Source organism: Arenimonas oryziterrae DSM 21050 = YC6267, from assembly GCF_000420545.1.
GTDB classification, from domain to species: domain Bacteria; phylum Pseudomonadota; class Gammaproteobacteria; order Xanthomonadales; family Xanthomonadaceae; genus Arenimonas; species Arenimonas oryziterrae.
This window is the reverse complement of the sequence record NZ_ATVD01000007.1, coordinates 57,672-114,411: the sequence shown is the minus strand read 5'-3', so window position 1 is coordinate 114,411 and position 56,740 is coordinate 57,672. Positions and strand designations below refer to the sequence as shown.

Genomic DNA, 56,740 nt, shown 5'->3' with positions numbered 1-56,740 from the left:
GCGCGCATGCTGCGCAACCTCAAGGGCCTGTACCTGGAGCGCAACGACTGGGAACGCGTTGCCCGCACCGCCGACCGGCTGATCAAGATCGCTCCCGACGCGCCCGAATCCTGGCGCGACCGGGGGCTGGCCTATCGGGAACTGGGCTACGTCAAAGGCGCACGCGAAGACCTCGCGCACTACCTCCAGGCACTGCCGAACGCGGAAGATGAGGAAGCCATGCGTGCCGTCCTGATCGAAGTCAGCGGCACGCGCTCGCGGCTGAACTAGGCGAGCACCATCTCGAAATCGGACTTGGTCACGCCGCAATCGGGGCAGACCCAATCGTCGGGGATGTCTTCCCAGCGCGTACCCGGAGCGATGCCCTCTTCGGGCAAACCCAGCGCCTCGTCGTAAATGAAACCGCAAACCACGCACATCCAGCTGCGGTAGGCCGCTGACTCGTTCATCGCCATCTCAATCAATGCAGGACGCTATCATTGTCGCATTCCCAAACGCGCGATGACATGAACCAGCGCTCAGCCTGGCCAAGCCGCGGCCTCTATCTGCTTACCCCCGACGAGCCCGACACCGCCCGTCTGCTCGCGCGCGTGGCACCGGCGTTGGAGGCCGGCGTTGCCTGGCTGCAATACCGGAACAAGGCGGCCTCGACGATCCTGCGCCGGGAACAGGCCGCTGCGTTGCTGGCCCTGTGCCGTCCGCTCGATGTGCCCGTGATCATCAACGACGACTGGCGGCTCGCCGCCGACCTCGGTGCCGACGGCGCGCATCTGGGCGCGGAAGACGGCGAACTGCAACAAGCCCGCGCCGCCCTCGGCGAGTACGCTCTGCTGGGCGCGTCCTGCTACAACGATTTCGCCCGCGCCGAACGCGCCGCCGAGCAGGGCGCCGACTATCTGGCTTTCGGCGCTTTTTTTGCCTCCGGCACGAAACCGCTTGCACGCCGCGCGGACCTTTCGCTGCTGCCCCGGGCCCGCGCCCTGGGCCGGCCGGTGGTGGCGATCGGCGGCATTAGCCCGGACAATGCACCCTTGCTCGTCGCCGCCGGCGCCGATCTTCTCGCCGTCATCGGCGCTGTTTTCGATGCCGCCGATCCCGCCGCCGCCGTGCGCGCCCTCAACGACAGTTTCCGAACCTCCGCATGAATCACACTCTCAGCCACGACCTGTTCGTCCGCGCCCAGACGCTGCTGCCCGGCGGCGTCAACTCGCCGGTGCGCGCGTTCAAATCCGTGGGCGGCGAACCGTTTTTCGCCCAACGTGCAGAAGGCGCGTATCTCATCGATGTCGACGGCAACCGCTACGTCGACTACATCGGCAGCTGGGGCCCAATGATCGCCGGTCACGCGCATCCGCAAGTTCTCGATGCGGTCGCTCAGGTGATGCGCGACGGCTTGTCCTTCGGCGTCCCGAATGCGCTGGAAGTGACGATGGCGGAAACCCTGACCCGCCTGGTTCCCAGTTGCGAGATGGTGCGCATGGTCAACTCCGGCACCGAGGCGACGCTCTCCGCGATCCGTCTGGCGCGCGGCGCGACCGGCCGCAACAAGATCGTGAAATTCGAAGGCTGCTATCACGGCCACGGCGACTCGTTCCTGGTCAAGGCCGGATCGGGCATGTTGACCCTGGGCGTGCCCGACTCCCCCGGCGTGCCGAAAGCACTCGCCGACCTGACCCTGACCTTGCCCTACAACGATTTCGACGCCGCCACGCAATTGTTTGAGCTCGCGGGCGCCGACATCGCCGGCGTGATCGTCGAGCCGATCGTGGGCAACGCCAACTGCATTCTCCCGCGCGACGGCTACCTCCAGCATCTGCGCGACCTGTGCACGCGCTACGGCGCGCTGCTGATCTTCGACGAAGTGATGACCGGCTTCCGCGTCGCCCTGGGCGGCGCGCAACAGCGCTACGGCATCACGCCGGATCTGTCGACCTTCGGCAAGATCATCGGCGGCGGCATGCCGGTGGGCGCGTACGGCGGACGTCGCGACCTGATGCAGCAGATCGCGCCCAGCGGTCCGATCTATCAGGCCGGCACGCTCAGCGGCAATCCGGTCGCCATGGCCGCTGGTCTCGCCACGCTTGCGCTGATCCAAGCGCCGGGTTTCTACGAGAAGCTGGAGCGTCGCACGCATCAGCTGTGCGATGGACTGGAAGATGCCGCCCGCGAGGCCGGCGTCGCGATCACGACCAATCGCAGCTGCGCGATGTTCGGCCTGTTCTTCACCGATAGAAACGTCGAAACCTTCGCCGAGGCGACCGCCTGCGACGTGGGCGCATTCCGACGTTTCTTCCACGCAATGCTCCGTCGCGGCGTGTATCTGGCGCCCTCGGCCTACGAAGCGGGCTTCCTGTCGTCGATGCACGGCGACATCGAGATCTCGCATACGATCGAAGCCTCGCGCGAGGCTTTCCGCGAGGCGCGCGCCTGATGGCCGCACCGGCGCTCGTCCTGTTCGACCTGGACGACGTGCTGGTGCGATACGACCGTGCGGCGCGGGTGACGCATCTCGCAGCTGCCGCCGGTGTCGATCGGTCCGCCGTGACGGCAGCCTTGTTCGACTCCGGGCTGGAACAGGAGTCGGATCGTGGGCAGTGGTTGCCGCCCGACTACGCTGCCGAACTTTCCCGCCGACTCCGCGCACCGTTGTCGCTCGCCGATTGCATCGCCGCACGCGCCGCTGCGATGAGCGTCGACGCCGCGGTGCTGCAGTTGGCCGAACGTGCCGCCGAAAAATCCCGTATCGCCATCCTGACCAACAACGGATTCTTTCTGCGCGACCATCTCGCGCAGATGTGTCCGCCGCTGTTTCCGCTGTTCGCGGACCGTGTGTTCTGCTCGGCCCAGTTCGGTGCGCTCAAGCCGGAAGCAACGGTCTATCGCGGCTGCCTGGAGCGCCTGGAAACCCCCGCGACGCGCACCGTGTTCATCGACGACAATGTCGCCAACGTGCAGGGCGCCCGCGATCTGGGCATCGACGCCCTGCATTTCACCGATGCGACGACACTGGCGGGCGCCTTTGCCGATCGCGGACTCTCCGAGGAACGTCCCCATGCGCTTTGAAACCCTTGCCGTGCACGCCGGCGGCGAACCGGATCGCGAAACCGGAGCGGTGTCGCCGCCGATCCATCTGGCCACCACGTTCCAGCACGGGCCGGCCGGCGAACGCCGCGCCGGTTACGAATATCTGCGCGAAGGTAATCCCACCCAGGACCGGCTGGAGACGATGCTGGCTGCGCTCGAGTACGGTCAAGCCGCACTCGCGTTCGCCTCGGGAATGGCGGCGATGGCGGCGCCACTGGAAAGTTTGCCGCGCGGTGCGCACGTCCTGATCCCGGACGACTGCTACACCGGCCTGCGTGTGCTCTGCGCGGAATTTCTGCCGGAAAAGGGCGTCACCGCCACGTCGGTCGACATGACCGACCTGGCGGCCGTGCGCGCCGCGATCACGCCTGCGACGGCGATGATCTGGGCGGAGACGCCGTCCAATCCGCAACTGAAGATCGCCGATATCGCCGGCCTAGCCGATATCGCGCATGCCCACGGCGCCCTGCTCGCCTGCGACAACACCTTCGCCACGCCCGTACTGCAACAGCCGTTGCGGCTGGGCGCGGACATCGTGATGCATTCGACGACGAAGTACTTCGGCGGCCACAGTGACGTTCTCGGCGGCGCGCTGGCCTTCGCGCGGCGCGACGACTTCTTCGAACGCGTGGCGCATCGCCGCCACGTCACCGGCGCGATCATCTCGCCGTTCAATGCCTGGCTGATCTTGCGCGGCGCCCGATCGCTGCCTGCGCGCATGGCCTGGCATTGCCGCAGCGCGCGCGCACTCGCCGATTTTCTCGCCGTGCATCCAGCCGTCGAGGTCGTGCACTATCCGGGCCTGGCCTCGCATGCGGGTCACGCGATCGCCGCGCGTCAGATGTCGGATTTCGGCGGCATGCTCAGCTTCCGCGTGAGGGGCGGTCGCGAAGCCGCCTTGCGCGTCGCGGGGAAATTGCAGCTGATCCTCAACGCGACCTCGCTGGGCGGCTGCGAATCCCTGATCGAGCACCGCGCGTCGGTCGAAGGCAAGAATCCGGTCTCACCCGAAAATCTGCTGCGTTTTTCCGTCGGACTGGAAAACGTCGAGGACCTGATCGCGGATCTCGCGCAAGCGCTCGGCTAGAGCACGCACGGGTTCTTTTACCAGGCGCCGGTATTGGCCATCGATGCCCAGGGCTCCGCGGGCGCGAGCGCCGCGCCTTTCTGCAGCAGTTCGATCGAGATCGCGTCGGGCGAGCGCACGAAGGCCATGCGGCCGTCGCGCGGTGGTCGGTTGATGACGACGCCCAGCGCTTGCAGATGCTTGCAGGTCGCGTAGATGTCGTCGACCGCGAACGCGAGATGGCCGAAGTTTCGGGCGCTGCCATAGTCCTCGTCGTCGTAGTTGTAGGTCAGCTCGATCTCCGACTCCGGATTCTCCGGCGCCGCCAGATAGACAAGGGTGAAGCGGCCCTGCGGATAGTCGTTGCGACGGGTCTCGACCAGACCGAGGGCGTCGCGAAAGAAGCCCAGCGACGCATCGAGGTCGCGCACCCGCACCATCGCGTGCAGATATTTCATGGCAGGGCCTCGTCCAGGAACAGATCGGGCAGCAGCGGCTGGTCGGGATCCACCGCGTACTGGCTGAAATCGAGCGTGCCGCGCTCGCGCAGCAACGCCTCGTCGATGATGAATTGTCCGGTCAGCTGGCGCGAAGGCGTCGTCAGAATTGCATGCGCGGCATCGGCGAGGATTTCCGGATATCGGCAGTGGCTGATCTGCACACCGGGAATCATGTTGATCGCGTCGGTCGCGATCACCGTGCGTGGCCACAAGGCATTGACTGCGACGCCGCGGCTGCGGAATTCCTCGGCCAGACCCAGCGTCACGAAACTCATGCCCATCTTCGCCAGCGTATAGCCGGTGTGTGGCGCCCACCAGCGCGGATCGAGATTCGGCGGCGGCGCCAAGGTCAGGATGTGCGGGTTCTCGGCCTTGAGCAGATGCGGCAGACAGACCTGCGAACACAGGAAGGTGCCTCGCGCATTGACCTGGTTCATCAGGTCGTAGCGCTTCATCGGCGTGTCGAGCGTGCCGCGCAGCCAGATCGCGCTGGCATTGTTGACCAGGATGTCGATACCACCGAAGCGCTCCACCGCCAGCGCTACGGCCGCCTGCACCTGGTCCTCCTCGCGGATGTCGCACATCACGGCCAGCGCCTGTCCGCCTTCGGCCTCGATCGCCTCGGCTGCACTGTGGATCGTGCCTGGCAATTTCGGATTGGGAACATTGGATTTCGCGGCGACCACGACGTTGGCGCCGTCGCGGGCGGCGCGCAGCCCGATCGCCAGGCCGATACCGCGCGATGCGCCGGTGATGAACAGGGTTTTTCCGCGCAAGGTGCTCATGTCTGTCTCCGGGCTGGTGGCGACGGCTTGGGGGTCGGCGCGCATCGGCGCCACGATGTCGTCGAGCGGATTCATTCGGGCTGGAAATCCGGCAGGCGTTCGATGAGGTACTGCAGACGCGCCTGCGGGCTGTCGACCTGCAGCAGATGCTGACGCTCGGTCACCGCCAGCGGCAACCATTCGGCCAAGCGCCAGCCGATCCAGTCCGCATCGGCGAATCGCGATTTTTCGATCTTGTCGTGCGGACTGCCGGCGCGATCGAACAGCCGTTGCAGCAAGGTCGCCAGTAGTTCGTGCTCGGGGCCCAGACGCGTGGGCGGCGCCTCGTCCAGCCAGCGCACGTCGGCGACGATCAGGCCGTTGTCGCGCACCTTGGTGCGTTCGACATGGAAACGCCGTGCGCCTTCAACGGTGATGCCAAGCAGGCCGTCGCCAGTCGTGGAGAAATCAATGATGCGCGCTTCGCAGCCTAGCGCCGCGGGCACGGCGGGCTCGCCCACCTCGCGTCCTTCCAGGATCAGGCAGACGCCGAAGCCGCTGCCTTGGCGGCTGCAATCGCGGATCAGGTCGAGGTAACGCGGCTCGAAAATGCGCAAGGGCAGCACGCCGCCGGGAAAAAGTACGGTGCCCAGGGGGAACAGCGGCAGACAGTTCGGACTCACGCCGCGAGTGTAGCCGCGTGGCTGGCGTGGGGGCCAGCTTAGGGCAGCGGTATCTGCAACTCGGCCAGCATGCGGCGCGGCGCACCTTCGAAACCGCCGTTGGACATGAACACGAGGTGGTCGCCCGGCTGTGCGATCTCCCGCAGGCGCGCGATCAGCGCATCGACGCTGACGACGGCTTCGCCCTGTCCGCGCAAGGCCGACACGACCTTGCCTGCGTCCCAGGCCAGTTCGGGCCGATGCAGAAACACCACTGCATCGGCCTGGTCGAGCGAAGGCGCGATCTCGGCCGCATGCGCGCCCAGGCGCATGGAATTGCTGCGCGGCTCCATTGCCACCAGGATACGCGCAGCACCCACGCGGGCACGCAGACCTTCGAGCGTGGTGCGGATCGCGGTCGGATGGTGGGCGAAATCGTCGTACACGGTGACGCCGCGGGCCTGGCCGAGATTTTCCAGACGGCGCTTGACGCTGACGAAGTCGACCAGCCGCGCGAGCACCGTCGCGACGTCCACGCCGACTGCATTCGCGGCGGCGATCGCGGCCAGACCGTTGAGCACGTTGTGGCGGCCGACCATGCCCCAGCGCACCGTGCCGATGACCGCACCGCGGTGGCGAACGTGGAACGCGCTGCCATCGGCCTGCAGCAGGTCCGCGCTCCATTCAAAGCCGGCATCGAAGCCGAAACGCTCGACCGGCGTCCAGCAACCCATCGCCAGCACCTCGGCGAGCGCCGCGTCTTCGCCATTGACGATCAGGCGACCGCTGCCGGGCACGATGCGCACGAGATGATGGAACTGGCGCTGGATCGCTGCGAGGTCCGGAAAGATGTCGGCGTGGTCGTATTCGAGATTGTTGAGGATCGCGACCATCGGCCGGTAGTGCACGAATTTCGAGCGCTTGTCGAAGAATGCCGTGTCGTACTCATCCGCTTCCACCACGAACTCATGACCGCCGCCCAGACGCGCGGACACGCCGAAATTTTCCGGTACGCCGCCGACCAGGAAGCCCGGATCGCGCCCGGCCGCCTCCAGCAGGAAGGCCAGCATCGACGTGGTGGTCGTCTTGCCGTGCGTGCCGGCAACGGCCAGCGTGGTCCGGCCGGGCAGCACGTTCTCGCGCAGCCATTCCGCGCCCGAGGTGTAGGCGAGCTGGCGATCGAGCACGAATTCGACCGCGGCGTTGCCGCGCGAGAGCGCGTTGCCGACCAAGACCACATCGGTATCGGCGGCGATATGCGCCGGTTCGTAGCCCTGGTTCAGTCGGATGCCGAGCTGCTCGAGCTGCGTGGACATCGGCGGATAGACGTTCTGATCGGAGCCGTCGACGGCATGACCGAGCTCGCGTGCGAGCGCCGCGACGCCGCCCATGAAGGTGCCCGCAATCCCAAGAATATGCAGCTTCAAAGAAACCTCGAATTCAAAAGACCCGCAACCACTCCGAAGCCGACCCCGCATCCCACAATCTCCCCCTCTCCCGCCCACGGGAGAGGGCAAGGGGTGAGGGAGCTTTCAGCCCACATCCGCGTAGGGACTAATCGCCTCGATGATGCGAGTGAACACTTCGTCGAGCGAGCCCACACCGTCGAGATGCGCGAGCTTGCCCTGGTTGCGATAGAAGTCGACCACCGGCGCGGTCTGATCGTTGTAGATCTTCAGGCGATTGCGCACCGCCTCCGGGCTGTCGTCGGCGCGGCCTTCGGCGGCGGCGCGACCGGCGATGCGCTCGACCAGCAATTCGGTGCCGACGTCGAGCTGCACGGCGATGTCCATCGGCTGGCGGATGCGCGTGAGCAACGCATCGAGGGCATTGGCCTGGGCGAGATTGCGCGGATAACCATCGAGAATGAAACCGTTGCCGGCGTCGGCTTGCATGAAGCGGTCTTCGAGCATGCCCAGCACGATCTCGTCGGACACCAGATTGCCGGCGGCCATGACGACCTTGGCCTGCAAGCCCAGCGGCGTGCCGGCGGCCACGGCGGCGCGCAAGAGTTCACCGGTGGAAATGTGCGGCACCTGCAGGTGCTCGCGCAACTTTGCCGCTTGCGTGCCCTTGCCCGAACCGGGCGCGCCGAGAAGAACCAATCGCATGTCGTCACCAACCCCCGAACTGTGAGCTTCTTTCCCGCGGGAAAAAAAATCGCACGGACCGTCTTCACCCCGTTTGGCTATAGTGGGGCCGCCGACTGGCCGTGCGGACTGGGAAACGCTAACGGCCGGGGCCTGACAAGTCAAACGAAACCCGAAAAAACAGAGAAAAATCATGAGCAAAGGAACGCTCCTCTACGCCCAGTCCGGCGGCGTCACCGCCGTCATCAATGCCACGGCCAGCGCCGTGATCGAGACCGCGCGGGCCCGAAAAATCAAGGTGCTGGCGGCGAAAAACGGCATTCTCGGCGCCCTGCGCGAGGAGCTGATCGACACCTCCCGGCTCAGCCTGGCCCAGGTCCGGGCCCTGGCACATACCCCGGGCGGCGCCTTTGGCTCCTGCCGGGTCAAGCTCAAATCGCTGGAGGCCGACGGCGACAAGTACGCGCGCCTGCTCGCCGTGTTCCGGGCGCATGACGTGCGCTGGTTCCTCTACAACGGCGGCAACGATTCCGCCGATACCGCACTGAAGCTGTCGCAGCTCGCCGAAGCCAGCGGCTACCCGCTCACCTGCATCGGCGTGCCTAAAACGGTCGACAACGACCTGGTACTCACCGACTGCTGTCCGGGCTTCGGCTCGGCGGCGAAATACACCGCCGTGTCCGTCGCCGAGGCCGCGCTCGATGTCGCGGCGATGGCCGAAACCTCGACCAAGGTCTTCGTCTACGAAGTCATGGGCCGGCATGCCGGCTGGCTTGCGGCCGCCGCCGGCCTGGCCGGCAAGAACGCCGCGCAGGCGCCGCACGTGATCCTGTTTCCGGAAGTGGTCTACGACGAAGCGACGTTCCTCGCCAAGGTCAAGGCGACGGTGGCCTCGGTCGGCTACTGCGTGGTCGTCGTGTCGGAAGGCCTCAAGCACGCGAATGGCAAGTTCGTCGCCGAAAGCGAAGGCAGCGTCGATGCCTTCGGCCATTCCCAGCTCGGCGGCGTGGGCCCGCTGATCGCCGCGACCGTCAAGGACAAGCTCGGCTTGAAGGTGCACTGGACCGTGCCCGACTATCTGCAGCGTTCGGCGCGCCATCTCGCGTCGAAAACCGATCTTGCGCATGCGCTTGCCGTGGGAAAGGCCGGCGTCGAGTTCGCGCTCAAGGGCCTGAACGGCGTGATGCCGATCATCGTGCGCACGGCGGAAAAACCCTACCGCTGGAAGATCCGCGCCGAACCGCTGCGCAACATCGCCAATGCGGAAAAGAAGATGCCCGCCGGTTTCATCGGCAAGGACGGCTACAGCATCACTGCCGCCTGCCGTCGCTACCTCGAACCGCTGGTGCGCGGCGAAGCCGCGATGCCCTACGCTGCCGACGGCCTGCCTAAGCACGCGCTGCTCAAGCACACGATGATCGGCAAGCGTCTGCCGCCGTTCAAAGGCTGATGGGTTTCCGCCACTCCCTCGCTGTTCATCACTTCCAGAAGGACCTGCCATGCGCCGACTGTTGACCGCCCCTTACCGCACCGTATTCGCCTGCCTGCTGCTGGCTTCGGCCTCGGCTGCCGCCCAGGACACCGCAACGACACCCGCGAATACGGCGACACCGGCAACGCCCGCCACGGTGGCCGCGCCGGCCTCGACCACCGCAGCGCACGAACCCATCACGTGCGTGGAGGTCGAACGATTCCAGGTGTCGGACGACGAAAAAGTCGAAGGCCAGACCGAGCGCGCGGCGACGATTCCCGAACGCAACCTCGAGATCATCCAGGATCGCCTGGCCAAGCACTTGCCCACGGAGGCGCGTGGCATCGCCGCCCATGTCAGCGGAACGAGCAGCTGCCCCAACCCGGGCAGCGCCGCGGTGCTGTCGGGCGACATTCTCGACTTCCGCAAGGGCAACATGGCCTTGCGCTACCTCGTCGGTTTCGGCGCGGGCTCGCAGAAGGTACGCGTGCGCCTCACGCTCAAGCGCAAGGACGACGGCTCGACGCTGACCCAGACCGAGATCGCCGATACCAAATGGGGCGGCGCGTTCGGCGGCACCAATACCAAGGGTCTGGACGATTTCGCGGAAAAGGCGGCCGAGGCGGCGGCCAAGGCCTTGCGCGGGCACTGAAACCGCGCCGCGAAAGCCTCTGCAAAGCCCGGCCTGGCCGGGTTTTTGCATTATTGGGGCGCGGCTGGCGCACCCCGCCCCCCTTTGCCATACTCGGGCGCAGCGGCCTTTCGGCCGCCTTATTTTGTCTGAACTCTGGGGAGGGTCTGCATGTACGGTTTTTTTGAACAGCACGGTCTACAGCTGGCTTTGATTTGTGCGGCAATCGCCATCGTGTACGGCATCATCGCGGCGCGCTGGATCATCGCGCAGCCCGCAGGCAACGAACGCATGCAACAGATCGCCGCGGCGATCCAGGAAGGCGCCGGCGCCTACCTGCGCCGGCAGTACCGCACCATCGGCATCGTCGGCGTGATCCTGTTCCTGGTCATCGGCTTCGCGCTCGGAAGCTGGCAGACGGCGATCGGTTTTGCGATCGGCGCGATCCTCTCGGGCCTGGCCGGCTTCATCGGCATGTTCGTGTCGGTGCGCGCGAACGTGCGCACCGCGCAGGCGGCGACACAGGGCCTGAATGCCGCACTCAACGTGAGCTTCAAGGGCGGCGCGATCACCGGCATGCTCGTCGTCGGTCTGGGTCTGCTGGGTGTCGCCGGTTACTTCATGTACCTGCTCGGCAGCAGCGGCTCGAGCGTCGAATCGCTGAACGCCGCGCTTGGCCCGATGATCGGCCTGGCTTTTGGCAGCTCGCTGATTTCCATCTTCGCGCGTTTGGGCGGCGGCATCTTCACCAAGGGCGCCGACGTCGGCGCCGACTTGGTGGGCAAGGTCGAAGCCGGCATTCCCGAGGACGACCCGCGCAACCCGGCCGTGATCGCCGACAACGTCGGTGACAACGTCGGCGACTGCGCCGGCATGGCCGCCGACCTGTTCGAAACGTATGCGGTGACGGTGATCGCGTCGATGCTGATCGCCTCGATCGCCTATGGCACCTACGGCTGGGCTGGCGTGATCTATCCGATGGTGCTGGGCGCCGTTTCGATCATCGCGTCGATCGTCGGCACCTTCTTCGTGAAGGTGCGTGACGGCGGCAAGATCATGAATGCGCTGTATCGCGGCCTGATCGTCTCGGGCGTGCTCGCGGCGGCGGCCTTCTGGTTCGTCACCAACAACATGTTCCCGAAAGACCTCGGCATGCCGCTGTTCTGGTGCGCGATGGTCGGTCTGGCCCTCACGGCCGCGATGGTCGTGATCACCGAGTACTACACCGCGACCGAATACGGCCCGGTGCAGCAGGTCGCGAAAGCCTCGGAGACCGGTCACGGCACCAACGTCATCGCCGGCTTGGCCGTGTCGATGAAGTCGACGGCGGCGCCGGTGATCGCGGTCGCGATCGCGATCTACGCCTGCTACAACATCGCCGGCCTGTACGGCGTCGCCATCGCGGCGACCTCGATGCTGTCGATGGCCGGCGTGATCGTCGCGCTCGACGCTTACGGTCCGATCACCGACAACGCCGGCGGCATCGCTGAAATGAGCCACCTCGGCCCGGAGATCCGCAAGATCACCGACGCCCTGGACGCGGTCGGCAATACCACCAAGGCCGTCACCAAGGGTTACGCCATCGGTTCGGCCGGCCTCGCCGCGCTGGTGCTGTTCGCCGATTACTCGCACAAGCTGGTCGAGCATTTCGGTGCCGATCACCCGGTGAATTTCTCGCTCGACAACCCGAACGTGGTGATCGGCCTGCTGATCGGCGGCATGATTCCGTATCTGTTTGGCGCGTTCGCGATGCAGGCGGTCGGTCGTGCGGCCGGCGCGGTGGTCGAGGAAGTCCGCCGTCAGTTCCGCGAGATCCCCGGCATCATGGAAGGCACCGGCAAGCCGCAGTACGACAAGGCCGTCGACCTGCTGACCAAGTCGGCGATCCGCGAAATGATCGTGCCCTCGCTGCTGCCGCTGATCATCCCGGTCCTGGTCGGTAAGTTCCTCGGCGCGGCGGCACTCGGCGGCCTGCTGATGGGCACGATCGTCACCGGTCTGTTCGTCGCGATCTCCATGTGCACCGGCGGCGGCGCCTGGGACAACGCCAAGAAGTACATCGAAGAAGGCCACCACGGCGGCAAAGGCTCGGAAGCCCACAAGGCGGCGGTCACCGGCGACACCGTCGGCGATCCGTACAAGGACACGGCCGGCCCGGCGATCAATCCGCTCATCAAGATCATCAACATCGTCGCGCTGCTGCTGATTCCGATGCTGACCTTGACCTGAGTTTCAGCCACACCGGAAACGAAGAAGCCCCGCGAATACGGGGCTTCTTTTTTGCGCGGTGCCGGCAGCGCTGAAAATCAGATCTGTTTGACCTCGTTGAGCAGGGCCAGCAGCGCGTTGCGCAATTCCACGCGCAGCACGCCGATGCGTTCGCCCATCGGGGCCAGGCCGTAGTCGGCCAGATCGGCACGCTCGACGGCGAGGCTGGCTTCGGTCAACTGCGTCAGGCCCAGCGCCATCGCACCCGAGCGCAGGAAATGCGCAGCCTGTCCGACCTGCTCGACATCGCGCGCGGCATGACCGTCGTCGATGAGCTGCATCTGCTTGGGCGCGTCGGCCAGGAACAGGCGGACGAGTTCGCTGATCAGGCCGGGACGGTCGGATTCGAGCGAATTCAACAGATCCAGGGCCTTGGGATCGATCGGGGTACCAGAAGAAGTCATGGCGAAGGGTCCGGGGGCGACGGCGACAATGTACCCCGCTTCGGGCCCCGCGGCGATGCCGGCCGCCCTGTCGGCGCGGCTGCCGGCTTCCGAGTACCGGCTCGGACGGCTTGGGCTATCATTCGCGCCCCTGATTTACCCCCGGACGGACGCCCTCATGGCCCTCGAACTAGTTCCCACCGGCCGCGATGTGCCGAACGATTTCAACGTCATCATCGAAATCCCGATGAACTCGGAGCCGGTGAAATACGAGGTCGACAAGGCCTCCGGCGCGATCTTCGTCGATCGCGTGCTGACCACGCCGATGCGCTACCCGTGCAACTACGGCTACATCCCGCACACCTTGTCGGGCGACGGCGACCCGGCCGACGTGCTGGTGATCATGCCGATGCCGCTGATCCCCGGTTCGGTGATCCGCTGCCGCACCGTCGGCATGCTGAAGATGACCGACGAAGCGGGCGAAGACACCAAGATCATCGCCGTGCCGGTCAGCAAGGTGTTTCCGGCCTACGACAACGTCAAGCACATCGACGAGCTGCCGCACCTGACCAAGGAACGCATCTCGCACTTCTTCGAGCACTACAAGGATCTCGAGAAGGGCAAGTGGGTCAAGGTCGACGGCTGGGCGGGCGCGGACGAGGCCAAGCAGGAAATCCTGCTGTCGGTCGAGCGCTACAACGCCACGCCGGAGAAACCGAACTTCTGAGTTCGCGCATCGATCCGCAGATCAAGAAAGGCCGCCCTCACAGGCGGCCTTTTTCGCTCAAGGCGCCGCCGGGCGTCGCCCGGCGAATCCGGCCAGCCGCGAGATCACCAGGGCCACGTACAGCACGCCCAGGAACTGCTCCAGGATCACCGCGCCGCGTGCGCTGCTGGCGGCCGGCACGATGTCGCCGTAACCGGTGGTCGACAGCGTGGTCATGCTGAAATAGAACAGCTCCCACAGGCTGATCTGCCCGGCGACCGCCGGCAGATTCACCGCGAACGAGCCCGGGTGTAGGAACTCGATGCACCAGAACACGCCGGTCCAGGCCATCGCCAACAACAGAAACGCCGTCGCGGCGGCGAATAGTTCGTCGACCGTCGCACGCGCGTCGCGCAGCATGTAACTGCACATCTGCAGGGCCGCCGCCGTGTAGAACGCGGTCTGGGCCACGGCCGCGAGCAGATCGGTGCGCGAGGTGACATCGAAGGCATGCATCGCCGCCGTCACCACGGCGACCAGCGCGAGCACGATCGCTGCGCGCAGGGCATGTCGCGGCACATGCACGCGTTGCAGCGACAACACGATGCCGACGATGACCAGCACGTTCAGGCCCCAGCGACCGATGCTCGACGCTTCGATGACGGGATAAATCGCGACCGCCAATACCAGCAGCACCAGCAAGGGCACGTGCGGACGACGCAACCAGAACAGGGACATGGGCAGAAGCACTCCGTGAGGCCTGCCGCCACGATACAACGTCGGCGCAACCGGACGCAGCTCCGACCCGCGCCGACCTCAGGCCGACGCGATCGCCACGCGATTGCGTCCGGCATGTTTGGCCTGATACAGCGCGGCATCGGCCGGCGCGATCAGGGCATCGGCGGTCGCACCCGGCGCCGGCACGCATCCCGCGACGCCGACGCTGATCGTCACCCGGCCGGCGCCAACATGGCGATGCGCAATATCTCGGGCCTCCACGGCCAGGCGCAGACGTTCCGCCAGGCGCGCCGCTTCTTCGACGCCGGCACCGGCGAGGATCACCACGAATTCTTCGCCGCCATAGCGCGCGAGCAACGCATCACCATCTTCGAGCACGTACGCGAGCAGGCCGGCGACCTGTTGCAGGCAGGCATCGCCGGCCAGATGGCCATAGCCGTCGTTGAAGGCCTTGAAGTGGTCGATATCGATCAGCAGCAGCGCCAGCGAAGTATGCGTGACCGCCGCATCGTCGATCGCCTGCGCGATCCAGCCGTCGAAACTGCGGCGATTGCCCACGCCGGTCAGACTGTCGTTCTGCGACAGATCCTCCAGCACGGCATACGCCTCGCGCAGTTGCGCATTCGCGCGCTGCAGCTGTCCGAATAGATTGGCCGCGCGCAGGATGCCCGCGATCTGGTCGGCGACCGTTTCGAGCAAGGCGCGCTGGCCGCGAAAGGCGCCGATCCGACGGCTCTCGGCATTGAGCACGGCGAGCACTTCACCGTTGTGGACCACCGGCACACACAGCTCGGAACCCGTACCGTGCAGGGTGTCGATGACAGCGGGATGGTTGCGGGCATCGTCGATATCCATGGTGACGCCCGTCGAGGCGCATTGCCCGACCACGCCGGTGCCCAGGGCCCGTCGATACCCGACCTTGACCTCGCTCTCGAGTGCGCCGGCGACGGCTTCGCAAACGAACTCATCGCGCTCGCGGTCGATCGTCGCGCAGGCGACGAATTCCCAGCCGAACTCTTCCTTCAGGGCATCGACGATCCGCTGCAGCATCGGCTGCAAGGCCAGGTCCTGGACGGCGATCCGGGCGATGCGGTTGAGCGTCATCAACTGACGCAGTGCCGCCGCCTCGTCGATCCTCAGCTCCACCGCCATGGCCCACCCCCGGGTCTACTCGGGACGATACACCTGTGCACCGGCCGCGCGGAACTCCGCGGCTTTTTCTGCCATGCCCTGCTCCAGGGCCGCGGTTTCGGCGACCCCGTGGGTTTCGGCATATTCACGCACGTCCTGGGTGATCTTCATCGAGCAGAAGTGCGGGCCGCACATCGAGCAGAAATGCGCGGACTTGTGCGCTTCCTTGGGCATCGTCTCGTCGTGGTACTCCCGCGCGCGCTCGGGATCGAGACCGAGGTTGAACTGGTCTTCCCAGCGGAACTCGAAACGCGCCTTGCTCAGCGCGTTGTCGCGCGCCTGGGCGCCGGGATGCCCCTTCGCCAGGTCGGCCGCGTGCGCGGCGATCTTGTAGGCCATCAGACCTTCACGCACGTCGTGCTTGTTCGGCAGGCCGAGGTGTTCCTTGGGCGTGACATAGCAAAGCATCGCCGTGCCGAACCAGCCGATCATCGCCGCGCCGATCGCCGAGGTGATGTGGTCGTAACCGGGCGCGATGTCGGTGGTCAGTGGGCCGAGGGTATAGAACGGCGCTTCGCCGCAGACGGCGAGCTGCTTGTCCATGTTTTCCTTGATCAGGTGCATGGGCACGTGGCCGGGGCCTTCGATCATGGTCTGCACATCGTGTTTCCACGCGATCTTGGTCAGCTCGCCGAGCGTCTCGAGCTCGCCGAACTGCGCGGCATCGTTCGCGTCGGCGATCGAGCCCGGACGCAGGCCGTCGCCGAGCGAGAAGCTGACGTCGTAGGCCTTCATGATTTCGCAGATTTCCTCGAAATGCGTGTAGAGGAAATTCTCGCGATGATGTGCCAGGCACCATTTGGCCAGGATCGAACCGCCGCGCGAAACGATGCCGGTGACGCGCTTGGCGGTCAGCGGCACGTAGCGCAGCAGCACGCCGGCGTGGATGGTGAAGTAGTCGACGCCCTGCTCGGCCTGTTCGATCAAGGTGTCGCGGAAGATGTCCCAGGTCAGCTCTTCGGCGCGACCGTCGACCTTTTCCAGCGCCTGGTAGATCGGCACCGTGCCGATCGGCACCGGCGAATTGCGCAGGATCCACTCGCGCGTTTCATGGATGTTCTTGCCCGTCGACAGGTCCATGACGGTATCCGCGCCCCAGCGGATCGACCAGACCAGCTTCTCGACCTCCTCGGCGATGCCCGAGGACACCGCGCTGTTGCCGATGTTTGCGTTGACCTTGGTCAGGAAGTTGCGACCGATGATCATCGGCTCGATTTCCGGATGGTTGATGTTGGCCGGGATGATCGCGCGACCGCGCGCGACTTCCTCGCGCACGAATTCGGGCGTGATGATCTTCTGGATCGCCGCGCCGAAACTTTCGCCGGCGTGCTGGCGCAGCAGGTGCGCCTCGCGGATGCCCTCGATGCGCTGGTTCTCGCGGATCGCGATGTATTCCATTTCCGGGGTCACGATGCCGCGGCGCGCGTAGTGCATCTGCGACACGTTCATGCCCGCCTTCGCGCGCCGCGGCAGCGGCCGGTGGCCGAAGCGCACGGCGTCGAGCTTGGCATTGGTCTCGCGGCTGCGTCCGAATTCCGAACTCAAGCCAGTCAGTCGTTCGGTATCGCCGCGCTCGGCGATCCACGACGCACGCAGGGGCGCCAGGCCGGCCGCGAGGTCGATGTTCGCCGTCGGATCGGTGTACGGACCCGAGGTGTCGTAGACGAAGAACGGGGCGTTCGGTTCGGCGCTGCCGAACATCTTCGGGGTCTCGCTCAGCGCGATCTCGCGCATCGGCACGCGCAGGTCGGGCCGCGAGCCGTCGACGTAGGCTTTCTTCGAGCCGAGGATCGGCGTGGTGACGGAATCGGAGAGCTCCTGCGTCTGGCGGAGCAGTTCGGTCGGCTGGGCGTTCATGCGTGTCGTTCCTGGGGCGCTCGCGCGAGCGGGAAAGAAACGGCGGCGCCGGAGCAGGTCCGGCGAGCGGACCACGCTTCGAAGCTTCCCTACGCCGGGTTCAGCCGGATCAGGTTCGAAGGGTATTTCTCAGCCCGTGGGCACCCCCGCTTCAGGGCGCTATTTCAGCACGTCGGCCCGGGGCGGGCCAGTGAATCAGCGCCGGGGCTCTTCGGACAGGTGGGCGTTGGCTTCGATGTAGTGGACGGCCCGCGCCAGCGCCTGACGCATGTAGGCGAGAAAACTGCCGCGCACCAGGCGACGCAGGAGCATGCCCGTGAATCGCGACTTCGCCTGGAAGGTGTAGCGCCAGACGATCCGGGTGCCCTCGCCTTCGGCGCTGAGCAGCCACTCGCCCTCGATCTCGCGGGCGAGTAGACGCATGAAGCTGGTGAAGCCGGTGATCCGGTACAGCAGCCGGAACGGTTCACGCGCTTCGAGCACTTCCTCGAACGCGCTGTTGCCGTCGGCGAAATGCACCCTGCGGGTCGTACCGGCGGCATTCCACGGTCCGGTCTGCCGCGACACGTGCACGGCCGCCGGCAACCAGCCGTACCCGGTCAGGAACAAGGTCAGGTCCATCGCCACGATGACCTTGAAGGCCAGCGCGACGCGGGCGTTCGCGACCTGTTCGAGCTGGACCTGGATCGGAGTCATCGCAGCCATGGTAACGGGCGAAGAACGCGAACCGGGCCTCTGACGCAGCAAGGGGGAGGGAGCCTTGCCAGAAGCCCGGTCGCGAATTCAGGGATGATCGGGGACGGGGACGCGGAACCACGCCGCATACAGCGCCGGCAGGAACAGGACGGTCAGACCGGTCGCGACGATCAGGCCGCCCATGATCGACACCGCCATCGGCCCGAAGAACACACTGCGCGATAGCGGAATCATGGCCAGCACCGCCGCCAGCGCGGTCAGCACGATCGGACGGAAACGGCGCACCGTCGCGTCGATGATCGCCTGGTAAGGCGTATGACCGGCAGCGATGTCCTGATCGATCTGATCGACGAGGATGACCGAGTTGCGCATGATCATGCCCGACAGCGCAATCGTGCCGAGCATCGCGACGAAGCCGAACGGCACGCGGAAGATCAGCAGGAAGGCGGTCACGCCGATCAGGCCCAGCGGTGCGGTCATCAGCACCATGGCGGTGCGGCGGAAACTGCGCAGCTGGATCATCAACAAGGCCGTGACGGCGAACAGGAACAGCGGCACGCCGGCCGCCACCGACACCGAACCGCGCGCGGAATCTTCCACCGTGCCGCCGGTTTCGAGCAGATAGCCGGGCGGCAGCTTGCTGCGGATGCCTTCGAGCGTCGGCAGGATCTGCGAGGTCACCGTCGGCGGCGTGACGTCGCCGTAGATGTCGCCGCGCACGGTGATCGTCGGCAGACGATTGCGGTGCCAGAGAATACCGTCCTCAAATCCGTATTCGAGCGTGGCGATCTGCGCCAGCGGCACGCTGCGACCCTTGTCGGTCGGCACGGCGAGCGAACCGAGCAGGGACAGGCGCGCGCGCTCTTCCTCTGGGCCGCGCAGCAGGATCTCGATGAGTTCATTGCCTTCGCGGTACGTGCTGACCGTCGTGCCCGACAGCGAACCGCGCAGGAACAGCGCCAGCTGCGCCGACGTCACGCCGAGTGCGCGGGCACGCTCCTGGTCGATCTTCAGCCGAACGACCTTGCTCGGCTCGTCCCAGTCGAGATTGATGTTGTCGACATGGCCGTTCGCGCGCACCTTGTCGGCGACTTCGTAGGCGATGCGACGCACATCGTCGATGTGTTCGCCCGAGACGCGGAACTGGATCGGGAAACCGACTGGCGGGCCGTTTTCCAGACGCAGCACGCGGCCCTGCAGGTCGGGGAAGTCCTTGGCCAGGGTTTCGATCACCCAATGGCGGATGACCTCGCGCGTCTTCACGTCGGGCGTGAGCAGCACGAACTGCGCGAAATTGGCCTGCGGCAGTTTCTGGTCGAAGGGCAGATAGAAACGCGGCGAGCCGGTGCCGACGTAGGCGACGTAGTTCACCAGATCCTTGCGCTTGGCCAGCTCCGCCTCGAAACGCTTGGTCGCGGCTTCGGTCGCCACCAGGGACGAGCCTTCGGCGAGTTCGAGGTCGACGACCAGTTCCAGGCGCGTGGACGAGGGGAAGAACTGCTGCGGCACGAAGCGGAACAATCCGACCGCGAGGAAGAATGCGAGCGCCGTGACGACCATGACGCGCTTGCGATGCTGCACGCACCAGGCGATCCAGCCACGCAGGCGGCGATAGAAGCGGCTGTCGTAGTGCTCGCCGTGGCCACCGGCCGGTTCGGGCTCGGGCGTGATCAAGTCGCCGAGCCAGGTAGGCAGCAGCAGGGCCAGACGCTGGCGCAGCAAGGACGGCTTGCGGTCGCGGCGCGCGGCGGCGATCTGCTCGGCATCGGGCAGCAGGCGATCGCCCAGGTAAGGAATGAATACGACCGCCGCGATCCAGCTCAGCAGCAAGGCGATGGTCACTACCTGGAAGATCGAACGGGTGTATTCGCCGGTGCCCGACTGCGCGGTCGCGATCGGCAGGAAGCCCGCCGCCGTGATCAGCGTGCCGGTCAGCATCGGAAACGCGGTGCTGGTGTAGGCGAAACTCGCTGCGCTCAGGCGATCCAGTCCCTGCTCCATCTTCACGGCCATCATCTCCACCGCGATGATCGCGTCGTCGACGAGCAGGCCGAGCGCCAAGATCAGCGCGCCGAGCGAGATCTTGTGCAGGCCGATGTCGAAGTAGCGCATCGCGGCGAACGTCATCGCCAGCACGAGCGGAATCGACAGGGCGACGACCAGGCCCGGTCGCTTGCCCAGCGAGAAGAAGCTCACCAGCAGCACGATGACCACCGCTTCAGTGAGCGATTTGACGAACTCGGCGACCGAGTCGCGCACGGCCGTCGGCTGGTCGGAGACCTTGCGCAGGCTCATGCCCACCGGCAGCGATTTCTGCAGGCGCGCAAATTCGCTTTCCAGCGATTCGCCCAAGTGGATGATGTCGCCGCCGGGTTTCATCGACACCGCGATGCCGATGGCGTTTTCACCCATGAAGCGCATGCGCGGCTCGGCCGGGTCGGCAAAACCACGCTTGATCGTGGCGACGTCGCCCAGACGGAAGGTGCGATCGCCGGCGCGGATCGGGAAATTGCTGATCTCCTCGACCGTGCTGAAGCCGCCGGTCACACGCAGTTGCACGCGATCGGTACCGGTTTCGAAGAAGCTGGTCGGCACCACGGCGTTCTGCGCGTCGATGGCCTGTTGCACCGCCTGCAGCGGAATGCCCAGGGTCGCGAGCTTGGTGTTGGACAGCTCGATCCAGATTTTTTCTTCCTGCAGGCCGATGAGGTCGACCTTGGCGACATCGGGCACGCGATGCAGGGCCAATTCGGCGCGCTCGGCGTAGTCCTTCATCGTCGCGTAGTCGAAACCGTCGCCGGTCAGCGCATAGATGTTGCCGAAGGTGTCGCCGAATTCGTCGTTGAAGAACGGCCCGACCACGCCCGAGGGCAGACTGCCGCGGATGTCGCCGACCTTCTTGCGCACCTGGTACCACAGCGCTGGAATGTCGCGCGAATGCAGCGAATCCTTGGCGATGAACTGCACCAGCGATTCGCCCGGACGCGAATACGAGCGGATGAACTCGTACTCGCCGGTCTCCATGAGCTTCTTTTCGATGCGGTCGCTGACTTGATGACCGACTTCTTCGGCAGTCGCGCCCGGCCAGAACGTGCGCACGACCATGATCTTGAAGGTGAACGGCGGGTCTTCGGACTGACCCAGACGCTGGTAGCTGAAGAAGCCGACCAGAGCGAGCACGATCATCGCGAACTGCACGAGGGTGCGGTTCTTCAGTGACCAGGCCGAGAGATTGAAATTGCTCATGGTCGTCGGCTCAGCGGGCGGCGGTGACGGAGGCGGCGCGACCCGCGCCCGGATTCAGCGATACCGGCCGATTGTCGCGATCGATCGGCGCGACCTGCTCGCCTTCGCGCAGCAGATGCGTACCGGCGGCGATGACCCAATCGGTCGCCTTGAGACCCGACAGCACCGGCACGCCGGTTTCGCCGTAAGGGCCGACGGCGATGACGGTCAGATGGACTTTCCTCGTCGCCGGATCGACCACCCACACCGCCGGCTTGCCCTGGCTTTCGGTCAGCGCCGACAGCGGCAGCGACAGCGGTGCGCTGCCATCGGCCTGCGCGTAGACGCGCGCGCTCTGGCCCAGATCGACATCGTCGGCATGGAAACTCACGCGCGCCGCATAGGTACGCGTCAAGGCATCGGCCGCCGGCGCGATCTCGCGCAGGGTCGCCTGATAGCGTTTGCCCGGCGTGGCCCACAGCTCGACCACGAGTTCGCGGCCGACCTTGAACTGGCCGACGCTCTGCTCGGGCACGCTGATCGCGACTTCGCGCTCGCCGTCCACGGCCAGCACGAACACCGTCTGGCCCGCCGCGACGACTTGGCCGGCTTCGGCCAAACGCTGCGCGATGATGCCGGCATGCGGCGCACGCAATACCGCGTAACCGGCCTGGTTGCCGTACACCGAGGCCTGCGCGCGTGCCTGCTGCACCCGCGCGGCCGCGGCGTCGAAGCTTGCCTTCTTGCTTTCGTACAGCGAGCGGCTGACCAACTGCTGGTCAAAGAGATTCTTGTAGCGATCGAGTTCGGCTTTGGCCAGGGCGAATTCGGACTGCGCCGACTTCAAGGCCGCACCATAAGCCTGCGACTGCAGCTGCAGATCGGAGGCATCGAGCTCGGCGAGCGGCTGGCCGGTCTGCACATGCGCGCCAGCGTCGACCAGACGACGGGCGATCTTGCCGGCGACGCGGAAGGCCAGCTCCGGTTCCTGACGGGCATGCACTTCGCCCGCGAAGGCTTCCACGCCGAGGCCGGAGTTTGCCGGCTGCACGACCAGGGCAGGGCGCACGACGACGGCGGGTTCGTCCTTGCCGCAGGCGGCCAGCAAGAGCAGGGCAAGGATCGGAACGAGCCGGAAACCAGGGCGGACGGCGAACATGAGCAGGGCCTAAATAATGAACTGGCGGGTATACTATCTTTATCGAACCGTTTAGTTCAATAATTCCGACATGAATTTTTTGCCCCACCGTCCCGCGGCCCCCGGCCGCCCCAAGGACCCGGAAAAGCGTGCCGCCATCCTGGAGGCCGCCATGCGCCTGTTCCCCGAGCGGGGCTATGACGGGGTCAGCATGGACGTCATCGCCCAGGCCGCCGGGGTGTCCAAACTGACCGTCTACAGCCATTTCGAGGACAAGGAGTCGCTGTTCGCGGCCGCCGTGACCACTTGCTGCGAGGATTTGCTGCCGCATGGCGTGTTCGAGCCGGTGACCGGGCAGGCCGTCCGCGAGGCCCTGACCACGATCGGCCGCAGCTTCACCGACCTGATCATGGACGAGCGCGCGATCAAGCTGCATCAGATCATGGTCGCCCAGGCCGGCCAGAAGCCCCGCCTGACCGATATCTTCTATGCCGCCGGCCCCAAACGGACGCTCGACGAGATGGAGAGCTTCCTGCGTCAGGCGCAGGCCACCGGCGCCCTCGAAGTCGCCAATCCCGCGCATGCGGCGGCGCACTTCTTCTGCCTGCTCAAGGGCATCCGGCACATGAGCGTGCTGGTCGGCAAGAGCCCGTTGCCGACCGCCGCCGAGCGCCAGGAACACATCGCCGAAGTGGTCGACATCTTCCTCAAGGCCTTCGCGCCGACGGCCCGTTCGGGAGGCGCGCGATGAGCTCGCCGAGCGCAGTTTCCTGGGCGACAGCACGCGCAAACGCCGCTGTGGCAAGCGTCCCGGTTACTTCTGGCACTGCGACCTCACAGGCCCGCGAAGCATCCTGTAGTTCAATCCCGCGCAGTCGGGGCGTAAACTTTGCGCCCCTTTCGCGCGTCCTGGAATCCGCATGTCCCTGAACTTCGAACAAGCCCGTGCCGCGATGGTCGAGCAGCAGATCCGCCCCTGGGAGGTGCTGGATCCGCGCGTGCTCGAAACGCTGGCGGCCGTGCGTCGCGAAGATTTCGTGCCGCTCGCGCAGCGTCAGCTGGCCTACACGGATACGCCGCTGCCCCTGGCACACGGCGAGATCATGATGAAACCGGTCCTCGAGGGTCGCCTGCTGCAAGCCCTGGGCTTGGCGCCGGAGGACGAGGTCCTTGAAATCGGCACCGGCAGTGGCTATGTCACAGCCTGTCTGGCGCGACTGGCGCGCGAGGTGGTCAGCATCGACCGTCATTCCGATTTCGTCGATGCCGCCCGCGCGCGTTTCGCGCAGGACGGCGTCAGCAATGTTCGTCTGGAATGCGCCGACGCGCTGAGCTTCGAGCCGGGCCGGTTGTTCGACGCGATCGCGGTGACCGCCGCCGTCGCCGAGGTGCCGGAACGCTTCTGCCAGTGGCTCAAGCCCGAAGGCCGTCTGTTCGTCATTCACGGGGCGTCGCCGGCTCAGGAAGCCGTGCGCATCACCCGCCGTGGCGAACACCTGCACAGCGAAAGTCTTTTCGAAACCGATGTCCCCTACCTGCATGGCGCCGAACCGGTGCCGCGCTTCACCCTCTGAATCGGGAAACTTCTCCATGTCCTTGCGTCTTCGTCCGATTACCTTCGCGCTGCTGATTGCCGGCCTCTCCGGCCAGGCTCACGCCACCGACCTCCTGCAGGCCTACGATCTGGCACGCCAGAGCGACCCGCAGTTCGCCGCCGCCGAAGCGCAGAAGAACGCGCAGGGCGAAGGCGTCGTGCAGTCGCGCGCCGCCCTGTTGCCGCAGATCAGCGCTGACGTCACCTTCAACGACTCGCGCGGCCGCAGCAGCGGCAACCAGGTCTTCGCCGGTTCGGCCACGCCGATCAACTCGACGTATTCGGAAAATCGCAGCCGCGGCTCGGGCGTCAACGTCCAGCAGAGCCTGTACGACCATTCCAACTACACGCGCCTCGGCGCGAGCAAGGCGCGTGCGCGCCAGGCCGATGCGCAGTTCGATGCGTCCGCCGACGCCCTTATCGTCCGCGTCGCCGATGCCTACTTCAACGTGCTGACCGCGATCGAGACGCTCGCGTCCGCACGCGCCGAAGAGCGCTCGGTCAAGCGCCAGCTCGACCAGGCTGAAAAGCGTCTGGAAGTCGGCCTGGCCCCGATCACCGACGTGCATGAAGCCCGCGCGCGCTACGACAGCTCGCGCGCCACGGCGATCTCCTCGGCCAATGCGCTCGACGACGCCTACGAAGCCCTCGCGGAAATCACCGGCCAGCCGATGGAAAACCTCAAGGGCCTGTCGACCGACTACCGCCCGGCGACGACCGACACGCGGTCGGCCGAGGAGTGGGTGCAGATCGCCCTGTCGACCAATCCGACCCTGCGTTCGTACCAGGAAGCGCTGACCGCCGCCGAGAAGGACGTGTCGACGGCACGCGCCGCGCATTTCCCGACCCTGGCCGCGAGCGCCGGCTACGGCGACGATGCCAACTGGGGCGACAGCGTGCGTCGCACCCTGCCCGCGTCCTCGCCGATCAGCTCGGGCAGCTCGAGCACGAGCTCGCGCTTCGGCCTGACCCTGAGCATTCCGATTTTCAGCGGCTTCGCCACGCAGTCGCGCGTGCGCCAGGCCAACTATCAGCGTGACGCCGCCGCCGACCAGCTCGAGCAGCAGAAGCGCGCGATCACCCGTCAGACCCGCGGCGCCTACCGCTCGCTGGTCGCGGGCCAGGCCGAAGTCGAAGCGCGCCGTCTGGCGGTCGTCTCGGCGAAGGCCGCGTACGAAGCCGGCGAAGCGGGCCTGGAAGTGGGCACGCGCACGATCGTCGACGTGCTGATCGCGCAGCAGGCCCTGTTCGCGGCGCGCACCGAGTACGCGCGGTCGCGCCACGCCTATCTGGTCAACGAACTGCGCCTGAAGCAGGCCGCTGGCATCCTGGAAGCCTCCGATCTGGAAGCGACCAATCGCTCGCTGGTCGCCAATGCCAATGACTCGCTGGACCAGGCCGACAAGCCCTGATCGAGGTCGCCATCGCAAGACGAAAAACCCGGCTACGGCCGGGTTTTTTTATGCGTGGCCGGGGCGCGATTCAACCGACCGGCAAATGCGCTTCAACCAGCTCGAGCGTGCGTGCGAGCGCGCCACGTTCGGCCGCGATGCGCAGACGACCGGCCTCGCCGCGGCGTCGGCAATCGATGGGATCGCCGATCGCCGTGCGCAGCGCACGCACCAGCGTGTCGGCGCCGTCGATGCGCTGCACGGCTTCGACCTGCACGAGCAAGGCGGTGATCTCGGCAAAATTGTAGGTGTGCGGTCCCACCAACGCCGGCACGCCGAGCGCGGCCGGTTCAAGCAGGTTGTGCCCGCCGATGTCGTCGAGACTGCCGCCGACGAAAGCGATGTCGGCAGCGGCGTAGAAGGACATCAATTCGCCCAGCGTGTCGATGACGAACACGCTCGTTGACGGATCCGGCTGGCCATCGGCACGGCGCGCGCGCACGGCGAAGCCGGCGCGTTCGCTCGCCGCGATGACCGCCGCGAAACGTTCCGGATGCCGCGGTGCCCAGAGCAGCAAGGCGCCCGGATGATCGGCGAGCAATTGCCGGTGCGCGTCGAGCACGATGTCTTCTTCGCCCGGATGCGTGCTCGCCGCGATCCACACCGGACGCTCGCCCCAATGCCCGCGCCAGGCGCGTCCCTGCTCGACGATGCCGTCGGGCAGGGGCAGGTCGTACTTGAGATTGCCGGTCACCTGCACGATCGCCGCCGGTGCGCCGAGCTGGCGATAGCGCTCGGCATCGGCCTGCGATTGCGCAGCAACATGCGCGACCGCCGACAGCGAGCTGCTGAGCAGGGAACGAAACGGCCGGTAACCGCGCAGCGAACGCTCGGACAGGCGTGCGTTGGCGATGATGATCGGGATGTGGCGCCGATGCAGTTCCGCGAACAGGTTCGGCCAGATCTCGGTCTCCATCACGATCGCCACGCGCGGCCGGAAGTGCTCAAGGAAATGCCGCACCGCGCCCGGCAGGTCGTAAGGCAGGTACACATGCCGCACGGCCTCACCCCAGAGCGCCTGCGCGCGTGCCGATCCGGTCGGCGTCGTCGTGGTGATCAGCAAGGCCAGATGCGGATGCCGCTGGCGCAGGGCCGCGACCAGGGGCGCGGCGGCATTGACCTCGCCGACCGAGACCGCATGCAGCCACACGCTCTCGATCAGCCCGTCGCCGCGATAGAAGGCGAAACGCTCGCTCCAGCGATCGAAGTATTCCTTCTGGCGCAGGCCGCGCCAGATCAGGTAGTACAACGAAAACGGCAGCGCGAGCCGGCTGACCAAGGAATACAGGCCGCGCAGCAGCCGTTGTCCCATCGATTCATGCATGGGCGCAGGATAGCCGAGACGCTAGACTCTGTCCGTGCCCGCACCCTCCGAAAACCGCCTGTCGCCCCCGCCGCTGACGCTGCGCTCGCTGCCCGCCTGGATCGGCATCGCGTTCGGCTGGACGCTTGCGCGCTGGCCCTGGTGGCTAGCGCGGCGCGCCGGCGTCGCCCTGGGCTGGCTCATGCGCGTGACCATGATCGCGCGCGGGCGCGTGGCGCGGCGCAATCTGGCGCTGTGTTTTCCCGAGCGTGACGCTGCCGCGCGCGAGGCGCTGTGGCGCGCGAGCTTCCGCTCGCTGGGCATTTCCGTATTCGAATTCCTGCGCGCCTGGTGGGGCCCGCTGCCGCCGCTCGATGACGGCGTCGAGATTCTTGGTTTGGAACATCTGCGCGCCGCACAAGCCGGTGGCCGCGGCGTGATCATGGTCTCGCCGCATCTGACCACGCTGGAAATCAGCGTGCGTCTGCTCAGCCGGGCGGTCGCGCTGGCCGGCATGTATCGCCCGCACGAATCGCCGGCGCTGGAGTGGGCAGTCAAGCGCGGCCGCCTGCGCTACACGCTGGCGATGTACACGCGCGACGAGCTGCGTCCGTCCCTGCGTCACCTCAAGAACGGCGGCGTGCTGTGGTTCGCGCCCGATCAGGAAACCCGGCGCGGCGAAAGCGTGTTCGTGCCCTTCTTCGGCCAGCCTGCCTGGAGCCTGACTTCGACGCACCAGCTGGCGCGCCTGTCGGGCGCGGCGGTGCTGTCGCTGTACTACGAACGCTTGCCCGATGGCCGCTATCGCATCGAGATCGGTCCGGCGCTCGCCGATTTCCCCGGCACCGACGCCATCGCCGACACCGCACGGATCATGGCGCTGATGGAGCAGCTGATCCGGCGCGCGCCCGAACAGTATTTGTGGGTGCACGATCGCTTCAAGCGCCAGCCCGGGGTGACGTCCGCGCCTTGAATCAATAGACCGGGGCCTGACCGTCGGGACGCGTCTTGAACCGGCGATGCACCCACAGGTATTGCTCGGGATGTTCGCGCACGACGGCTTCGAGGCGATGCATGTAGATCGCGGCCGCGTCTTCAGGCGCAGCGTTCTGCCAGTCGGTCCACGGTGCATCAATGCGCAAGTGATAACAACCATCCTCCGCGCGATGAAACCAGAACGGCAGCATCTGCGCCTGGGCGCGCCGCACCAGTTCCGGAGTCGTGGTCAAGGTCGCGGCCGGCACACCGAAAAACGGGACGAAAGCATTCTGGTAGGTGAAATTCTGGTCCGCCGAATACACCACCGGCTCACCCGCCTGCAGGGTTCGCAACAGCCCGCGAACGTCCTTCTTGGCCAACGTCGGGCCGAACACACGCGCGCGCGCCTGCTCGAAAACCTGTTCCAGGCAGGCGCGGTTGTGCCGGCGGATCACGGTGCGCACCGGCCGCCCGAGCGCCTCCGACAGCAGACGCACGGCAAGTTCGGTATGGGTGAAGTGCCCGGTGAACAGCAGCACGCCACGACCCTCGACAAGCACGGACTGAAGCCGCTCCAGACCTTCGATGCGCACCAGGCCGCGCAGTGCCTGCGACGGCGCATACCACGCGCGCAGCAATTCCAGGGCGCCGGTCACCGTGGCGCGCAGATTCGCGCGCAGCAGCGCATGCTGCTGCGCCGGGGCGAGCTCGGGGAAACACAGGGCGATGTTTCGGCGTGCCGTGCGCCGGCGCGACGACAGCAGCGGCGTCAACACCCAGGACAGGCCCGCACCCAGCGCCAGGATCGCGCGCTGCGGCAGCCGCGCGATCAGGCGTGCGCTCCAGACCAGGGGCACCAGACCCAGGCAGCGCACTCAGTCGCGCTCCTGGCGTTCGGCCTCCACTTGCTTGGCCAGTTTCAGGAAGGCGTAGAAGCCCTGCACGCGCGCGGCGAAAAAACCCGCCCAGCCGTTGAGGAAATAGCGCTTGCCCACGTAGAAACGCCAGAACACGAACGCCGGATACACGAGTAGGCGCAGACTGCGCAGACGCGGCCGGCGCGCCCGCTTGTACGCGACCAGCCCGCTGGAATACCGGTTGACCTTGTCCACGCGTACCGCGATCCCGGTTTCGCCGAAGTGGCGGAACGGCGCGTCGAGATCGTGCACGCGGCCGCGTACCTCCGGCGCCGCGTGCACGGGCACGGCGTTCATCGCGGCAAGCGCGCGCCGGAACAGGCGCAGCTGCCAGTTCGGTCGCGTTCCGGCATGCGGCCAGCGCCAGAACAGCCATTCCTGTCGCGGCAGCCGATAGCCGTCGGCGCGCGGCGCCTGCAGTTCGGCCACGATCGCCGTCTGTCCGGCCGGCGTGAGATGTTCGTCGGCATCGAGCAACAGCACCCATTCGTGCGCGGCCTTGTCGATCGCCGACTGTTTCTGCGGGCCGTAACCCTTGAACGATTCGATGAACACACGCGCGCCGTGACGCTCGGCGATCGCCCGCGTGTCGTCGGTGGAATCGGAATCGAGCACGATCACTTCGTCGCAGAACGCCAGACTCGCCAGGCAGGCGTCCAGCGTCGCGGCATTGTTGAAGGTGGTGACGACGGCGCTAAGCATCGGCGGGCACCGGCGCCGCGACTTCGTCGTCGATCGCAAACAGCGCGCCGGCGTACATCGCGGCGAGCAGCAAGGTCACGCCGCCCCAGAACGTCGAATAGAACGCGAGATGGGTATTGAGCGGGAACAAAGTTACCGCCAGCGCGAGCGCCGGCGCGGCGGCGCGTTCGCGCGAGGCCGGCAAGGCCCAGCGCCACGCGCGGATCGCCAATGCCGCGCCCATCAGCCACAGCAGCAGGCCGATCGCGCCGGTTTCGCACAGCACTTCCAGCAACAGCTGGTGCGCATGCAAGGCACCACCCTGCCCCTGCGACAACCACGGATCGTCGGGCGGCGCGTAACGCGGATACAGCTCGCGGAAACCGCGCACGCCGACGCCATTGACCGGGTGATCGAGGAACATGCCCGTCGCCGCACGCCAGATGCTGATGCGGCCCGACAACGCCTGATCGAGACCGTCGACATCGCCATTGAGCACTTCGCCGGTGCGTTCGAGACGACTCTCGAACTGCGTGGAAAAACTCAGGGCCAGGGCCGAGGCGACCACCAGACCCGCACCGAGATAGATCAGCAGACGACGGCGACCGAAGCGCTGCCAGCCGCAGACTGCCAGCACGATGCCGTAACTGAGCCAGGAAGCGCGCGAGCCGGCCAGCAGGATCACCAGCCCCAGCACGAAGGCCAACAACAGCCAGCCGAGGTCACCACCACGGCGGCCGAGCAGATCGAACGCGAACGGCGACAGACTGGCGAGCACCAGACCGAGTTTGAGATTGCCGGCGCCGAAGACGCCGCTGAGCCGGTCGGAGGTATTGGGTCCGCCAAGGCTGACGCCGCTGACCGCTTGCACCGAGGCATCGAGCGACCACAGCAGCACAATCACACCGATACCGGCGAACACGCGTCGGCGACCGCGCCCCTGCGCGACCGCCATCGCAACCAGCCACAGGAACGGCAGATAGCGCAGATCGACGAGAACCTCGGCCCAGGCATGCGCACGATCGACCGCATCGAACGCGGAAAACAGCTCGGGCAGCCAGTAACAGAAGAACAGCGCTGTCGACAGCGCCCAGGCTTCGCGACTGATCAGCGAGGTGCCGTCGCGGAAACGCGACCAGGCCAGGATCGCGATGCCCGAGATCGCGCCCAGGCTCAGCACCAATTCCGCAGGCCCCACTGTCGGCCACAGCGCCACGAAGGCCAGCACCGCGAACGGCGCCCAACGGAAACGGGAGAGATCAGGCCACCAGCGATTCATAGACCTTCAAGGTGCGCGCCTGCATGTCGGCGAGAGTGTCGGGCAGTGTATCGGGCAAGGCCGGTGCTGCGGTCAGCCAGCGCGCGGCGGTCTGCGCCAGCGCGTCTTCGTCGCCGACGGGCAAGGCGCTTTCCGGCAACCACGTCCGCAAGCTGTCGCCGACGCCGCCGTGATCCCAGCCCAACACCGGGCGACCGCTCGCGAGGGCTTCGAACACCGTGCGACCAAACGCTTCCGGACGCGTGGACAACTGCAGGACGAGATCGCAGGCGGCATAGGCACCGGCGACGTCCGACTCCGGCGCCGTGATCGCCAGTGCCTGGGCGACGCCCAGACGCGCCGCCAACGCATCGAGCTCGGCCAGATAGTCCTCGCGGCCGCGCTCGCGTGCGCCCAGCAACCAAAGCCGCGCGTCGATGCCGCGTGCGTGCAAGGCGGCGAGCAGGCGGATCGCCGTCGCATGGCCTTTGAGTCGCGTCCCACGCGCCGGCAGCAGCAAGCGCTTTTCGCCGGCCAATGCCGGCCACCGCTGCGTCACGCGCGCGATCGCCGCCGCATCGGGCCAAGGCGCGCGCGGAAACTGCCGCGGGTCGACGCCGCGTTCGATGACCACGAGTTTTTCCGGATCGGTGTGCGGCCACTGCCGCAGCACATGCCGGCGCACGGTCTCGGACACGCAGATCACGCGTTCACCGCGGGTCATTACGCCCGAATACCGGCCCGGCGAATTCAGTCCGTGCACGGTGGTCACGAAGGCCGGTCGCGACGCCGGCGGCGCGCGCAGCGCCAGGCGCGCCAGCCAGGCCGGCAGGCGCGAGCGCGCATGCACGATATCGGGCTGCAGTTGCACGAACAGCCGCCGCAGGCTCGCGATGTGGCGCAGGGTCGTCAGCGATTTGCGGCCGATCGCCAGAACGATATGTTCGCTGCCTTGCGCGACGAGTTCCGGCACCAGGCGACCGCCGGCGGAAATCACCACGGAACGATGACCGGCGGCGACCAGGGCGCGGGCGATTTCCATCGTGCTGCGTTCCACGCCGCCGCTGTCGAGCGCGGGCAGCAACTGCACGACGGTGAGGCGGCGCATGCGCCGGGCTGCGCCCTTAGTCCTTCAGGACGAACAGCGCGCCGCAGTACGGGCACGTGGCCGACCCGGTCGCCTCGATGGGCAGGTAGACGCGCGGATGCGAATTCCACACGGCCATCGCCGGCGTCGGGCAGGACAGGGGCAGCGCGTCGCGGGTGACTTCATAGCGCCGCTCGGTATTGGCCGGGGCAGACTCGGTGCGCGACATGGGCGGACTTCCGGTGAAAACAGGCCGGCATTTTACCCCGGCCCCGCCCAAGACGGCAGACACGGACGCAAAAAGGCCCGACCCACGACGGGCCGGGCCTTCGGGGACCGCCAGCGGACTTATTTGCTGGCCGGCGCCGGGGCGGCGACACCCGCTTCGAGGGTGATCGCGATCTTGATCTCGTCGCTCACCGCCGGCGTGTACTTGGCGATGCCGAAGTCGCTGCGCTTGATGGTGGTCGTCGCATCGAAACCGGCGGCCGGGGTCTTCTTCATCGGGTGGTCGCCGACCAGATTCACGGTCACGGCGAGCACGACGGGTTTGGTCACGCCGTGGATGGTCAGGTCGCCGGCGACGTTGAGCTTGCCTTCACCGGCCGCGGTCACCGACGTGCTCTTGAAGGTCGCGGTCGGATACTGCGCGGCGTCGAAGAAATCCGGGCTCTTCATGTGCTCGTCGAGCTTGCCCACGCCCGTGCTCAGGCTGGCGATCGGAATCTCGACCTGGATCGTCGACTGGGTCGGATCGGCGGCATTGAAATCGAAGCTGCCGGTGACCTGGTCGAAGCGACCGGTGATATGCGACAGACCGAAGTGGTTGTAGGTGAACTGGACCTGGGTGTGGCTGCCGTCGATCTTGTAGTCGGCCGCGGGGGCGCCGGCGACGAAGCCGAAGGTCAGCAGGGCGGCGAGCAGGGTGCGTTTCATGGGTGTCTCCTTGGAGTGGATCAGTCGATGCGGCAGGCTTCGTCGAAGTCCAGGCGCGGGGAACGCGGCGACAGCGACGCGGGGTCGCCATAGCCGAGGTTGATGAGGAAATTGGAACGGATCTGGGTGCCGGCGAAAAACAGCTGGTCGAGCTTGGCATTGTCGAAACCCGACATCGGCCCGCAGTCCAGGCCGAGCGCGCGCGCGGCCAGGATCACGTAGCCGCCTTGCAGGGTGCCGTTGCGGAACGCGGTCACGTCGATCGACGGCTGGTTGCCGACGAACCAGCTGCGCGCATCGGCGAAGGGAAAGAGCTTGGGCAGCTTCTCGTAGAACTCGTGGTCGTTGCCGATGATCGCCGTGACCGGCGCGGCCATCGTCTGCTCGACATTGCCCGCATCCAGGGCCTGGCGCAGCTTGGCCTTGGCTTCGGGCGTGCGCACGAACACGATGCGCGCCGGCGAACAGTTGGCGCTGGTCGGGCCCATCCGGGCCAGCTCGTAGAGCCGGCGCAGCAGGTCGTCGGTGACGGGACGATCGATCCAGGCCTTGGCGGAGCCGCGGTAGGTGCGGGCGTTGCGGAACAACTGGTCGAGCGCGGACGCGTCGAGTACCTCGGACATGCGGTTCTCCGAATCGGGGGCTGCCACCCTAAGTGGCCGGCGATGAAGGAAGTGTAGGGTCTTTATTATCGGAACAAAGACGGGGTTTTGAAACGAATCGTTGTGAATCCAGCAACGGCGGGGCTTTGCTACCCTCTGCCGATGTCCGAATCTCCCGATGTCTGCTGGGTCCTGCACGACGGCGCGGCCGGCAATCGCCGGCAGGCGCTTGCCCTCGCCGCCGCCCTGACCTTGCCGACGCGGGAATGGTCACTGCGCCTGGATCTGCCGTATCGCTGGGTGTCGCCGCAGGTCTGGCCCGGCAGTGCCGGCGGCTTCGATGCCGGCTTCGCCGCTGCACTGCGCACGGGACCGATGCCGACGCTGGCGATCGGCTGCGGCCGCCTCGCCGCATTGGCGACGCGGCTGCTGCGCGCGCGCGGCGTGCGCGTGGTGCAGATCCTCAACCCGCGCATCGATCCCACGCACTGGGACGTGGTCGTCGCGCCGGAACACGACCGTCTCGCCGGCGCCAACGTGCTCACGCTGACCGGCAGCCTGTCGCCGGTGGACGAACCCTGGCTCGCGCAGGCGCGCCGCGATTTTCCCGCGCTGGGCGCCTTGCCCGGACCACGCACCGCCGTGCTGCTCGGCGGGCCGACGCCGGCCGTTGCCTTCGGCCGCAGCGCCTTCGAAGTGCTGGCGAGCAAGCTCGAATACACGCTCGCGCGCGATGGCGGCAGCGTGATCATCTGCGGCTCGCGGCGCACGCCGCCGGAACTGCACGCGCTCGTGCACGCGCGCTACGGCGAAACCCCGGGCCTGGTCTGGATGGCGCCGCGCGACGGCGCCAATCCCTATGCCGGCGCGTTGGCCTGGGCCGATCGCCTGATCGTCTCGCCCGATTCGGTGAACATGATTTCCGAAGCCTGTGCGACCGACAAACCGGTCTACGTCGCCGAGCCCGGTCGCGCGAGCGGACGAATCCGCGACTTCCTGCGTTCGCTCGAAACCCGCGGCCGCCTTCGTGCGCAGGAGCGCGTGCTGGAACCGTTCGCGGTCACGCCCCTGCGGGAAACCCCGCGCGTGGCCGCACAACTGCGCGAGTATCTCAGCCTGGACTGAAGCTCAGGCCGTGTGCGTAGCAAGCGGCGCTGATCGCCGCGCGCGCCAGGGTCAGCGCATCGTCTTCCACGCACAGGCGCGGCCGCAGATCGAGCGTGCAATCGAGCGACCGGGACACGAGCACCTCGTGCGCAGCGAGCAAGGCTGACTTCTCGGCGTCGTCGATGCCGCCGACGGCCGCGAGCGCGGCGAGCAGGCCCGGGCTGTCGGTCGCGTCGGCGAGCGCGGGATGGGTCGCGGCGAGTTCGAGCACGCGCGCCTGCAACAGGAATTCCAGGTCGACCAGGCCGCCCGGGCCTTGCTTGAGGTCGAAACGGCGCGCATCGCTGCGATCGAGTTCGCCGCGCATGCGCGCGCGCATCGCGATCACTTCGCCGCGCAGCACCTGCGGATCGCGCACGCGCGTGAGCACCTCGCGGCGGATGCGTTCAAAGCCCTGCTGCACGCTCGGCGCGCCGGCCACCGCGCGCGCGCGCACCAATGCCTGCTGCTCCCAGGTCCAGGCCCGGTGCGTCTGGTAATCGGAAAAACTCTCCAGCGTCGACACCAACAGGCCTTTTGCACCGTCCGGTCGCAGACGCACATCGGCCTCGTACAAACGCCCCGCCGCCGTCACGGTGCCGAGCAGGCTGACGAGTTTCTGCGCGAGCCGCGCGAAATAGCGCGAGGCCTCCAGCGGCCGCGCGCCGTCGGACACTTCATCGCCGCGCGCGTCGTGCAGGAACACCAGATCCAGATCCGAGCCGAAACCGAGTTCGCGGCCGCCGACGCTGCCGTAGGCGATCACGGCGAAGCCGGCGCCGGCGATGTCGCCGTGCGTGCGACGCATGTCGCGCTCGGCCAGCGCCCAGGCGGCCTGCAACAGCGCCTGCGCGAGCACGGCCAGCTGCGCGGCGCTGGTCGGCGCCGGCTGCCGTTGCGCGAGCGCGGCCAGGGCGATGCGGAAGGACAGGCTCTGGCGGATTTCGTTGAGGACCGACAAGGCGGACTCGGTGTCGTCGACCGCGATCGCCTGGCTGTCGTGTGCGATGCGCGCCTGGATGTCGGCGTCGGTGATCTCGCCGGTGACCAGGCGCGCGTCGAGCAATTCGTCCAGCAGCAGCGGATGCTCGGCCAGTCGTTCGGCCATGAGCGCACTGCGCGCGGTGACGTCGACCAGACGCGCGAGTGCGATCGGTTGTTCGTCTAGCAGGGCCAGGTAACTCGTGCGCCGGGTGATCGCCTGCAGCAGCGTCAGGCCGCGCGGCAGCGCCGCATCGGGCGCGCTGGACGCCGCGCTCGCTTCGATCAGGGCCGGCAGCACATGGTCCAGGCGCTGACGCCCGCGTTCGGACAGGCTGCGCACGGCCGGCGACTGGGCGAAATCGCGCAGCCGCGCGTGATGCGCGTCGGCGTCGGCGAATCCGGCGTCGGCCAGGACCTGCGCCTCACCACCGGCCGGCAGGCCGCGCCAGTATTGCGCCAGCGCGTTCGGCGTGGCCTTGCGTCGACGCGACTGCAGCAGCCCGTCGAACGCGGCCGACACCACGGCACGCTGCGCGTCCAGCGCCGTCATCATCGCGGCGGTATCGGGATAGTCGAGGGCGCGCGCGATGCGCTCGCGCACCAGGCCCTCTTCGGGCAAGGCATGCACCTGCTGGTCGGCGAGCATCTGCACGCGGTTTTCCAGGCGGCGCAGGTGGCGGTAGGCGTCGGTGAGGGACTGCGTGGTGGCGGGGTCGAGGTATCCGGCATCGGCCAGACACTGCAGCGTCGCCAACAAAGAACGCTGTCGCAAACTGGGCTCCCGCCCGCCGCGGATCAGCTGCAAGGCCTGGGCAAGGAATTCGACTTCGCGGATGCCGCCGGGACCGAGCTTGAGATGATCGGCGAGTTCGCGCTTCTGTACTTCGGCGTCGATGAGCGCCTTCATTTCGCGCAAACCGTCGAGCGCCGAGTAGTCCAGATAGCGGCGATAGACGAAAGGCCGCAGGGTCTCCAGCAGACGTTCGCCCGCGGCGATGTCGCCTGCGACCGGCCGCGCCTTGATCCAGGCATAGCGTTCCCAGTCGCGGCCTTCGCGCTGGTAGTACTGCTCCATCGCGGCGAAGCTCAGCGCGATACGGCCCGAGGCGCCGAACGGCCGCAGACGCAGATCGACGCGGTGGCTGAAGCCTTCTGCGGTGACCTCGCCGAGCAATTGCGCGAGTCGCTGGCCCAGGCGCGTGAAATAGGTTTCCGAATCGAGGGCGCGCGCGCCGTCGCTCTGGCCGTGCTCGCCGAAGGCATAGACCAGATCGATGTCGGAGGAAAAATTGAGTTCGCCGCCGCCGAGTTTGCCCAGGCCGAACACCACCAGGTCCTGTACCTCGCCGTCGGCATTGCGCACGCGACCGTGACGCGCGGCGAACTGCGCCGACAGGGCCGTCAGCGCCGCATCCAACGCCTGTTCGGCGATGCGGCTGCTGCCGGCGAGGGTGTCGTCGACCGAATCCAGGCCGGTGACATCGCGCCAGATCAGTCGCGTGGATTCACGCGCACGCCAGCGGCGCAGCAGGCCGGGCCAGTCGGCCTCGTGCTCGGGCAGCAAGGCCGGCGGCGCCGTCATCGGCGCGTCCAGACTCAGGCACAAGGCCGGTTGCCGGCAGAGGGTATCGACGGCGAAGTCGCTGGCGAGGGCCAGGCGAGCGAATTTTTCCGCTGGCCCTGGCTCCGCCAGGGCCTCGGGACAGGCCTGGCGCAGGCGCGCCAAGGCGCGGTCGCGCAACAGGGCGAGGGCGGGATCAAGGGCGGAGGTCATGCCCGGATTCTGGCATGGCGCTCAAAAAGAAAAGCCCGCAGCGCTGAGCAGCTGCGGGCTTTCCGCTCCCTCCCCCACGTCGGAAGCCGATCGCATCGTCACCGGGCCTCGGAAACGATGCACGTTGCAGTGCAGCAATTACAGCAGGAACCAGGTCACCATGCCAAGGAACATGCCCATGCTGACCACGTCGGTGATGGTGGTCAGGAAGATGCTCGAGGCCGTCGCCGGGTCCGCGCCCAGGCGCTTGAGCACCAGCGGAATCGTGGTGCCGGCGACGCCGGCGATCATGCAGCTGGTGGCCATGGCGATGGCGGTGATCAGGGCCAGGTACAGCGGCGGCTGCGCGCCGTGCTCGCGGCTGGCGACGATGTACATCGCCACGCCCGCGAGCGCGCCGGTCACCGAGCCGTTCATCAGGCCGAGCATGGCCTCCTTGCCGATCAGCGCTGCGACCTTCATGCCGCGCAGCTCGCCCAGGGTCATGCCCCGCAGCAGCACGGCCATCGACTGGCAGCCGAGATTGCCGCTCTGTCCGCCGAGCACCGGCAGGAACATCGCCAGCACGACGACCGAATTGATCGTGTCCTTGAAGATGCCCACGACCGCCGCCGACACGAACACCGTCAGCAGGTTGATCTGCAGCCACGGATGCCGGAACTTGAAGCTGCGCAGCAAGGGCGTCGCGAGACGCTCTTCCTTCTCGACACCGACCATCGCACCGGCCTGCGCCGAGATTTCGAAGGCCTGCTGTTCGAACAGCACCTGCCCGCGCACCTGGCCGACCAGGGTGCCGTCTTCCTCGCAGACCGGATACACCGGGAAATGGCGCGTGACGACTTCGCGCATCGCCTCGACCATGGTCATCTCGGGGCGCAGGAAGAACGGCGCCCGCAGCATCACCTCGTCCAGCGTCTGCGTGCGTTCGGCATAGAGCAGTTCGCGGAAGGCGGTGACGCCGATCAGGTGGTTCTGCGCGTCGATGACGAACAGGTAGGTGACCATGCGATTGCGGATCGTCTCGCGCAGCACGTCCACCGCGGTGGCGACGCTGGTGCCGCTGCGGAACACCGCCGGCGGATCCTCGAGCAGGCGGCCGACCGTGCCTTCCGGATAACGCTGCGCGTCGCTCCAGTCGGTGCCTGCGGGCGCAGCCTCCATGATGCGCGCGCGTGTGTCCTCGCTCATCGCCGCCAGGATGTTGTTGGCGCGGGCCGGCGGCAGGGACGCGAGCAGCTTGGCCACTTCGGCGGGGTCGCGGGCATCGAGCCGCTCGATCGCGGTCTGGGTGTCGAGGGCGGCGACCTTGTTGAGCAGGGCTTGAGCTTCTTGGCTCACGGGCACTCCGCAATCCGATGGGCGAGACCGCTAGGGTAGCGTATCGAGCGGCCAGTTCGGGCCGAAGCCCGCGACACCGGTGCGGCAACACCGGCGATTTGCCCAAAAAAAAGAAAGCCCCGCCTCACGGCGGGGTCCGGAGTGGCCGAGAGGCCGGGTCCGACCGGTCTATGCCGGTCTTGCCTTGGGTCATCGGATCAAAGAGGCGCGCGGTGCTCAAAACGATGCGCGCAACTCCAGACCCCATTGCCGGGGCGGCGAGATGTTCGCGGTCGGCGTGCCGAATACGCTCGTGGTGAGGTTGCCCACGCCGGTCACGTAGCGCTTGTCGAAAACGTTGTTGCCGAAAACCGCGACGCCCCAGCGGTCGTCCGGCGAGGTCCAGCCCAGACGCACATCGGTGCGTTGCTGGGCGGCATTGGACTGGAAGTTCGGGCTCGCCGAACACGTGCCTTGCAGCTGCGAGTCGCCGTTGCAACGACCCTTGCTGCGATAGGCGTGCAGCACCGACAGCTCGACGTCGCCGTGCGCGGTCATCCAGCGATAGTCGCCGCCGAGCGCGAACGACAGCGTCGGCTCGCCGGTCGGTTCGCCGGACAGATCCACGCCGGTCGAGGTGATCTTGTCCTTGTAGGTCGCGTCGATGTACGCCAGCGACGCCTGCAGGCCCAGGCCGTCGGTCGCCTGCCACTGCGCATCGAGCTCGAAACCCCAGGCCTGCTCGTCGCTGGTGTCGACCAGGTACTGCGGAATGCCCGAGCCCGAGCTGCTCGGATCCAGGCGGATTGCCTGCTTGTCCTTGTAGACGTAGTGATAGACCGAGCCGTTGAACTGCAGGCGTTGGCCGGGGAAGCGGCTCTTGAAGCCGGCCTCGTAGTTCCAGACGTCCTCGTTGTCGAAATGCGAGCCGACCTCGACGCTGTTGAAACCGCCGGCCTTGTAGCCCTTGGCCACCGAGCCGAACCACATCAGGTGTTCGCTGGCGCGATAGTCGAGCACGACGCGCGGACTGAAATCCTGCCAGGTGTCGCTGCGCTCAATCAGCGCGCCGTCGACGCCCGGCGGCAGCGCGAACACGATGTCCATGTCGAACACCGGTCGCAGCATGGCCAGCATCGGATCCATGCCGAACAGGCCCATCGCATCAAGCGTGGCCAGGGTCGCATCCAGGCCTGGCGCATAACGCGGTCCGTTGAACCAGCTGAAATGCTTGCTGTCGCGCGTGTAGCGCAGGCCGGTGGTCAGGTTGAGCTTGTCGTTGAGATGCCAGATCACGTCGCCGAACACCGCCTGCGACGTGAACCGGCCGTCGTTGTGCATCGATTCCTGCCAGCTATGCCCGAACACCGACAGCGGGATCGCGTTGTCGATGAGCACCTGCTGGAGGATCGAATAGGCCGGCAGGCCGGCGGTGTTGAGCAGCACGGTGTCCATGCTGTCGGTGAAGGCATTGGTGTCGCTGACCTGGCGCGCGTGTTCGCGGTAGTAGCTCACGCCCGCGACCCAGTCGATGCGCTCGTTCGCGCCGGAGAACTTGAACTCCTGGTACCAGCTCTGGTTCTTCTCGCGGTTGGCGGTGTCGAAATACAGATTGATGCGATTGGTGCCGTCCTCGTCCTCGCGGTTGACGGTCTCGAAACCGCGCCAGGCGGTCGTGGAAACGAAACTGCCCCAGTCGGTTTGATGGTCGATGCTGAGCGTGCCGCCATCGAAGCGACGCGATTCCTCGTTGCCGACCACGTCGTTGAACACGGGCGCCGAACGCGGATCCAGATACGTGGCCGGATCGGCCGGGTACGGCGGCAGTCCCGGATAGGCCGGCAAGGCGACCAGGCCGATGGCCGGGCGCGCGAGCTGGTCGATCGCCTCGTGGTCATAGCTAAGCAGCACCTGGGTTTTTTCGCTGGCATCCCAGCGCAGCACCGCGCGCGCGGCCCAGCTGTCATCGCCGTGATAGCGCTCGCCGGTCGCACTGTCGCGCAACCAACCGTCGCTGCGATTACTCAGCGCGCTCACGCGCAGCGCCATGTCCTCATTGATCGGCGCGTTGACCAGACCGTCGAGGTACTGGCGGCCGTCGTTGCCCCAGCGCAAACGCGCGCGGCCCTCAAACTGGTCGCCGGGTTTCTTGCTGATGATCGATACCGCACCGGCGGCGCTGTTGCGCCCGAACAGGGTTCCCTGCGGTCCCTTCAGCACTTCGATGCGTTCGACGTCGTTGAAGGCGAGCAGGGCGCCACCCGAGCGCGCGGCATACACGCCGTCGATGTACACACCGACGGCCGGATCGGTGCCGATGCCGAAATCACCGGTGCTGATGCCACGGATGGCATAACGCGGCTGGGTGGGACTGTTGTCGGAAATCTGCAGGCCGGGAATGAACGCGTCCATGTCCGACAGGTCGGTCGCCGCGAGTTGCTCGATGCGCCGGTCGGTGATGACCGTGACCGTGATCGGCACTTCCTGCAGGCTCTGTTCGCGGCTCTGCGCGGTGACAACGATCTCGCCCAGATCAGTGGCTTTCTTCGCGTCCTCGGCGGGCGCCGCGGCTTGCTGCGCGAAGGCGAAACCGGGCGAGAAACTCATCGCCACGCTGCCCAACAAGGCCAGACGCAGACCCTCGGCAAGTTTGTGGGTACGGATGGACATGCATTACTCCCCTGTGTGCAGAACCATGGTGATGTTGTCGGCGGGCGTAACCAGCGCGCAGCTGCCGGTTGTCGCGCCGATCCATTCGTTGATGAGGGCCACGCCCGCGTCGTGCCGCGTGCCGCGGCCGAGCTCGGGCATCATCGCGCCCGGATCGGTCGAGCCCATCCGGTAGGACAGGATCGATTCGCCGGGCTTGCCCGGCACGATGTCGAACAGGTGATTACCCGTGCCCTGCCCCGCCGCGACCGGCGGTTTGCACACGCCCAGACGCATCGTTTCGGTGGTGGCGCTGTCGAGCGTGAGGCCCGAGGTGTTTGCCGGACCTTTGGGGTTGTGGCAATGACCGCAGTTGATGTCCAGATACGCGCGCGCACGACGGTCCAGCGGCTGCGAGTCATCCTGCCAGTCGGCATTGCGCGGCAAGGCCGCCAAACCCGGCAGGCCGGTGAGATAGCCCAGATCGGAAAGATGCTTGAGCTGGTTCGCATCGCCATTCACGTAGGCGTAGTCGCGATTGAGGTGCCGTGCTTTCAGGCCGATCGGTTCGATCGCGCGCGCCTTGTTGTCGGTCGCGTGGCAGCCGGCGCACTGGTTCGCATTCGGCACGACATAGGTGAACTTCTCGCGGCGGCCGTCGTCGCGCAGAAGCTCCAGCGGTATTTCGTCGCCGGCACGCGCGAGCACGGCGTCGGTCTGTTCCGCGTTCCAGACATAGGGCAGCGCGATCCAGCCCTCCTGCCGGCGCACGAGCAGGCGCGTCTCGATCAAACGCACGCCGGCGAGCGGCAGCCCGTCGGCGGCAATCGCGTCGGCGCGGACGTCGGTGCCGCGCACGGTGTCGCCGTCGCCGCGCGCAGGCAACGGGTAATAGAAGGTCTTGCTGACGATCGTGCCGACCGGAAAATCGAACGGCCGCTCATTTTCGTAGCGCGCCGCCGTGCCGGCAGGCAGCCACAGCGTGCGCAGCTTGCGTGCGTAGTCACTGAACAGCGGCGTGTTGAGGTCGTACGGCACGACGCCGGCATTGAGCTGCAGGTGCCCGTCGGCGACCTGCAGCACATGCCAGTCGCTGAGCTTGGGCGGATTGCCCTGCGCGTGGAACTGCACCGGCGCCGGCGCGCGCGAGCACGCCGCCAGCGCCAGCAGCGCGAGCGCGCACAGCCCGGTGCGAATTCCCTGCAACGTCGTCGCACCGACCGGCATCGCCTGCATCACGCCTTCGCGGCCAGCACGACCGGCGGCAGTTTCGGCAGATCGCAATGGAACTGGCCGCTCACGTCGACCGGATTCTTGTACTTGTTCGGACCGTCGGCGTTGAGCATGCCCGCCTGGCCGTTCGCGATGCACAGGCCCGGGCCGGCCGGCTTGCCATCGACCTGACGATCCTTGTTGACGTAACCGTCCCAGAGAATGTCGGGCAGATGGCCGTTGAGGCCGTACATCGCCATGCGCAGGGCCTTCAGGTCCAGGCCGTCGGGCGACGCGCCGCCGCCCTTGAAGCGGTTGCCGTATACGTAAATGTCTTCGGGATACGGATCGAAACCGGCTTCGACGCCGCGACTGTTCATGTAGTTGGTCGAGAAGTAGCTCGAGATGATCACGTTCGCGGTGTCGTTGTCGGCGATGTCGTTGTCGAAGATCTCGACGCGGTCATTGGAATTGACCACCACGCCCGAACCCGCCGGCACGCTGGCGACTGCGGCACCCTTGGCAGCGAAATTGCCGAGATTGTTGGCCGTGACTTTGTTGTTGAACACACGCGTGCTGTGCCCGGCCTGCGAGAGGTTGGGCATGTTGAACACGAGGATGCCGCCGGTATTGCCGGTCGCGACGTTCTCGTAAACGTCGGCATTGACCGAGTTCTCGATCTCGATGCCGGCGACATTGCGCTCGGCGCGCGAGCGGCGCAGCACGATGTTCTGCGACTGGCCGACGTAGATGCCGGCGTCCGACGCGCCGATCGCGACCGAATCCTCGATGAGCACGTTCTTCGTCTTCACCGGATAGATGCCGTAGGCGCCGTTGCTGGTGCTCGGCCCGCCCGTCCATTCCACGCGCACGCCGCGAATGGTGATGTTCTCGCCTTCGTTGATCTTCAGGCCGTCGCCCTTGCTGTCCTCGATCGCGAGGTGCTCCAGGGTGAAGTCGCTGGCGTTGACCAACAGGCCCTCGGCGCCGCTGACCTGGCCCTTGAAGGAAAGAATCGTCTTGTCCATGCCGGCGCCGCGGATGGTCACGCCGCTCACGCGCAGGCTCAGGCTGCGGTCGAAGCGGTAGGTGCCGGCCGGGATCTCGATGACGTCGCCGGGCTTGGCGTCGATCAGGCGTTCGATGAGCTTGTTCTGGAAGTCGGTGTCCTGCGCGGTCCGGGCGACCGGTGCGCTGTCCTTGCCGCAGCCGGCGAGCAACGCCGCCACGATTGCCATTGGGAGAATCCTGCGCATCGAGCCGTCTCCTGTACCGCGTGGGGGACGGCCAGGCGAGCGCATCGGTGCCGTCGGACCCGCACGGCGCCGACGGCCCCTCCCGGCCGGTGACGTCCGAGTCTGGCCAGAATCGCTAACGCCGATGAGGGCAAAAGCGGCATAGTACGGGGGGCAAAACGGACAAACCGGCGGCCGGTGACCATGAAAAAGCGGATTAGCGACGCCCGTCTCACTGAGGCGGTGATCACCACCAACATCCTGTCCTGCCTGGCCGAAGTCGCCGAAGAACGCGGCCTCGACTGCCGTCACTGGTTCTCCGGTCTGGGCCTGACGCGCGAGCAGATCCACGACGCCAGCGTGCGCGTGTCCTATCGCCAGGCACGGCTCGTGCTCAAGCGCGCGCTGCGTTCGCTGACCGACCCCGGTCTGGGCCTGGACGTGGGCAGCCGGCAGAACATCGGCAACTTCGGCGTGCTCGGTCTGGCGATGATGACCGCGCGCACCTTCGGCGACGCGCTTGCGATCAGCGTCGAGCACCACCGCATCACCGGCAGTCTGGTCGATCTGGACTTCGAGGCCCTCGACGCGACGCGGATCGCGATCATCGTGCGCCAGCGCTACCCGGACGCCGACCTGCTGCCGTTTCTGTGCGAAGAGCTGCTGTCGAGTTCGCTGATGGTCTGCCGCACCCTGGTCGGCGAATCGTTCCGGCCGCGGCTCATGGAGCTCGCCTACCCGGCGCCGGCGCATGCCGATCGTTATGCGGCCCTGTTCGGCTGCGAGGTGCGCTTCGGCGCGCTGGAAAGTCGCGCGATCATCGACACGCGCTGGCTGGAATTCGCCCTGCCGACCTATAACCCGATCACCGCGCAGCAGTCCTTGGCGCTATGCGAGGCGCAATCGGCCGCCCTGCCCGCGCAGAACGAAATCACCGACGCCGTCGCCCGCCTGCTGCGCAGCCGGCTGGCGCACAACCCGATGCTGGCCGACATCGCCAGCACGCTCAATCTCACCGAGCGCACCCTGCGCCGGCAGCTGACCGCCGCCGGCGTGGGCTTCAAGCAGTTGCATGACCGCATCCGCAGCGAACATGCGACCGGTCTGTTGCAGAAGGCCGACCTGACCATCGCCGAGATCGGCACGGCGGTGGGTTTTCGCGACGTGCGCGAATTCCGCCGCGCGTTCAAGCGCTGGACCGGCGTGCCACCGCGCGCGATGCGCAACGCCGGCCTTTAGGCGCAGGCCGCCAGGGCGGCGCTGGTTTCGTTGGAACGCAGCTGCGCTTCGGTGCCGTAGCGATCGACCTGGATCCAGTATTCGACGATGCGTCCGTCGACGACGCGGTACACCGCGCTGGCCAGTTCCACGACCGGCCGGCGCGTCGGCGCGTGACCATCGACGGCACCGACATGGCAGCCGCGCTGACGCCAGCGCGCGTACACGCGGTCGCCTTCGGCGATGAGCTCGGTGACTTCCAGATCGAAGTCGCCGTAGATGTCGCGGAATTCGCGCACATGCTGCGCATAGTCCTCGGGCGTGCGCACGACATCGGCCGGCGCTTCGGCATTGAGCTGATGGGCGATCACGTTCGCGGCCAAATACTGGCTTGCGCGACCGGGCGCTTCGCCGCTGCGCACCACGCGCAGGAAGCCCGAGACCACGGACTTGGGCGTGGCATTGGCAGGCGGTGCGACCTGGGCCGCCTCGGCCTGCACGGTGGCGGTCGACAGGTAGCCGCCGAGGAACAGCAATTCTTTCCAGATGGTCATGATCTTCTCCCTTGGCTGAGGACGGTGCGTGAGGCCCCGTCTTGAGTGTGGTAGAAGATACGCGGGCCGAATCCGGGCAAAAAGCGACGATTTGGCAAGCCAGACTTGAGGAATATTCACATGGGACGATTGCCGCTCGCCGCCCTCGAAAGCTTCCTGCTTGCCGCCCGCCTGGGCAATCTGTCGCGCGCCGCCGGCCAGCTCAATCTCACCGTCAGCGCGCTAAGCCATCAGATGCGCGGACTCGAGGAACGGCTCGGCCGCAAGCTGTTCATTCGCGGCTCGCGCGGCGTAAGCCTGACCGCGGAAGGCGAGCGCCTCATCGATGGCATCGCTGCGCCGCTGGGCGCGATCGAGCGCGCACTGCGGCAGTGCGAGATTCCCTCCGACGACATCCTCAATCTCAGCTTGATGCCGTCGATGGCTTCGAGCTGGCTGCTGCCGCGCCTGCCGGAATTCGTCGCCGCGCATCCGGAACTGCAGATCAATCTGCAGTCGACTCCGGTGCTGGTGAACTTCGAGCTCGAACCCATCGACGCCGCGATCCGTTTCGGCGGCGGGCAATGGCCCGGCCTGATCGCCGAACACCTGTTTGACGAAACCCTGACGCCGGTGGCGAGCCCGGCACTGGTCAAGCGACTGGGACGCGAGCGCCTGCGCGACCTCTCCGCCTGCCCCTTGCTCGGCGATCCCGGCGGCCGCTGGCCGGCCTGGTTCGAGCGCGCCGGCGGCACCCCACCCGCGCGATTCGTCGCGCACTTCAGCGACTCCGAGACCCTGCACAAGGCGGCGGTCGAGGGTCTGGGCATCGCGCTGGGGCGCATGACGATGGCGCGTCCGCTGATCGAGACCGGCCGCCTGCTGGCCTTGAGCAAGCAGCGACTGCGCGCGGAGTTCTCGCACTATCTGGTGATGCCGCCGCGCTCGGAAAAACGGCAGAGCGTGCGCCTGTTCCGCGACTGGCTGCTGGCGCAGGCGCGACAGTACGCGAAGCAGGTGGGCGGAGAGACCCGCCTGCGGAAGTGATGCGGCGGCCCTCACCCCGACCCTCAGCTCTGCACTCCCTTCGGTCGTCCCGGAGGGAGAGGGAGAGAAGTGCCGCGCACAAAAAAACCCCGCCGAAGCGGGGTTTTTTCGATAGCGATGCAAGCCGGAATTCCCCGCCGGATTGAACGCCCAACGGGCGGTCCAATCCGGCGAATTATTGCCCCACAGCGTGGGGCAATAATCAGAAATCCATACCGCCCATGCCGCCCATGCCGCCACCGCCGTGACCGCCGGCGCCCGCGTCATCCTTCTTCGGCATGTCGGCCACCATCGCTTCGGTGGTGATCATCAGGCCGGCGATGGACGCCGCGTTCTGCAGCGCGGTGCGCGTGACCTTGGTCGGGTCCAGGATGCCCATGGCCAGCATGTCGCCGTACTCGCCGGTCGCGGCGTTGTAGCCGAAGCTACCCTTGCCCTCCTTGACCTTGTTCAGCACCACCGACGGCTCTTCGCCGCAGTTGGTGACGATTTCGCGCAGCGGCGCTTCCATCGCGCGCAGGGCGATCGCGACACCGTGGTTCTGGTCTTCGTTCGCACCCTTAAGGCCGGAGATCGTCGACAGCGCGCGGATCAGCGCAACGCCGCCGCCCGGGACCACGCCTTCTTCCACGGCGGCACGCGTAGCGTGCAGCGCGTCTTCGACGCGGGCCTTCTTTTCCTTCATTTCGATTTCGGTCGAGGCACCGACCTTGATCACGGCGACGCCGCCGGCGAGCTTGGCGACGCGTTCCTGCAGCTTCTCGCGATCGTAGTCCGACGAGGTCTCTTCGATCTGCGCCTTGATCTGCTTGATGCGCGCCTGGATACCGTCGGCCACGCCAGCGCCGTCGATGATCGTGGTGTTTTCCTTGGAGACCTGGATCTTCTTGGCGCGGCCCAGATCCTTGATCGTGGCCTTGTCGAGCGCGAGGCCGACTTCTTCGGAGATCACGGTGCCGCCGGTGAGGATGGCCATGTCTTCGAGCATCGCCTTGCGACGGTCGCCGAAGCCCGGCGCCTTCACGGCGCAGACCTTGACGATGCCGCGGATGGTGTTGACGACGAGCGTGGCGAGGGCTTCGCCTTCGACTTCCTCGGCGACGATCAGCAGCGGCTTGCCGGCCTTGGCGACGGCTTCGAGCACGGGCAGCAGCTCGCGCACGTTCGAGATCTTCTTGTCGTGCAGCAGGATGAACGGGTCATCGAGCTCGGCCGACATCGACTGCTGGTTGTTGATGAAGTACGGCGACAGATAGCCGCGGTCGAACTGCATGCCCTCGACGACGTCGAGTTCGTTGTCCAGGCCCGAGCCTTCTTCAACGGTGATCACGCCTTCCTTGCCGACCTTGTCCATGGCCTTGGCGATCAGCTCGCCGATGTTGTGATCGGAGTTGGCCGAGATCGAACCGACCTGGGCGATTTCCTTGCTGTCCGAGCACGGCTTGGAGATCTTCTTAAGCTCTTCGACGGCCGACACGACGGCCTTGTCGATGCCGCGCTTGAGGTCCATCGGGTTCATGCCGGCGGCGACCGCCTTCATGCCTTCGCGGATGATCGCCTGCGCGAGCACGGTCGCGGTCGTGGTGCCGTCACCGGCGGTGTCGGAGGTCTTGGAAGCGACTTCCTTGACCATCTGCGCGCCCATGTTCTCGAACTTGTCGGCCAGTTCGATTTCCTTGGCGACGGAGACGCCGTCCTTGGTGATCGTCGGCGCGCCGAAGCTCTTCTCGAGCACGACGTTGCGGCCCTTCGGGCCCAGGGTTGCCTTCACGGCATTGGCGAGGATGTTGACACCCTTGACCATGCGGGAACGGGCGTCTTCGCCGAAACGAATGTCTTTAGCTGCCATGTCTGAAATACCTCAATGCTGTTTCGAATAGGGGGAACGGCGAGCGGCGGGCGGGCCGCGCTCGGCCGGGATCAGAGGATCGCGAGGATGTCGTCTTCCTTGACCACCAGGATGTCGTTGCCGTCGAGCTTGATCTCGGTGCCGGCGTACTTGCCGAACAGGACCTTGTCGCCGACCTTGACCTTCGGGGCGCGGACGGAACCGTTGTCGAGGGCCTTGCCTTCGCCGACGGCGAGCACTTCACCCTTGATGGGCTTCTCGGTGGCCGAATCGGGAATGACGATACCGCCGGCGGACATCTTTTCTTCTTCCATACGCTTGATGACGACGCGATCGTAAAGCGGCTTGATGTTCATGCTGTTCCTCTTGATGGCTAAATGAATCAAAGACTTGCGTGGACGTCGGGGGAGGCTGTTAGCACTCGACCCCGATGAGTGCCAATTTTAGCGCGCAGTGATGACCGTTAGGTAGCGCTGCGGCCCCTCCTTGATGGGGCCGGGGCGCCGCGATTCAACACCCCGGAACGGGATTCATCGCTTGGGCGGGTCTGCGCGGACTGGCCGGACGACGCGATTTCGCGCACTTGGCATGGCGCGGCGCAACAAAACCGGCCCGCCCACGCCCAGGAAAATCAATCACTTGGCTCCAGCGTCCGCGGGGGAGGCCATTCTGTGACGCACGACACAGTCTCTTTGACACAATCGCCCGGCACCCTTCCGAGGGTGCGTTTTTTTTGCCCAGCGTTGTTGGGCCTTACCGGGGAGAGAGGAATGTCTGGAGTGACCCATAGCCGCCGCCTGGGGGCGGCGATGCTTGTTGCCGGCCTGTGTGCCGGAACCGCGCAGGCGGAAGTGTTCATCAATGAAATCCATTACGACGACGCCACCAGCAGCGGCGACGTCGGCGAGCGCATCGAGATCGTCGCTACGGCCGGCGAGACCCTCAGCAGCTATCGCCTCTATCTTTACAACGGCACCGGCTCGACGACCGCCGCGACCTACTACGACAACGACCTCGTGCCGACCGGCAGCCTGGTCACCTGCGGCGGCACGGTGCGCATCGCAACCGTGAGCTACCCGACCAATGGCATCCAGAACGGCGCCAACGACGGCATCGCCCTGGTCAATCCCAGCGGCACCGTCGTGCAGTTCGTGAGTTACGAAGGCGGCATCAAGGCCTCGAGCGGCCCCGCCGCCGGCTTGACCAGCACCGCGCTGGCCGTCGAAGAATCCAACAACACCGCCGCCGGCACCTCGCTGCAACTCGGTGGCAGCGGCACCGGCTCGGCGAGCTTCACCTGGCGCGCGTCGGCGACGCAGACCTTCGGCGGCTGCAACAACGGCCAGACCTTCAGCGCGCCGAATCCGCCGCCGACCGTCACCTCCACCTTGCCCGTGAATGGTGCGACGGATTTCCCCGCCGCGGGCGATCTGCAAGTCAACTTCAGCGAGGCGGTGACGCTGGCGAGTGGTGCGTTCACGCTGCAGTGCGCGACCTCCGGCGCCGTCGCCCTGAGCTATCCGTCCAGCGGCAGCGGCTTCCTGATCTCCACCGGCACCGCTCTCACCGGCGGCGAAAGCTGCACGCTGACCGTGGTCGCGACGAAAGTCACCGACAGCGGCGGCGCCAAGCTCGCGGCCAACAGCGTTGTCGCGTTCAATGTCGCGCAGGCACAGACGGGCTACTACAGCCACGTCAACACCTCCAGCGCCTCACAGCTGCGTTGCTCGCTGCACGCGACGATCCGCGGCCACACCGCGTATCCGTACAGCTCCAGCACGGGCACGAGTGTGTGGACGATCCTGGAGATCGCCGACGAGGATCCGAACAATGCCGGCCGCATCCTCGACGCGTACCGCAACCGTAGCTACGTCAAGGTCACCGAACGCGCCGGCTCGGGCACCGGCCTGCGCTACAACCGCGAGCACACCTGGCCGAACTCGCTGGGCTTCGGCACGGCGACGGGCAACCTCGGTCTGCCGTACGCGCCGTATACCGACACGCACATGCTGTACCTGACCGACGCGACCTGGAACGCCGACCGCGGCAACAAGCCGTATGCCGATTGCACGCTCGCCAGCGGTTGCGGCGAGCGCGTGACCGAGGCCAACAACGGCCAGGGCGGCGGCAGCGGCGTGTATCCGGGCAATTCGAACTGGGTGAAGTCGCCCGACGGCAATGCCGGCTCGTTCCAGGTCTGGGGCAAGCGCAAGGGCGACATGGCGCGCGCGGTGCTGTACATGGCGATCCGCTACGAAGGCGACGCCCATCCGGGTACCGGCCAGTCCGAACCCGATCTGGAGCTGACCGATGACCGCAGCAAGATCGTCATCACCTCCAGCTCGCCGGCATACATGGGCCTGCTCTCGACCCTGCTGGCCTGGAATGCCGCCGATCCGCCGGATGCCGCCGAGCGCGCGCGCAACGAAGTGATCTACAGCTTCCAGGGCAACCGCAACCCGTTCATCGACCACCCCGAGTGGGCGACGGCGGCCTTGTTCAATTCGGCCAAGCCGGCGACCTGCACGCTGAAATAAGCGCAGGCCTGCGGGTTCGAAAGCAAACGCCGGGAGCCATCCCGGCGTTTTTTTGTCCGGCGGCACCGGTTCCGGGACCTTCGCCACGTGCCGGCGACGCGACAACCTCTAAACTGGCGCCCGGACCGAACGAGACCCCGCCATGACCCACCGCCTTGCCGTTGCCGCGGCCCTGTTGTTCGCCGCCGCCACGCTCGGGGCCGCGCCGGCGCGTGCGGTCAGCGAAAAGGATCTGCTGCCGGTCGATCAGGCGTATCAGTTGCAGGTCAAATCGGTCAGCCGCGAGCGCGTCGAATTCACCTGGACGATCGCGCCGGGCTACTACCTCTACAAACACCGTTTCGCGGTGCAGCCGGTCGATGCGGCGTTCAAGGCCAATCCGCTGCAGCTGCCGGCCGGTCACAAACACCACGACGAATTTTTCGGCGACGTCGAAACCTATCGCGACACGGTGACCGCCGTGCAGACCGGCGCGACCGCCAGCGATGCGACGCGCGTGCAGTTCAAGGTCAAGTACCAGGGCTGCGCGGACATCGGCGTGTGTTATCCGCCGCAGACGCGGATGGTGACGGTGGCCATGAGCGGCAGCGTCGCGGACAGTGGCGAGGCGGCGGACGATGCGTTGGCGGCGCTGACGGGCAATACGCCGCCGACCGTCGGCACCGGCGAGGTGCTGCCCGAAGACCAGGCCTTTCATGTCGAGGCGATCGCGAATTCGCCGGCCGAGCTGCTGGTGCGACTCACGCCCGCGCCCGGCTATTACCTGTATCGCGACAAGACGCATCTGAGCTTGGTCGACGGCGACGGCGTCACCCTCGGCACGCCGCGCTGGCCGGCGGGCAAACCGCATCGCGACGAACATTTCGGCGATGTAGTCGTGTACTTCGACCAGGTCGAGATTCCGGTGCCGCTGACGCGCAGCAACACCGCCGCGCAGACGCTGCACCTGAAAGTCGATTTCCAGGGCTGCCTCACCGACGGCATCTGCTATCCGCCGATGTCGCGCACGCTCTCGCTGTCCCTGCCCGCCGGTGCGGGCGTGGTAGGAGCGGACCTGGCCGCGAACGGCGAGGGCCATTCAAACTACCTCGCCTTCCTCACCGCCCTCGCGCTCGCCTTCTTCGGCGGCCTCATCCTCAACCTGATGCCCTGCGTGTTGCCGGTGCTGTCGTTCAAGGCGCTGGGTCTGGCGCAAGGCGGAGAAAGCCACGCGCACGCGAAAAAACACGCGCTCTGGTACACGCTCGGCGTCCTCGCAAGTTTTGCGGCGATCGGCGGCGCCGTGCTCGCACTGCGCAGTGCCGGACAAGCTCTGGGCTGGGGCTTCCAGCTGCAGCAGCCGTCGGTAGTCGCGGTGCTGACCCTGCTGCTGTTCGCGATCGGCTTGAGCCTGTCGGGCCTGTGGCAGTTCGGCGCCGGCCTCGCCGGCACGGGCCAGTCGCTGACGGAAAAATCCGGCGCGGCCGGCGATTTTTTCACCGGCGTGCTCGCGGTCGTTGTCGCCAGTCCGTGCACGGCGCCATTCATGGGCTCGGCGCTCGGCTATGCCTTCACGGCGCCGGTGGTGCCGGCCTTGCTGGTGTTCCTCGCGCTCGGCCTGGGCCTGGCGCTGCCCTTCCTGCTGATCGGTTTCGTGCCGGCGCTGGCGACGCGCCTGCCTAAACCCGGCGCGTGGATGGACACGCTCAAGCAATGGCTCGCGTATCCGATGTATCTCACCGCCGTGTGGCTGGCCTGGGTGTTCGGCAAACAGCGCGGCATGGATGCGCTCGCCCTGCTGCTGATCGCCGCCGTCGTGCTCGCCTTGAGCCTGTGGTGGATCGAACGACAGCGTTACGTCGCCGGCATCGGCAAGAAGCTCCTCGGCTGGGTCCTGCTCGCGATCGCGGCGACGACTCTGGTCGTCGCGCTGCGGATTCCGGGCGAGGCGAGCACGGCCGCGGCCACGCAAGGCAGCGAAGCGTATTCGGCGGCGCGCCTGGCCGCGCTGCGCGCCGAAGGCAAACCCGTCTTCGTCGACATGACCGCCGACTGGTGCATCACCTGCAAGGTCAATGAAAAGGCAGTGCTGCACACCGATGCGTTCAAGCAGCTGCTGGCGGACACGGGCACGGTGTACCTGGTTGGCGACTGGACAAACCAGGACGCGGAGATCAGCGCGTTTCTCGATCAGTACAAAGCCCCGGGCGTGCCGCTGTACGTGGTGTTCCCCGCCGGCGGCGGCGAGGGCCGCAAGCTGCCGCAGTTGCTCAGCGAAAAAATCATGCGCGACGCCCTCACCGACGCCGCCAGTAAACGATGAAGGCGCGCGACGGCATCCTCGTTCTCGCGGCGGCCCTGCTCGCCGCCGTGCTGGGCCTGGTCGCGAGCGTCGCGGTCAGCGGCCCGGGCCCGCTGCTGCGCACCGACTGGGGCCAGCGCCTGCTCGGGCAGTGGCTCGACGCCAAAGCCCCGGCGGGTGTCGCCGTCATCGAACCCGGCCAGGCGATGCCGCGCCTGCCGCTGCCCGCCTTGCAGGGCGAAGTGGACTCGGTGCCCGTCGCCGGCCGGATCACCCTGATCAACTACTGGGCGAGCTGGTGCGAGCCCTGCCGCCGGGAAATGCCGATCCTTGATCGCTATGCCCGGGACCAGGGCGCCGCCGGCGTCCAGGTCGTGGGTATCGCGCTCGACGAGGCCGACGACGCCCGCGGTTTCCTGCGCGAGCAGCCGGTGGGCTTTCCGATCCTGGTCGAGGCCGCCGGCCCCGCCGACAGCTCCGCGCGCCTGGGCAACGGCCTGGGCGTTTTGCCCTACAGCGTGCTGATCGGCGCCGACGGGCGCCTGCTGCGGCGCCGTTTCGGCGACTTCCGCAGCCTGGCCGAACTGCAGGACTGGGTCGACGAAGCCCGGTGAGCACAGGTTAACCAGAATCAAACAGACGGCATCTTCCGGGAAAATGCACTAATCGTCTGGACAGCCGTCCGAGCCTGGGACACACTCCGCTTCCGCTCGGGAGGGACCGGTGGCCAAATTACTCGTCCTGCATGGACCCAATCTCAACCTGCTCGGTGAACGCGAGCCAGGCATCTACGGCCGCACCACGCTGGCCCAGATCGACGCTCGCCTGGCCACCCGCGCCAGCGAGGCCGGACACAGCCTGACCAGCCTGCAGAGCAATGCCGAGCACGTGCTGGTCGAGCGCATCCAGGCCGCGCGCCAGGACGGTACCGGCTTCCTCCTGATCAATCCGGCCGCCTTCACGCATACCAGCGTGGCGATCCGCGACGCCCTGGCGGCGGTGCAGATCCCCTTCATCGAAGTGCACCTGTCCAACCCGCATTCCCGCGAGCCCTTCCGCCAGCACAGCTATGTCAGCGACCTGGCGCGGGCGGTGATCTGCGGGTTCGGCGCCGAAAGTTATTTCTACGCGCTCGAAGGCGCGTTGCGCTGGCTCGCGCCACGCACCGCCGACGAGGGCGACGCTGTCCTGACCGGCCTCTGAGCCGCCACCCCTTTCCTTTCAACACAAGACGAGGCCTGCATGGACCTTCGCAAGATCAAAGCACTCATCGACCTGCTCGAAAAATCCAATCTGGCCGAGCTGGAAATCAAGGAAGGCGAAGAATCCGTTCGCCTCGCGCGCACCTCGCGGCACGCCCCGGCGCCGGTCGCCGCCGCGCCGGTGGCGCACGTCGAGCACGCGCGTCCGGCCGTCGCCACGCCGGCGCTCGCCGCGACCGCAACCGAAGCCCAGGGCAAGGGCGGCAAGGACGTGCCCGACGGCCACATGATCCGCTCGCCGATGGTCGGCACCTACTACGCCTCGCCCAATCCGGATTCGGCGCCGTTCGTGAAGATCGGCCAGACCGTCAAGGCTGGCGAGACCCTGGGCATCATCGAAGCAATGAAGATGTTCAATCCCATCGAAGCCGATGTCAGCGGCACGGTGCGCGCGATCCTGGTCGAGAGCGGCCAACCGATCGAGTTCGACGAACCGATGTTCGTGATTTCTTGATCAAGCCAAACTCCCGGAAGACCCATGCTCACTAAAGTCGTCATCGCCAACCGTGGTGAAATCGCGCTGCGCATCCTGCGCGCGTGCCACGCCCTGGGCATCAAGACCGTCGCGGTGCATTCCACCGTCGACCGCAACCTCAAGCACGTGGCGATGGCCGACGAATCGGTATGCATCGGCCCGGCTCCGTCCTCGGAAAGCTACCTCAACATCCCCGCGATCATCGCCGCGGCCGAAGTCACCGACGCCCAGGCGATCCATCCCGGTTACGGCTTCCTGTCGGAAAACGCCGATTTCGCCGAGCGCGTGGAATCGTCCGGTTTCATCTTCATCGGCCCGACCGCGAACGTGATCCGCATGATGGGCGACAAGGTCGAAGCGATCCGCGCGATGAAGGAGGCCGGCGTGCCCTGCGTGCCCGGTTCCGGCGGCCCGCTCGGCGACGACGGCGATGAAAACCTGCGCATGGGCCGCGAGATCGGCTATCCGGTCATCATCAAGGCGGCCGGCGGCGGCGGCGGTCGCGGCATGCGCGTGGTGCGCGAGGAAAGCGCCCTGCTGTCCTCGATCGCCACGACCAAGGCCGAAGCGAAGGCCGCGTTCTCCAACGACATGGTCTACATGGAGAAATTCCTGGAGAACCCGCGTCACGTGGAGATCCAGGTGCTGTCCGACGGCCAGGGCAATGCGATCCATCTCGGCGAACGCGACTGCTCGATGCAGCGCCGTCACCAGAAAGTCGTCGAAGAAGCGCCCGCACCCGGCATCACCCCGGAAATGCGCGCCGAAATCGGCAAGATCTGCACCGATGCTTGCGTGCGCATCGGTTATCGCGGCGCCGGCACATTCGAGTTCCTGTTCGAGGACGGCCGTTTCTACTTCATCGAAATGAACACCCGCATCCAGGTCGAGCACCCGGTCACCGAACTGGTCACTGGCGTGGATCTGGTGCGCGAGCAGCTGCTGATCGCTTCGGGCGAAAAGCTCAAGCTGCGCCAGGAAGACATCGTGCTGCGCGGTCATGCGATCGAATGCCGCATCAATGCCGAGGATCCGGAAACCTTCCTGCCTTGCCCCGGCCTGATCAAGCATTTCCATGCGCCCGGCGGTCCCGGCGTGCGCGTGGATTCGCACATCTACGAAGGCTACAAGGTGCCGCCGAACTACGACTCGATGATCGGCAAGCTTATCGTGCACGGCAATACGCGTGCGCAGGCGATCTCGCGCATGCGGGTCGCGCTCAGCGAGATGGTTGTCGACGGCATCAAGACCAATATCCCGCTGCAGAGCCGGATCATGGCCGACATCGGTTTCCAGCAGGGCGGCACCAATATCCACTACCTGGAAAAGCGCCTCGCCGAACGCAAGGACAAGGTGATCGGCCTCGGCTGATCGCTTGTCGCGTCTCCGGTTCGCTTCCCGCCTACTTTTTCTTTTCCGCTCATGGTCAAATTTTCCCGTCGCCTGCCGCTGCGCCTCGCCCCCGTGGTTCTCGCCCCGGTCCTGCTCGCCGTCACCGCGAGCACGGCGGTGGCGGCGACAGAAGCACCTGCCGCAACACCGAAGGAAAAACTCGAAGCCTTCGACTACTTCAACCTCGTGCTGATCGGCACGACCGCCGCCGCGGATGGCACGCGCCTGGCCTGTTTCCAGTTGCCCGATGGCAGCCGCCAGGCGGCCGGCGTGAACAACCACCTGGGCAAGAACCACGCCTACATCAGCCGCGTGAACCAAAGTTCGATCGAAGTCACCGAGCTGCTGCCGGTCAACGGCGGCGAGTGGGCGGTGAGCCGTTTCTTCTGGCCGGTGTCCGCGTCCGCGCCGGAAGGCGAGATCCAGTGCCCCGACAACCGCGAGCCGGCCGACAGCGGCATCCAGGACGTGGCGCGCTGAGCCGCCGCGCACGGTCGCGCCTTCACGGCCCGACCCGATCGGCATTTGGGCGATAATCGGGGCCTCCGCCGC

52 protein-coding genes and 1 riboswitch (1 of these 53 running past the window's edge) are annotated in these 56,740 nt (G+C 66.6%); of the genes, 23 read left to right on the top strand and 29 right to left on the bottom strand.

The features are described from left to right. Positions 1–270, top strand: the 3' end of a protein-coding gene (locus tag G467_RS0114450) for a SirB1 family protein (RefSeq protein WP_022970447.1). It extends 576 nt beyond the left edge of the window; only the last 270 of its 846 coding nucleotides appear in the window; the start codon falls outside the window, past its left edge; it ends in the stop codon at positions 268–270. On the opposite strand, the gene G467_RS0114445 is transcribed toward G467_RS0114450, so the two are convergent. Then, positions 267–455 (bottom strand): rubredoxin, encoded by a 189-nt coding sequence (locus G467_RS0114445; protein ID WP_022970446.1) that lies wholly within the window; start codon positions 453–455, stop codon positions 267–269. The genes G467_RS0114450 and G467_RS0114445 overlap by 4 nt on opposite strands. 51 nt (positions 456–506) lie before the next feature. On the opposite strand from G467_RS0114445, the gene thiE reads away from it, so the two are divergent. Genes thiE through G467_RS0114425 form a run of 4 tightly spaced genes read left to right on the top strand, consistent with a single transcriptional unit; the run spans position 507 to position 4,171 of the window. Continuing rightward, a complete protein-coding gene (thiE, locus tag G467_RS0114440) occupies positions 507–1,145 on the top strand; it encodes a thiamine phosphate synthase (RefSeq protein WP_022970445.1) in 639 nt (212 codons plus the stop codon). Beyond that, a complete protein-coding gene (gene hemL / locus G467_RS0114435; protein WP_022970444.1) occupies positions 1,142–2,431 on the top strand; it encodes a glutamate-1-semialdehyde 2,1-aminomutase in 1,290 nt (429 codons plus the stop codon). The genes thiE and hemL overlap by 4 nt, the downstream gene beginning before the upstream one ends. After that, positions 2,431–3,063 carry an HAD family hydrolase gene (locus G467_RS0114430; protein WP_022970443.1) on the top strand — a complete coding sequence of 211 codons (633 nt, stop codon included), beginning with the start codon at positions 2,431–2,433 and terminating at the stop codon, positions 3,061–3,063. Before hemL ends, G467_RS0114430 begins: the two co-directional genes overlap by 1 nt. Next, a complete protein-coding gene (locus G467_RS0114425; RefSeq protein WP_022970442.1) occupies positions 3,053–4,171 on the top strand; it encodes a trans-sulfuration enzyme family protein in 1,119 nt (372 codons plus the stop codon). The genes G467_RS0114430 and G467_RS0114425 overlap by 11 nt, the downstream gene beginning before the upstream one ends. Positions 4,172–4,188: 17 nt before the next feature. On the opposite strand, the gene G467_RS0114420 is transcribed toward G467_RS0114425, so the two are convergent. The 5 genes from G467_RS0114420 to G467_RS0114400 form a co-directional block, all read right to left on the bottom strand. Next, complete coding sequence (locus G467_RS0114420; RefSeq protein WP_022970441.1) at positions 4,189–4,608, bottom strand: VOC family protein; 420 nt, start codon at positions 4,606–4,608, stop codon at positions 4,189–4,191. Beyond that, positions 4,605–5,435, bottom strand: coding sequence for an SDR family oxidoreductase (locus tag G467_RS0114415; RefSeq protein ID WP_026802728.1), 831 nt, complete (start codon positions 5,433–5,435; stop codon positions 4,605–4,607). Before G467_RS0114415 ends, G467_RS0114420 begins: the two co-directional genes overlap by 4 nt. Before the next feature lie 71 nt (positions 5,436–5,506). Beyond that, complete coding sequence (locus tag G467_RS0114410) at positions 5,507–6,097, bottom strand: LON peptidase substrate-binding domain-containing protein (protein ID WP_022970439.1); 591 nt, start codon at positions 6,095–6,097, stop codon at positions 5,507–5,509. 38 nt (positions 6,098–6,135) lie between these two features. After that, on the bottom strand, positions 6,136–7,467 hold the full coding sequence (gene mpl / locus G467_RS0114405) for a UDP-N-acetylmuramate:L-alanyl-gamma-D-glutamyl-meso-diaminopimelate ligase (protein WP_425386840.1): 1,332 nt from the start codon (positions 7,465–7,467) through the stop codon (positions 6,136–6,138). Positions 7,468–7,608: 141 nt separating this feature from the next. Next, positions 7,609–8,187: an adenylate kinase gene (locus G467_RS0114400; protein ID WP_022970437.1), complete on the bottom strand. Its 579-nt coding sequence runs from the start codon at positions 8,185–8,187 to the stop codon at positions 7,609–7,611. 172 nt (positions 8,188–8,359) lie between these two features. Here G467_RS0114400 and G467_RS0114395 point away from each other — a divergent pair, with 172 nt between their 5' ends. The 3 genes from G467_RS0114395 to G467_RS0114385 all read left to right on the top strand — a co-directional run bounded on the left by G467_RS0114395 (position 8,360) and on the right by G467_RS0114385 (position 12,497). Further along, positions 8,360–9,616, top strand: coding sequence for a 6-phosphofructokinase (locus G467_RS0114395; RefSeq protein WP_022970436.1), 1,257 nt, complete (start codon positions 8,360–8,362; stop codon positions 9,614–9,616). A 49-nt stretch (positions 9,617–9,665) separates the two neighbouring features. After that, positions 9,666–10,289, top strand: a complete 624-nt coding sequence (locus G467_RS17070; protein WP_022970435.1) for a DUF4410 domain-containing protein — start codon at positions 9,666–9,668, stop codon at positions 10,287–10,289. 150 nt (positions 10,290–10,439) lie between these two features. Then, the gene (locus G467_RS0114385) at positions 10,440–12,497 is read left to right on the top strand and encodes a sodium-translocating pyrophosphatase (RefSeq protein ID WP_022970434.1); all 2,058 of its coding nucleotides are present in this window, start codon (positions 10,440–10,442) and stop codon (positions 12,495–12,497) included. Between the two features lie 77 nt (positions 12,498–12,574). Here the strand turns inward: G467_RS0114385 and G467_RS0114380 are convergent, their stop codons facing one another. Further along, the gene (locus tag G467_RS0114380; protein ID WP_022970433.1) at positions 12,575–12,940 is read right to left on the bottom strand and encodes an Hpt domain-containing protein; all 366 of its coding nucleotides are present in this window, start codon (positions 12,938–12,940) and stop codon (positions 12,575–12,577) included. Positions 12,941–13,097: 157 nt separating this feature from the next. Here G467_RS0114380 and ppa point away from each other — a divergent pair, with 157 nt between their 5' ends. Next, complete coding sequence (gene ppa, locus G467_RS0114375) at positions 13,098–13,646, top strand: inorganic diphosphatase (protein WP_022970432.1); 549 nt, start codon at positions 13,098–13,100, stop codon at positions 13,644–13,646. 57 nt (positions 13,647–13,703) lie between these two features. On the opposite strand, the gene G467_RS0114370 is transcribed toward ppa, so the two are convergent. The 6 genes from G467_RS0114370 to G467_RS17055 all read right to left on the bottom strand — a co-directional run bounded on the left by G467_RS0114370 (position 13,704) and on the right by G467_RS17055 (position 22,491). Beyond that, positions 13,704–14,363, bottom strand: coding sequence for a potassium channel family protein (locus G467_RS0114370; RefSeq protein ID WP_022970431.1), 660 nt, complete (start codon positions 14,361–14,363; stop codon positions 13,704–13,706). 78 nt (positions 14,364–14,441) lie between these two features. Then, complete coding sequence (locus G467_RS17695) at positions 14,442–15,515, bottom strand: GGDEF domain-containing protein (RefSeq protein WP_022970430.1); 1,074 nt, start codon at positions 15,513–15,515, stop codon at positions 14,442–14,444. Positions 15,516–15,530: 15 nt separating this feature from the next. Beyond that, positions 15,531–17,411 (bottom strand): phosphomethylpyrimidine synthase ThiC, encoded by a 1,881-nt coding sequence (gene thiC, locus G467_RS0114360; protein ID WP_022970429.1) that lies wholly within the window; start codon positions 17,409–17,411, stop codon positions 15,531–15,533. Between the two features lie 68 nt (positions 17,412–17,479). Next, a riboswitch (TPP riboswitch) is annotated at positions 17,480–17,569 on the bottom strand. Between the two features lie 37 nt (positions 17,570–17,606). Next, positions 17,607–18,116: an SRPBCC family protein gene (locus G467_RS17690; RefSeq protein ID WP_052041124.1), complete on the bottom strand. Its 510-nt coding sequence runs from the start codon at positions 18,114–18,116 to the stop codon at positions 17,607–17,609. Positions 18,117–18,194: 78 nt separating this feature from the next. After that, the gene (locus G467_RS0114350; RefSeq protein ID WP_022970427.1) at positions 18,195–21,353 is read right to left on the bottom strand and encodes an efflux RND transporter permease subunit; all 3,159 of its coding nucleotides are present in this window, start codon (positions 21,351–21,353) and stop codon (positions 18,195–18,197) included. Between the two features lie 10 nt (positions 21,354–21,363). Beyond that, entirely contained in the window at positions 21,364–22,491 is a 1,128-nt protein-coding gene (locus G467_RS17055) for an efflux RND transporter periplasmic adaptor subunit (RefSeq protein ID WP_022970426.1), read from the bottom strand. A gap of 70 nt (positions 22,492–22,561) precedes the next feature. On the opposite strand from G467_RS17055, the gene G467_RS0114340 reads away from it, so the two are divergent. The 3 genes from G467_RS0114340 (at position 22,562) to G467_RS0114330 (ending at position 25,476) form a co-directional block, all read left to right on the top strand. Beyond that, a complete protein-coding gene (locus G467_RS0114340; RefSeq protein WP_022970425.1) occupies positions 22,562–23,221 on the top strand; it encodes a TetR/AcrR family transcriptional regulator in 660 nt (219 codons plus the stop codon). Positions 23,222–23,390: 169 nt separating this feature from the next. After that, entirely contained in the window at positions 23,391–24,044 is a 654-nt protein-coding gene (locus G467_RS0114335) for a protein-L-isoaspartate O-methyltransferase family protein (RefSeq protein ID WP_022970424.1), read from the top strand. A 16-nt stretch (positions 24,045–24,060) separates the two neighbouring features. Further along, positions 24,061–25,476, top strand: coding sequence for a TolC family outer membrane protein (locus G467_RS0114330; protein WP_022970423.1), 1,416 nt, complete (start codon positions 24,061–24,063; stop codon positions 25,474–25,476). Positions 25,477–25,546: 70 nt separating this feature from the next. Here the strand turns inward: G467_RS0114330 and waaA are convergent, their stop codons facing one another. Then, the gene (waaA, locus tag G467_RS0114325) at positions 25,547–26,839 is read right to left on the bottom strand and encodes a lipid IV(A) 3-deoxy-D-manno-octulosonic acid transferase (RefSeq protein ID WP_022970422.1); all 1,293 of its coding nucleotides are present in this window, start codon (positions 26,837–26,839) and stop codon (positions 25,547–25,549) included. 34 nt (positions 26,840–26,873) lie between these two features. Between waaA and G467_RS0114320 the strand changes: the two genes are divergently transcribed. Then, positions 26,874–27,791 (top strand): LpxL/LpxP family acyltransferase, encoded by a 918-nt coding sequence (locus G467_RS0114320; RefSeq protein ID WP_022970421.1) that lies wholly within the window; start codon positions 26,874–26,876, stop codon positions 27,789–27,791. A 1-nt stretch (position 27,792) separates the two neighbouring features. Here the strand turns inward: G467_RS0114320 and G467_RS17050 are convergent, their stop codons facing one another. The 7 genes from G467_RS17050 to G467_RS0114285 form a co-directional block, all read right to left on the bottom strand. Then, positions 27,793–28,671 (bottom strand): lysophospholipid acyltransferase family protein, encoded by an 879-nt coding sequence (locus G467_RS17050; RefSeq protein WP_022970420.1) that lies wholly within the window; start codon positions 28,669–28,671, stop codon positions 27,793–27,795. Continuing rightward, complete coding sequence (locus G467_RS0114310; RefSeq protein ID WP_022970419.1) at positions 28,672–29,415, bottom strand: glycosyltransferase family 2 protein; 744 nt, start codon at positions 29,413–29,415, stop codon at positions 28,672–28,674. Next, positions 29,408–30,673: an O-antigen ligase family protein gene (locus G467_RS0114305; protein ID WP_022970418.1), complete on the bottom strand. Its 1,266-nt coding sequence runs from the start codon at positions 30,671–30,673 to the stop codon at positions 29,408–29,410. The genes G467_RS0114310 and G467_RS0114305 overlap by 8 nt, the downstream gene beginning before the upstream one ends. Further along, positions 30,654–31,760: a glycosyltransferase gene (locus tag G467_RS0114300; RefSeq protein ID WP_022970417.1), complete on the bottom strand. Its 1,107-nt coding sequence runs from the start codon at positions 31,758–31,760 to the stop codon at positions 30,654–30,656. The genes G467_RS0114305 and G467_RS0114300 overlap by 20 nt, the downstream gene beginning before the upstream one ends. 16 nt (positions 31,761–31,776) lie before the next feature. Next, positions 31,777–31,968 carry a zinc-finger domain-containing protein gene (locus G467_RS0114295; protein ID WP_022970416.1) on the bottom strand — a complete coding sequence of 64 codons (192 nt, stop codon included), beginning with the start codon at positions 31,966–31,968 and terminating at the stop codon, positions 31,777–31,779. A 119-nt stretch (positions 31,969–32,087) separates the two neighbouring features. Next, the gene (locus G467_RS0114290) at positions 32,088–32,675 is read right to left on the bottom strand and encodes a YceI family protein (protein ID WP_022970415.1); all 588 of its coding nucleotides are present in this window, start codon (positions 32,673–32,675) and stop codon (positions 32,088–32,090) included. A 20-nt stretch (positions 32,676–32,695) separates the two neighbouring features. Beyond that, positions 32,696–33,298 (bottom strand): malonic semialdehyde reductase, encoded by a 603-nt coding sequence (locus G467_RS0114285; RefSeq protein WP_022970414.1) that lies wholly within the window; start codon positions 33,296–33,298, stop codon positions 32,696–32,698. Between the two features lie 141 nt (positions 33,299–33,439). On the opposite strand from G467_RS0114285, the gene G467_RS0114280 reads away from it, so the two are divergent. Further along, positions 33,440–34,402 carry a mitochondrial fission ELM1 family protein gene (locus G467_RS0114280; protein WP_022970413.1) on the top strand — a complete coding sequence of 321 codons (963 nt, stop codon included), beginning with the start codon at positions 33,440–33,442 and terminating at the stop codon, positions 34,400–34,402. Here the strand turns inward: G467_RS0114280 and glnE are convergent. The 5 genes from glnE to G467_RS0114255 all read right to left on the bottom strand — a co-directional run bounded on the left by glnE (position 34,389) and on the right by G467_RS0114255 (position 43,615). Further along, positions 34,389–37,181 (bottom strand): bifunctional [glutamate--ammonia ligase]-adenylyl-L-tyrosine phosphorylase/[glutamate--ammonia-ligase] adenylyltransferase, encoded by a 2,793-nt coding sequence (gene glnE / locus G467_RS0114275; RefSeq protein WP_022970412.1) that lies wholly within the window; start codon positions 37,179–37,181, stop codon positions 34,389–34,391. The two genes, G467_RS0114280 and glnE, sit on opposite strands and share 14 nt — an antisense overlap. Before the next feature lie 138 nt (positions 37,182–37,319). After that, complete coding sequence (locus G467_RS0114270; RefSeq protein WP_051130495.1) at positions 37,320–38,519, bottom strand: magnesium transporter; 1,200 nt, start codon at positions 38,517–38,519, stop codon at positions 37,320–37,322. Between the two features lie 216 nt (positions 38,520–38,735). Beyond that, positions 38,736–41,168, bottom strand: a complete 2,433-nt coding sequence (locus tag G467_RS0114265; RefSeq protein WP_022970410.1) for a TonB-dependent receptor — start codon at positions 41,166–41,168, stop codon at positions 38,736–38,738. Between the two features lie 3 nt (positions 41,169–41,171). Then, a complete protein-coding gene (locus G467_RS17045; RefSeq protein WP_245559083.1) occupies positions 41,172–42,431 on the bottom strand; it encodes an SO2930 family diheme c-type cytochrome in 1,260 nt (419 codons plus the stop codon). Further along, positions 42,383–43,615 (bottom strand): parallel beta-helix domain-containing protein, encoded by a 1,233-nt coding sequence (locus tag G467_RS0114255; RefSeq protein WP_026802721.1) that lies wholly within the window; start codon positions 43,613–43,615, stop codon positions 42,383–42,385. Before G467_RS0114255 ends, G467_RS17045 begins: the two co-directional genes overlap by 49 nt. A gap of 183 nt (positions 43,616–43,798) precedes the next feature. On the opposite strand from G467_RS0114255, the gene G467_RS0114250 reads away from it, so the two are divergent. Continuing rightward, positions 43,799–44,833: an AraC family transcriptional regulator gene (locus G467_RS0114250; protein ID WP_022970409.1), complete on the top strand. Its 1,035-nt coding sequence runs from the start codon at positions 43,799–43,801 to the stop codon at positions 44,831–44,833. On the opposite strand, the gene G467_RS0114245 is transcribed toward G467_RS0114250, so the two are convergent. Continuing rightward, a complete protein-coding gene (locus G467_RS0114245) occupies positions 44,830–45,366 on the bottom strand; it encodes an ester cyclase (RefSeq protein ID WP_022970408.1) in 537 nt (178 codons plus the stop codon). The genes G467_RS0114250 and G467_RS0114245 overlap by 4 nt on opposite strands. A gap of 120 nt (positions 45,367–45,486) precedes the next feature. Here G467_RS0114245 and G467_RS0114240 point away from each other — a divergent pair, with 120 nt between their 5' ends. Beyond that, on the top strand, positions 45,487–46,392 hold the full coding sequence (locus G467_RS0114240; RefSeq protein ID WP_022970407.1) for a LysR substrate-binding domain-containing protein: 906 nt from the start codon (positions 45,487–45,489) through the stop codon (positions 46,390–46,392). Between the two features lie 202 nt (positions 46,393–46,594). Here G467_RS0114240 and groL read toward each other — a convergent pair whose 3' ends face one another. Together groL and groES are read right to left on the bottom strand one after the other, a co-directional pair. Beyond that, the gene (gene groL, locus G467_RS0114235) at positions 46,595–48,241 is read right to left on the bottom strand and encodes a chaperonin GroEL (RefSeq protein WP_022970406.1); all 1,647 of its coding nucleotides are present in this window, start codon (positions 48,239–48,241) and stop codon (positions 46,595–46,597) included. 71 nt (positions 48,242–48,312) lie between these two features. Beyond that, a complete protein-coding gene (groES, locus tag G467_RS0114230; protein WP_026802718.1) occupies positions 48,313–48,597 on the bottom strand; it encodes a co-chaperone GroES in 285 nt (94 codons plus the stop codon). A 453-nt stretch (positions 48,598–49,050) separates the two neighbouring features. Here groES and G467_RS0114225 point away from each other — a divergent pair, with 453 nt between their 5' ends. From G467_RS0114225 to G467_RS0114195, 7 genes are all read left to right on the top strand, one after another. After that, a complete protein-coding gene (locus G467_RS0114225; protein ID WP_022970404.1) occupies positions 49,051–50,778 on the top strand; it encodes an endonuclease in 1,728 nt (575 codons plus the stop codon). 142 nt (positions 50,779–50,920) lie between these two features. Next, positions 50,921–53,080, top strand: a complete 2,160-nt coding sequence (locus G467_RS0114220; RefSeq protein ID WP_022970403.1) for a protein-disulfide reductase DsbD family protein — start codon at positions 50,921–50,923, stop codon at positions 53,078–53,080. Further along, positions 53,077–53,673, top strand: a complete 597-nt coding sequence (locus G467_RS17040) for a TlpA family protein disulfide reductase (RefSeq protein ID WP_022970402.1) — start codon at positions 53,077–53,079, stop codon at positions 53,671–53,673. Before G467_RS0114220 ends, G467_RS17040 begins: the two co-directional genes overlap by 4 nt. Positions 53,674–53,782: 109 nt before the next feature. Continuing rightward, positions 53,783–54,262 (top strand): type II 3-dehydroquinate dehydratase, encoded by a 480-nt coding sequence (gene aroQ, locus G467_RS0114210; RefSeq protein WP_022970401.1) that lies wholly within the window; start codon positions 53,783–53,785, stop codon positions 54,260–54,262. Between the two features lie 39 nt (positions 54,263–54,301). Then, positions 54,302–54,775, top strand: coding sequence for an acetyl-CoA carboxylase biotin carboxyl carrier protein (accB, locus tag G467_RS0114205; RefSeq protein ID WP_022970400.1), 474 nt, complete (start codon positions 54,302–54,304; stop codon positions 54,773–54,775). A gap of 24 nt (positions 54,776–54,799) precedes the next feature. Further along, positions 54,800–56,167, top strand: a complete 1,368-nt coding sequence (accC, locus tag G467_RS0114200) for an acetyl-CoA carboxylase biotin carboxylase subunit (RefSeq protein WP_022970399.1) — start codon at positions 54,800–54,802, stop codon at positions 56,165–56,167. Positions 56,168–56,218: 51 nt separating this feature from the next. Next, positions 56,219–56,668 (top strand): pilus assembly protein PilP, encoded by a 450-nt coding sequence (locus G467_RS0114195; protein ID WP_022970398.1) that lies wholly within the window; start codon positions 56,219–56,221, stop codon positions 56,666–56,668. Positions 56,669–56,740: the final 72 nt, after the last annotated feature.

Bases quoted from the DNA above. Each gene is read 5' to 3' on its own strand.
- G467_RS0114445 (WP_022970446.1), bottom strand. From the start codon at position 455: ATGGCGATGAACGAGTCAGCGGCCTACCGCAGCTGGATGTGCGTGGTT.
- thiE (WP_022970445.1), top strand. From the start codon at position 507: ATGAACCAGCGCTCAGCCTGGCCAAGCCGCGGCCTCTATCTGCTTACC.
- hemL (WP_022970444.1), top strand. From the start codon at position 1,142: ATGAATCACACTCTCAGCCACGACCTGTTCGTCCGCGCCCAGACGCTG.
- G467_RS0114430 (WP_022970443.1), top strand. From the start codon at position 2,431: ATGGCCGCACCGGCGCTCGTCCTGTTCGACCTGGACGACGTGCTGGTG.
- G467_RS0114425 (WP_022970442.1), top strand. From the start codon at position 3,053: ATGCGCTTTGAAACCCTTGCCGTGCACGCCGGCGGCGAACCGGATCGC.
- G467_RS0114420 (WP_022970441.1), bottom strand. From the start codon at position 4,608: ATGAAATATCTGCACGCGATGGTGCGGGTGCGCGACCTCGATGCGTCG.
- G467_RS0114415 (WP_026802728.1), bottom strand. From the start codon at position 5,435: ATGAGCACCTTGCGCGGAAAAACCCTGTTCATCACCGGCGCATCGCGC.
- mpl (WP_425386840.1), bottom strand. From the start codon at position 7,467: ATGGGCGGCGTCGCGGCGCTCGCACGCGAGCTCGGTCATGCCGTCGAC.
- G467_RS0114400 (WP_022970437.1), bottom strand. From the start codon at position 8,187: ATGCGATTGGTTCTTCTCGGCGCGCCCGGTTCGGGCAAGGGCACGCAA.
- G467_RS0114395 (WP_022970436.1), top strand. From the start codon at position 8,360: ATGAGCAAAGGAACGCTCCTCTACGCCCAGTCCGGCGGCGTCACCGCC.
- G467_RS17070 (WP_022970435.1), top strand. From the start codon at position 9,666: ATGCGCCGACTGTTGACCGCCCCTTACCGCACCGTATTCGCCTGCCTG.
- G467_RS0114385 (WP_022970434.1), top strand. From the start codon at position 10,440: ATGTACGGTTTTTTTGAACAGCACGGTCTACAGCTGGCTTTGATTTGT.
- G467_RS0114380 (WP_022970433.1), bottom strand. From the start codon at position 12,940: ATGACTTCTTCTGGTACCCCGATCGATCCCAAGGCCCTGGATCTGTTG.
- ppa (WP_022970432.1), top strand. From the start codon at position 13,098: ATGGCCCTCGAACTAGTTCCCACCGGCCGCGATGTGCCGAACGATTTC.
- G467_RS0114370 (WP_022970431.1), bottom strand. From the start codon at position 14,363: ATGTCCCTGTTCTGGTTGCGTCGTCCGCACGTGCCCTTGCTGGTGCTG.
- G467_RS17695 (WP_022970430.1), bottom strand. From the start codon at position 15,515: ATGGCGGTGGAGCTGAGGATCGACGAGGCGGCGGCACTGCGTCAGTTG.
- thiC (WP_022970429.1), bottom strand. From the start codon at position 17,411: ATGAACGCCCAGCCGACCGAACTGCTCCGCCAGACGCAGGAGCTCTCC.
- G467_RS17690 (WP_052041124.1), bottom strand. From the start codon at position 18,116: ATGGCTGCGATGACTCCGATCCAGGTCCAGCTCGAACAGGTCGCGAAC.
- G467_RS0114350 (WP_022970427.1), bottom strand. From the start codon at position 21,353: ATGAGCAATTTCAATCTCTCGGCCTGGTCACTGAAGAACCGCACCCTC.
- G467_RS17055 (WP_022970426.1), bottom strand. From the start codon at position 22,491: ATGTTCGCCGTCCGCCCTGGTTTCCGGCTCGTTCCGATCCTTGCCCTG.
- G467_RS0114340 (WP_022970425.1), top strand. From the start codon at position 22,562: ATGAATTTTTTGCCCCACCGTCCCGCGGCCCCCGGCCGCCCCAAGGAC.
- G467_RS0114335 (WP_022970424.1), top strand. From the start codon at position 23,391: ATGTCCCTGAACTTCGAACAAGCCCGTGCCGCGATGGTCGAGCAGCAG.
- G467_RS0114330 (WP_022970423.1), top strand. From the start codon at position 24,061: ATGTCCTTGCGTCTTCGTCCGATTACCTTCGCGCTGCTGATTGCCGGC.
- waaA (WP_022970422.1), bottom strand. From the start codon at position 26,839: ATGCATGAATCGATGGGACAACGGCTGCTGCGCGGCCTGTATTCCTTG.
- G467_RS0114310 (WP_022970419.1), bottom strand. From the start codon at position 29,415: ATGCTTAGCGCCGTCGTCACCACCTTCAACAATGCCGCGACGCTGGAC.
- G467_RS0114305 (WP_022970418.1), bottom strand. From the start codon at position 30,673: ATGAATCGCTGGTGGCCTGATCTCTCCCGTTTCCGTTGGGCGCCGTTC.
- G467_RS0114300 (WP_022970417.1), bottom strand. From the start codon at position 31,760: ATGCGCCGCCTCACCGTCGTGCAGTTGCTGCCCGCGCTCGACAGCGGC.
- G467_RS0114295 (WP_022970416.1), bottom strand. From the start codon at position 31,968: ATGTCGCGCACCGAGTCTGCCCCGGCCAATACCGAGCGGCGCTATGAA.
- G467_RS0114290 (WP_022970415.1), bottom strand. From the start codon at position 32,675: ATGAAACGCACCCTGCTCGCCGCCCTGCTGACCTTCGGCTTCGTCGCC.
- G467_RS0114285 (WP_022970414.1), bottom strand. From the start codon at position 33,298: ATGTCCGAGGTACTCGACGCGTCCGCGCTCGACCAGTTGTTCCGCAAC.
- G467_RS0114280 (WP_022970413.1), top strand. From the start codon at position 33,440: ATGTCCGAATCTCCCGATGTCTGCTGGGTCCTGCACGACGGCGCGGCC.
- glnE (WP_022970412.1), bottom strand. From the start codon at position 37,181: ATGACCTCCGCCCTTGATCCCGCCCTCGCCCTGTTGCGCGACCGCGCC.
- G467_RS0114265 (WP_022970410.1), bottom strand. From the start codon at position 41,168: ATGTCCATCCGTACCCACAAACTTGCCGAGGGTCTGCGTCTGGCCTTG.
- G467_RS0114255 (WP_026802721.1), bottom strand. From the start codon at position 43,615: ATGCGCAGGATTCTCCCAATGGCAATCGTGGCGGCGTTGCTCGCCGGC.
- G467_RS0114250 (WP_022970409.1), top strand. From the start codon at position 43,799: ATGAAAAAGCGGATTAGCGACGCCCGTCTCACTGAGGCGGTGATCACC.
- G467_RS0114245 (WP_022970408.1), bottom strand. From the start codon at position 45,366: ATGACCATCTGGAAAGAATTGCTGTTCCTCGGCGGCTACCTGTCGACC.
- G467_RS0114240 (WP_022970407.1), top strand. From the start codon at position 45,487: ATGGGACGATTGCCGCTCGCCGCCCTCGAAAGCTTCCTGCTTGCCGCC.
- groL (WP_022970406.1), bottom strand. From the start codon at position 48,241: ATGGCAGCTAAAGACATTCGTTTCGGCGAAGACGCCCGTTCCCGCATG.
- groES (WP_026802718.1), bottom strand. From the start codon at position 48,597: ATGAACATCAAGCCGCTTTACGATCGCGTCGTCATCAAGCGTATGGAA.
- G467_RS0114225 (WP_022970404.1), top strand. From the start codon at position 49,051: ATGCTTGTTGCCGGCCTGTGTGCCGGAACCGCGCAGGCGGAAGTGTTC.
- G467_RS0114220 (WP_022970403.1), top strand. From the start codon at position 50,921: ATGACCCACCGCCTTGCCGTTGCCGCGGCCCTGTTGTTCGCCGCCGCC.
- G467_RS17040 (WP_022970402.1), top strand. From the start codon at position 53,077: ATGAAGGCGCGCGACGGCATCCTCGTTCTCGCGGCGGCCCTGCTCGCC.
- accB (WP_022970400.1), top strand. From the start codon at position 54,302: ATGGACCTTCGCAAGATCAAAGCACTCATCGACCTGCTCGAAAAATCC.
- accC (WP_022970399.1), top strand. From the start codon at position 54,800: ATGCTCACTAAAGTCGTCATCGCCAACCGTGGTGAAATCGCGCTGCGC.
- G467_RS0114195 (WP_022970398.1), top strand. From the start codon at position 56,219: ATGGTCAAATTTTCCCGTCGCCTGCCGCTGCGCCTCGCCCCCGTGGTT.